Here is a 57,671-nt window from a genome sequence, read left to right as displayed (position 1 = left end):
ATCTTAAAACATGAAAGCAATAGTATTATCGATCGCCTCTACGTGAATAAATCAAAAATTATATTTAAGCAACGTCATCTTGGCATCAATCTACAAACATCATCAGGAGATAGCAGCCTTTTTTATAGCATAGAAGATTTGTCAGGAAACTTGATTGCTGGATTTAGAAATATTCCTAAAACAACAAAATCTGATTCTAATCAAACTTACTATAATGCGATATTTTTTGGTCAAGAAATTAGAGCCCTTAGAACTTTACATACTATGAGACGCAATAAAAAATCTTATAATGTTGTAATTACTATTGCAGAAACTCTAGAAGATAGACATGCAATGCGTTATAAAATATATTTCATGCTTGCGCTGATTACTCTTTTAATCATTATAAGTACCCTTATTTGTACTTTTTATTCCGTAAATAAAGGTTTAAGTCCTCTTGTAGCACTACAATACTCTATTAAACGACGAGATATGCATGACCTTGCTCCTATCAAAGAAGACCGAACACCTATTGAAGTAATAGCACTTGTACAAAGCATTAACCAACTACTCAAAAGACTTAAAAAAAGTTTTTTACATGTAGCCCAATTTAATGAAGATGTTTCACATCAACTTAGAACACCTCTAGCAGAATTAAGAATTATGATTGAAACAGATGATTCTATCAATGAAGAACAAAAAGAATTTTATCTTGAAAGCATCCGAAATATGGTACATACATCAGAACAACTCTTACTTCATGCCCACACAAATCCTGATGTATATGATCGCATCAATTTTAAACCATTTGATTTAACTGAACTATGTAAAAAAGTAGCACTTCTTAAAGCACCAATACTTTATGCTGATGGGTTTGACATCATATTTGAAGCAAAAAAAAGCCTTTGGATTAATGGTGTAGATGTCATTATTGAAAGTCTATTAAATAATCTTATCAATAATGCACAAAAATATGCCCTCAGTGAAAATACAACAGAAAAAAACACCCTAACAATTTCTATTCATGAAAATCAAAATACCATCACTATGAGTATTTCAGATAATGGCCCTGGTATTCCTAAAGAGTATTTAAAAAAAATATTTAATCGCTTTTTTAGGCTTGATACCAAAAAACAAGGAACTGGTTTAGGATTAGCTATCGTAAAACAAATCGTTGAATTACATAATGGTTCTATCGAACTGACAAACATAAAACCTCATGGACTAAATATAAGTATTACCTTTCCAAAAGTTGATGTACCAGTTTAATCAAAAAATTATTTATCATCTAATAAATAATTATATTTTTTAAAAATCCTATATGCTTTATTAAGAATTTGAGTAGAATTTTCAGGATTTGTCCAAGCCCCACCTATTTTATTTTTTTTCAAATCTCTTTGCACGCTTTTTTTAGCCATAAGAAACATAAAAGCATTGCTAAGTTTTTCATAACGTAAAGGATAATTATGTTTCAAAGATTTTTGAACCGCAAATCCTCTCATATACTCAGGAAGATCTGGAACTTTAATTCCTAGAGGTATAAGTGCCTCATCAACTGTAGGTATATCCCACTCAGCTTGTCTCTCTTTTGCATGAATAGCAAGAGGTGTAATATACTCTCGTATAAGTTCTGATCTATTTGAGCTAACAATCATGACATCTACAACACCTTGAGCCATAGCCTGTTTAGCATCACCTCCACTATTGTATTTATGAATTTCAATATTGTTTAGAGAAATATTCATAGCTTCAAATATTAATCCTAAAAGTAAATATCCATTTGAATTTTCAACTACAGCAAATTTAAACTTTTTTTTCTTACTTTTGATCTCTTTTAACAGCTCAGAAAGAGATGTAATTTTACTTTTTTCATTTACAGCCACAAGATCATATCCATATGATTGGATATTAAGAAAATCTAGATCTTTCATAGAGAAACTAGTATCTTGTCTCAAAATAGCCGCTGCTAAATAAGGTGAAAAAGAGGAACAAAGGAGAGTATATCCATCAGCTTTTTTTTCTAAAAAAGCTTCAATAGCAGAAGCAGAACCACGTCCTGGTATATTTTGTATATGAATGGGGATATTTAATAATTTAGATAAATAAGGAGCCATAGAACGAGCTAACGTATCACTATTGCCACCTTTACCAAAACCAACAATCATTTCAATAGGTTTATTTGGGTAAGATTCTTCTGCCTTAAGAGATATTACTAAAAAAGAGATAATAAAAAAACATATTAATCCTTTAATTACAAAAAAATTCCAATCTAATCTTTGTTCAAAAATCATTCAATATATTTTCCCTTTCTTAAAAATTAAAAGCGAATATTATTATATCATCTTACCCCTATACTATCAAAAAGAGAGAGCTAAAATAGCTCCCTCTTTTATAAAATTGAATATGCTAAGATAATAATAGATGCTAAATAAATAGCTCCAAAAATTGCTCCTAGTTTCCACCATGTTGCAGAACGTATATATCCTGCACCATACCAAATTTGAGCAGGTCCTGTTGTATATGGTGTTAAAACACCCATAAAACCTAATGAACCAACAAGTAACATAGCCAATGGTTGTATCATTTCAGTAGGTAATAGCTGTAAAGAAATTCCTAAAAACAGAGGCAATAATGCCACAGTATGGGCTGTTATACTTGCAAAAAAGTAATGAAATACAAAAAACAATACTAACAACGTAATAGCTACTGATAATGGTTCCATACCCGTTAAATTTCCAGCAACAAGTCCTGAAATCCATTTTAAAAATCCAACTTTCTTTAATCCTCCCGCCATTGTTACCAATGTTGCAACAAAAATAAATACATGAAAAGCACCTTTATTTGAGATAACATCTTCCCATGTAAATACATTAGTGAGTATCAAAAGACATAAAATAATAATTGCAGAAATTGTCCCATTGATTCCAATTAAATCACTAAAGACCCACATCAATACGGCTAAAAAGCCAAGTCCTAACATAAAGAATTCTTTTTGTGTAATTTTACCTATTTTTTTTAATTCTTTATCTGCCCAAATTGGAGCTTCTGGTGAATGCTTTTGTTCAGGTGGATAAATAAGATACGTTATTAATGGAACAGCTAAAAATAGTGGTATTGTAATCATGGCTAAAGAAGTAAACCATTGATTCCAATTTATGAGTATACCTGTACCTTTTTCTACTAAAGCTATAGCCAATATATTAGGAGCTAATGCTGTTAGAAACATTGAACTAGTAACACATGTAGTAGCAAGTGCAACCCATGAGATATAAGAACCAATTTTTTCTGGATTATTATCAGGAGTAGAATCAAATAACTCTGGTATATTTACAGCAATTGGGAAAATAGTACCACCACTTCTTGCTGTATTAGATGGTATAAATGGAGATAACAATAAGTCAGCGAAAGCCACTGCATATCCTAAACCTAATGAAGTTTTACCAAATAATTTTATGAGAATTAAGGCTATTCTTTTTCCCAAACCACTTTTTTTATAACCAAGTGCAAACATAAATGCTGCAAAAATCAACCAAACTGTTCCACTTGAAAAACCACTTAAAGCCCAAGAACGACTTGCTTTTGCAGTTTCACCTATCAGTCCAAAACCTGCTACAAGCATTACACTTATTAGACCAAGTAGAGGACCTGGTATTGGTTCCAAAACTAAAGCTGCTACAAGCCCTAAAAATATTGCAAAGAAATATTGCGCATCTGTACTCAACCCTTCTGGTGTTGGACATATTGCTACTACAATACCAATTACTAATGGTATTATCATTTTTGCTGTCTTACTCATCATTGCCTCCTATTATTTAGCTTTAAAATAAAATTAAGTTTTACTTAAGTTTTACTAAATTACTGTTTATAATCTTAATAATAAAAGCTTGCAAAATTCTCTCAGATTAAATTAATTTTTTTATTAACAAAGGAAAAAAGACATACCCTACTATTATCCAATTTGGCATATGATTTATAAAGACTGATTTTTAAGAAGAGGTTTATTATAAAAACATATTACTAATAAATTAACGCTTTTACATATTTAGTAAAAATTCAGCTATACTGAAGACAATATCAATAATACTCGATCTGTATTATAATAATGCTTTTGCAACCCTTCAAAAGTATACATACAACCCATTTCTAAGCCTAGATCCGCATTAATTAACACTCGCTAATTTTTGTTAGGCTTGTCTTCAATGCACTTTTATTTTATATTACACCAATAAAAAATTGATGCATGCACCTAAGGAAAATTATTAATGAACGCCGAAATAGCTACAATTCTAAATGAGAAATTAAAAGTAGGAGTCATTGGAACTTCAAAAAAAGAAGATGAGCGACGCTTCCCTATCCATCCTGCACATTTATCTCGTATTCCTGAAAAACTTCGACACCAGCTTGTATTTGAAGAAGGTTATGGAATACCTTTTGGTATCTCTGATACTCAAATTGCCAAGCTTTCAGGAGGCATAGCTTCACGTCATGAGATATTAGCAGATATTGGTACTGTGATTATTAGTAAACCAGTATTAGCTGACTTAGAAGAACTTCAAGAAGGTGGAACACTTTGGGGTTATGTACATTGTGTACAACAAACAGATATTACTCAAGCGGCACTGGAGCGTAAACAAACACTTATTGCTTTTGAAGATATGTTTGTTTGGTCTCCTGAAGGTCATATTGGTCGTCATACATTTTATAAAAACAACGAAATGGCTGGTTATTGTGCAGTTATACATGCTTTACAGCTCAACGGTATCGATGGTCATTATGGAAATCAACGAAAGATAGTCATTTTTGGTTTTGGAGCGGTTAGTCGTGGGGCGATATATGCGCTCAAAGCCCATGGTTTTAGAGATATAACTATCTGTATTCAGCGTCCAGACCATGAAGTCAGAGAAGAAGTTCTTGATTGTCACTACGTAAAGATTCGAAAAGGAAAAGAAGGAGAAAAAAGAATGCTAGTCGTCGAGCACGATGGATCTAAGCAACCACTTACTGATTTTATTAGTAAAGCAGATATTATCGTAAACGGAATCTTTCAAGATACCCAAGACCCTACAAACTTTGTAATTAAAGAAGAAAGTTCATGCCTCAAACCCAATAGTTTGATTATAGATGTAAGTTGTGACGAAGGAATGGGATTCTTTTTTGCAAAACCAACAACATTCAAAAATCCTATAGTTAAATATGAAACTATAAACTATTATGCAGTTGATCACACTCCAAGTTATCTTTGGGAAAGTGCAACAAGATCTATATCTGCAGCTTTAATTGTTTATTTATCAACTGTTCTTGCAGGTCGTAAAAGTTGGAAACAAAATGAGACCATACGAAAAGCTATTAATATTGAAAAAGGAGTGATTCAGAAATCTTCTATTCTATCATTTCAAAATCGCGAATCTAGTTATCCTCATGAGTATTGTAAATAAAAATAATCACCACAAACCGATATATTTTCGGTTGTGGCTAAACCAATTATTTATTTAAAGCTTTTTTTGCTTTTTTATCAGCTCTTTTTTCTTTTAACGATTTTTCAGATTTTGTTTTAACTGCTTTTTGAACATCTTTACCTTTAGCCATTGTATCTCCTTTATTTGAGTTACAATCAGTATATCTAAATGTTTGGGGTATCTTATATAATTCGCTAAAAAATAGAATACTAGCCAAAGTATAATACAAATATATTTAAAACTTTTTTATTCATATATGGTAATATATCTAACAAACAATAAATTTTATTAAGGAAATCCATGTCAATTACAACTAAAGATAGGGCAATAGGTGCCATTATAGGAGCATTTATAGGTGATGCTATCGCATTAGGTCCACACTGGTACTATGATTTAGCACAACAGCATAAAGATTATGGAACTTGGATTACCACTTACACAATTCCTAAAAAAGGTAGGTATCATGAAAATGAAAAAGCTGGAAATCTATCGCAATCAGGTTTTATTTTAAAATTGATGATTCAATCGATTATTCAAAACGATGGTTACAATCAAGAAGATTTTTGCAAAAAATTAGATGAAGACCTTTTTACAAAAATAGATGGAACACCAACAAATGGCCCAGGAGGTTATACCTCACAATCTATCAGAGAAGTATACAGACAAAGAGTTGAGCAAAAATTATCATGGGATGAAGTAGGAAGTAGAGCCGATACAACGGAAGCTATCGAAAGAACTCTAGCTTTAGCTGTAAAATATGCTTTTAATCCAAAAGAACTTGCAAAAGCTGTTTCACACAATACATTTTTAACTCAAGTTGATGATATAGTAGGCTCCATGAGTGTTGCTTATGCTGCTGTTTTAGGACAACTTATACAAGGTGAAAAACTAGATAAAGACATTTCTACTAAATTGATGAAATTGGTCAAAAAAGGAGAGCTTCCTTTTCACGCAGTCACCTCAGATAATTTACAACCACCAAAAGCAGGAAGTAAAGACCCTTCAAATATAGGTTTATTTGCTTCTCCAGATGCACTATTATCTCCTTCATTTATGGCTCAAGCTGCTGTTGATCCAAATATAAAAATAGAACCTGCATGGAAAGTTTCACTTGTTTATGGTATGCCATGTGCAATATATCATATGTTACCAGCAAGTTATTATTTAGCGGTAAGATTTCATGATGATTTTGAATCTGCTATTTTACATGCACTCAATGGCGGGGGACAAAACCAAGCAAGGTCAATACTCACTGGAGCCTTAGTAGGAGCACAAGTTGGCATAAAAAATATTCCTAAAAGATTTATTGATGGCCTCAATGAAAAAGATGAACTTTTAGCTCTTGCAAATAGTTTGGCCGATATAGTGAAATAAACATTATTTAGGAAATAGTAAAAATGACATCTGAACAGACTTACTTTCTAACTTTAGCATTGTTAAATATAGTATTAGCCTTAGCTGGAACACGCATAAAAGATTTAGAGGGTAAACCCAACTCTGTTTACTTTTTAACAGGAGCATTTTTTGCATTCTCTATAAGCTGGTTTATATATGTATTTGAACCTAGTACTTTTATGAAGATAGTCTCAGCAATATTTGCGGTACTCTTTATTTGGGGAATTATTGTATTTAGTTCTAAACGCTGTGAAAAAAAAGTTCCTTGGATATTTATTATTAGCATATTTACTATTCACTCTATTATACAAAGCTATTTCACTTTTTTAGATAATTTCAATGCTGTTTTGTATCTCAATGGTGTACTTATACCTTTTGCTTTTTTGATTGCTAGTTATCTCTTTTTTAAAGTCAAAAAAGAAAAAAACTCATCGGATACTGTTCTTGTTTATATATTTTTAATTATGTCAATATTTCTTATAGCCCGTTCAATTATACTTAAAATATCCCCTGAAATATTTTCTATTACTAGTGTTTCCTCACAATTTCTTTGGCCTGTTTTTTGTGTTGCAATTGGCGTTTTTTCATTTTTAAGCTTTACAGAAGAAGCTCAAGACAAACTTAAAATAGAATCTATTACTGACTCTCTCACTGGTGTTTTAAATCGCCGAGGTTTTTTTAGTGCTCTAAAAATTAAAACAAAAAAAGCGTGGAATGCAAATGAACAACTTTCTTTAGTTTTATTTGACTTAGACCATTTTAAAAATGTCAATGATGCACATGGACATAAAGCAGGTGATATTATCTTAAAAAAATGTGCTCAACAAATTAAAGAAAAACTTCGAGAAAGTGATTTATTTGGTCGTTTTGGTGGTGAAGAATTTGCAATTTTATTATTTGGTGTGGATATAAAAAAAGCAAAAAACATAGTTGAAAGAATGAGGATTAGTTTAGAAGAAATGAGTTCTATATATAAAGAAAAAAACATAAAAATTACTGCTAGTTTTGGAATAGTTGAGATGAAAGAATCAGATAATTTTGATGATGTTTTTATTAAAGCAGATAATGCTTTATATGCTGCTAAAAAAAGTGGTAGAAATAAAATAAAACTCGGATTATAGTGAAAAAAACACTTTCAATTTTACCAAATTCATACTTGCTTAAAATAAATAATATTATATTTATAGACTTAATATTATATTTATAGACTTAATATAATATTTACCTAATTAATATTAAAATTAATATATCCTAATATTATTATGAAGGGATTAAAAATGCAAAAATCGAAAAAAGAAATCCTTTTTATACTATTTTCCTTTATTATTTTAGGTATGTTTGTTTTGGCTTCTAAATTTTATAATATATATAAAGTCAATACAATCAATACTCTAATAACAGACATTTACACGCACCCTTTACAAGTTTCTAATGCCTCTTTAACTATCGAATTAGAATTATACAAAATACGCCATAATATAAAATATATATCTTTAATTCAAGATAACAAAGAGATCCTCTCACTCATTAAAGAAATCAAAGAAAGTGAAAAAATTATTGATACTAATTTTAAAATTATAGAATTAAATATTTTAGGGAAAGAGGGTAAAAATTTATATAAAAAAGTATTTCAATTATATAAATATTCCAAATTTAAGAGAAATCAAATTATTACACTAATTCACAATAATAAAACAAACAATGCAATTGAAAAAATAAAAAATAATTCAACTATTTATTTTAAAAAATTATCAATGCAAGCTAAAGAACTTTATTTATACGCTAAAAATAAAGCGGATGATTTTAAAAAAAATTCTGATGAGATATACAATGATTTTTTATCTTCGATGATTATAATTGGTTTTGTACTCGTCTCTATGTTTGTATTTGTTACATATTTTGTAATAAAGAGGATTTCAAAACATATGTCAAATAGTGATAAGCTAACAACAGAACTTATATCCAAACAAAATGAACTCATCAATAAACAAAATGAGCTTGAAACAATTATTATGGAAGCCCCTAATCCAATCATGGTTCATAATGAAACTGGAAAAATTATGATGCTAAATAAAGTATGGGAACAATTAACAGGATATACATACAACGAGATAAATACTATTGATAAGTGGGTAAATAAAGCTTATGGAGATAAACAAGATATAATCAAAAATAAAATTACTAATTTATACTCTTTAAAAGAAAAAGCAGATCAAGATAAATACGATATTAAAACCAAAGATGGTCGTACTATTATTTGGAGATTTAGTGCAGCTCCGCTAGGTTTGATTAATGGAAAACGCACCGTTATTAGTACTGCATTGGATATTACTGAACTGAAGCAAAAAGATGACCTTATCGTTATACAGTCACGTTATGCAGCAATGGGTGAAATGTTGAGCATGATAGCCCATCAATGGAGACAGCCACTATCTGTCATATCTATGCATGTAAATAATATTTTGCTTGATTTAGAATTAGATGAAATTAAAGAAAAAGAGTTATCGAATACCTCTTACAGTATCTTACACCAAATTACATACCTATCAAATACTATAGAAGATTTTAAAAACTTTTTTATTAAAGACAACACAAAAGAAGAGTTTTTACTAGAAGACATTTTTGAAGATACTCAAAAAATAATTTCTGCAAGTTTAAATAGTCATTTTGTATCTTTAGATATACAATATGATAAAAATATAAAAATTATAATCAATAAACGTGAATTAGTTCAAGTTCTTATTAACTTAATAACAAATGCTAAAGATGCTTTTTTAGAGCATAAAAAAGATGTAGAAAAAAGAATCCAAATTAATGCTAAAGAGGAAGAAAATACCCTAAAAATTACAGTTTGTGATAATGGTGGAGGTATTGATGAAAATATTATAGATAAGATATTTGACCCGTATTTTAGCACTAAAAAAAGTTTAAATGGAACAGGACTTGGTCTATATATGTGTAAAACTATTGTAACGCAACACTTTAATGGAAATATCAGTGTCAAAAATACAAGTGAAGGCGCTTGTTTTGAAATAGTATTAATAAAATAAATAAAGAGGGATTATGACTAATTTAAAAGATATAAAAAGTAAAGTAGAGAATCTAAGTGTATTGATTATAGATGATGAAGAAGAGATTAGAGATGTTAATTCTAGATTTATGAAAAAACTTTTTGCTAAAGTTGATACTGCAAAAGATGGTAAAGAGGGGCTACAAAAGTTTAAAGATAATAGCTATGACATCATTTTTACTGACATAAAAATGCCCTTAATGGATGGTTGGGAATTAATTAATAAAATAAGAGAAATCAATAAAGAGATATTTATAGTGGCTATGACAGCCTCACGTAAATTTGAAAAAGAATTATCTCACTTGAGTAATATGTATATTTTAAAACCCATCGAAATAGATATTATGAAAGATATTTTATTTAAGATAATAAAAGAAAAAAAACTATAAAAATATCTAATTTTTTTTCTTTAATATTCCATTAGCTGCTCGTATTCCTGAAGCCCAAGCTCCAGTTATTCCTCTGCTTGTTCCTGCTCCATCTCCTATGATGTAGTAACCATCTTTAACCATAAAATTATCATCTATAAAAATAGGTTTATTGGAATATGTCTTTATTTCGGGGTAATAGATAATTGTAGAAGGATGTAAAACTCCAGGGATAATAGTATCTAACATTTTTAAAGATTTCCAAATATCGCGAAGTATTTTTGCTGGCATACTCAATGATAAATCAGCAGCAACTGCATGTTTAAGCGTTGGCTCAAAATCATACAAATCAGAGTTAAAAGTCTCTTTTTTACTTCTACTTCCAAGCCTAAAATCACCCACTCTTTGCATGATAACTGAACCTCCAGTAAGTTGCATAACCATCTCACCAAGTATCTTTCCAAACTGTTGTCCGCTCACTACTGGTTCGGTTAATCTTATGGTTTTTAACATTGCAAAATTTACTAAATTATTTCGTTCGTTTTCTTTTGATAGTGAGTGTCCATTAACAGAATAGTACCCTTTATACTTCTCTCTGACTATATGAGCACAGCCTGAATTTGTACAAAATGTTCTTACTTTATTTGGGAATAAAATTTTAGGGTCATAATAGTCTCTAACTATTGGATAATTTTCCTCTTTAGTCTCTATTCTTACGCCAATGTCAACTATATTATCACTATATTTGATATCCAAAATACGCATCTGTTCTTGAAGCCAATCATAATCAGCACGGCCAGGTGCTAAAACAAGATTCTTAAACGATATTATTTGTCCATCTTCTAAAATAATTTCTTTTGTATTTTTCACAAGTTCTTTTACTTCTACATGTAAAGCAACCTCTACATGTAAAGCTTTGAGTTTTTCAATAAGACTCGCAATAAGTTCTGAAGATTTGTCTGTTCCAACGTGGGCTTGGTCTATAGAGAGTATTTCAACTCCTATTTTTTTTGCTCGTTTTTGGTATTTCTCAATATTGAGTCTTTTTTCAAATTTTGGATTTAAGTGTTGTTTTACTTCTTCAAGTAAAATATCAGCATCTTCTTTAGTCCAATGCTCATATGGAAATCCTACAGGATATGTATAGTTTTGTTTGCAATCATTTCTAAGTCCTCCCGAACTTATCTTCTTCTTTTCTAATAACAAAACTGAACAATCTGAGTTTTGGGCTAACTTAAAAGCCGCACCCAATCCAGCAGGACCAGAGCCTACAATAATTACATCATAATTTGATTTTATTTTTGTCATAAAAAAAGTATAGCTAACGCTAACTTAAACTAATAATACTTTACTTTTAATATTTATTTATCTATAATTTCTTAAAGGTGTTTATATGCAAATGGATGTACTTTCAAATAACGAATTTTTAGATAACTATATTTTAAATAAAGAATTATGTGAACTAGTGGGAATATCTTCGAATGCTTATCGATTTTGGAAAAATGTAAAAGCTGTAAAATATGATGGTTGTAGAGCTGTGTTTTTAGACAAAAGAACTATCTTAGAAAAGTACAAAGATATAGTCCTTACATGTAAAGATTTAACAGGTTTTGTTCAGTCTCAAGCATTTTGCAAATACACGGGTATTGCTCCATCTCATCTTATTGAAAAAAACAACTCTGTTATATATAAAAAATTGGAGATAATAGACTTATATGGTATAAAACTCGTCAATCTAAAAAAATTTTACGATGATCTGAATCTTGATTATAAGTATAATATTTATGTTGAAAAGTGCAAGTACTTTGGGCCATCTCCATTTGAAAAGAAAATCAAACTCAGTTCTGAAATGTGTTTAGGATACTACTAACCAATATTGCCAATAAAAATGTAATCCCAACTACCAAACGAATATAAAAGTTTCTATATCTTTTGTCCATTCTTATCCTTTACATGTAAGTATAGCAATTTTTTTCTATATCTTTAAAAAAAAATCTTCTATAATAGAGTTATGCTAAATTGGGAGTCATTTATGGATACACAAATAACAGAAAAAATTTTAAATATTTTAGAAGAAGAGGTAGTGGTCGCTGAAGGCTGTACTGAACCTATTGCATTGGCTTATGTAGGTGCAAAAGTAAGAGATATACTTGATGATGATATAGAAAAAGTAACCATAAAAGTATCTGGCAATATGATAAAAAATGTAAAAAGCGTAGTCATACCAAATAGTGGCGGTAAGATAGGTATTGAAACTTCTGTTGTTATGGGAATCATAGCAGGAGATGCTAAAAAAGATTTGATGGTTATAAGCGATATTACTAAAGAAGATATGCAAAAAGTACAAGAGTTTTTACAAACAAAAAAAATAGAAGTTATCCACGAAGACACTGATGTAAAACTCTATGCAAAAATAACATTAGAATCAAAAGAGAAAAAAGCCTCTGTTGAAATCAAACATTTACATACAAATATAACTCATATTGAAAAAAATGGTGAAATTATACTAGATCGTCCATGTAATGATGCAGATTTTAACTCAGCCCTAACAGATAGAAAAATACTCAACATAAACCTCATTTACTCTTTAGCAAAAACAATAGAACTAAATAAAATAGAACCCCTATTTACAAAAGTGATTGCTTTAAACTCACAAATAGCTCGTGAAGGTCTTATGGGACACTATGGTGTAAACATAGGTAAAATCATAAGTGATAATATAGAAAAAGGTTTTTATGGTGATGATGCAAGAAATAGAGCATCTAGTTTTGCAAGTGCGGGGAGTGATGCTAGAATGAGTGGTTGTTCTTTACCTGTTATGACAACAAGTGGAAGTGGCAATCAAGGGATGACTTCTTCATTACCCCTCATTGAATATGCCCGCATCAATAAAATTTCACAAGAAAAACTCATAAGAGCACTATTTTTCTCACATCTAGCAACAATTCATATAAAAACAAATGTAGGAAGACTTTCTGCATACTGTGGTGTTATCTGTTCTGCCGCAGCTGTGGCAGGAGCATTAGCTTTTTTAAATGATGAAAGATATGAAGTAGTTGCAAACTCTGTAATAAATACACTTGGTAATGTTTCAGGAATTATTTGTGATGGAGCAAAATCATCGTGTGCAATGAAAATATCTACTACTACAAATGCAGCATTTGACTCTTATATCTTAGCAAAAGAGGGAAGATTTCTTCAAGGTGGTGATGGAATCATTGCAAAAAATGTAGAAGAAACCCTTAAAAACATAGGAAAACTCTCTCAAGATGGTATGAATCTCACTGATAAAGTGATAATTAATATTATGAATAAAAGCTAATTTTCTTGACTTAGGACAATTTTTTATATTCTAGTTAAGGTAAAATTCTGTGAAATTTTACTTTTCATCTTCTCCGAAAAGTCTAGTTTTATTGGATAAGTGGAAATTTGTTTTTTGAGATAATCTGTCATTCTTATCACACACACTCCTATGCGGGTTTCTCACCATAAAAAACTGATTTCCAATATCCACACTTATAAAAAACCTCTTCTATATATTAGATAATGACATTTTTTACATCATATGCATCTGTATTTTATAACTTTTGTATTTATTATAATGCCATTTACTCCCTTTTTTATAAATACATATTTATTGTTCAATTTAAAAATTATGAGAACTATTTGGAATAAAATTAATTATTTGCAAAAAATTCTTATTTGTGATATAATGATTATAAAAAAGGAACATTTATGTCACATGTAGAACTATTAAAACAATATGAATTAAAAGCTACACCTCAAAGACTATGTGTACTTGGTGTTTTAGAAAAATACGGACATGCTACTCTTGATGATATTGAAAAATATACAAAAGTAAAATTTCCAACTCTATCTTTATCAACTATATATAGAAATTTAAATGAGATGTTAAAAAAAGACTTATTAAGTGAAGTAAAATTAGTAAACAAAAAAGATTACTTTGAAATCAAAAAAGAGAAACATAGCCATCTGATATGTAAAGAATGTGGAAAAATAGAAGACTATACAATTCAAACGGATGAATTAGTAGAACAGATTGAGACTCTAACATCTAACAAAATTCTTAGTGCTACAGTATCATTTGATATTATCTGCAAAGAGTGTTTAAGTACAAAATAGATATACTTCGTACTTAATTTTGTAGAGAGGTGTCCGAGTGGCTTAAGGAGCACGCTTGGAAAGCGTGTGTGGGGTAACTCACCGTGGGTTCGAATCCCATCCTCTCTGCCACTTGACTACTATAACTATTTATTCTTAGCTTCTTCTAACATACTATTTAATAAAGTAAAAAGTTCTAAACTAGCATTTTCTGAAGCTTGAAATTTTGATATGACAAAATTTATATCATCTAAACAGGTTCCATTTTCAACACAAGTAAGTGCTTCTTTTATACTTCTATGTACTGTTTCATGAGGTCCATCTATCTTTGAATACGATGGTGTTGTAGAAAATAGCTTTTTACCTATATCCCCATACCAAAGACCAAATCTACAATCTGTAGAACAGGTTACATCAAAATTTTTGTGTTCAAATACTGATTTATACCCTTTGACTTTAAAGAGTATATGATCTAATTTGGCCAATGATGCAAACACTTCATATGTTATATTTTGTGTATCTATCTTAATATCTTTTGCCCCATTTACCAAAGAATCAAATTCTACTTTAAAATTATTAATTTTTTCATTTGATTTATTTGCTATTTCTTCCATACCCTCACTTTGAGAATACATATCATTGGAATTTTGTTTTAATTGATTAATACTAATTTCAACTTCTGATGTAGCCTTTTGTGTTCTTTCTGCCAAGCTTCGTACTTCATCTGCAACTACAGCAAAACCTCTACCATGTTCTCCTGCACGTGCTGCTTCAATAGCAGCATTCAAAGCCAAAAGATTTGTTTGGTCAGATATATCTTTGATAAGCTCTATAACTTTTGAAATTTCTTCAACACTATCATTTAAATGATTTGCATTATTTTTTGAACTATTTGAATTTTCTAATATTTGTTCCATATCTACAAAAAGTTCATTTGCTTCATTTTGTAAATTATGTATAACTGCTGATGTATTTTCATTTAAATTATTAATTTCATCTAAACCATTTAAATTTGCACTCATACTATCTTGAATATTTTTTGTCCCAACATCACAGCCTTCCATCAAATTTTCAATTAACGCATTTTTTAATTTGTTTTCTGCTAAAAATTTTTGATTACCTTCATCTTTACTTTTAAGTTTTTTTATCTCTTCTTCATAACGATAAAGTTGATCTTTCAACTCTCTATTTTCTTCTTCTAAAGCTAAATAGCTTGTCTCTTTTACATGCTTTTTTACACCAAACATTTCACACTCCTCTTATGCAGTATAATTCTATGATATAATAAAACAAGTATATATTATGTAATTAAAACTAGATACGGATTGAATATGAATAAGTTGTTTCAAATTGTTACTTTATGTTTACTCTTTATAAAAGAGCACCAAAAAGCTATTAAATGAATGTTATAGAAATAAAAAATCTCTCTTTTTCTTATGAAAAAGACATTATATTAGAAAATGTAAATTTACATGTAAAAGAAAAAGAATTTTTAGCCATAATAGGGCCAAATGGTGGTGGAAAAAGTACTCTTTTAAAGCTCATTATTGCTCTTGAAAAACCAAAAATTCCATCTATAAAAATATTTGGAGAAAACCCATCAAAAAATTTAACTTCCATAGGATATGTTCCACAAAATACAAATGTAAATACAAACTTTCCTATTAAAGTAATAGAAGTTGTTATGATGGGCCATGTAGGACATAAAAAACCTTTAATTGGATATAAAAAAGAAGAAATAAATTGTGCATTGGGTGTATTAGAACAAGTAGGGATGAAAGAGTTTGCACAAAACAAAATTGGTTCTCTCTCAGGAGGACAAAGACAAAGAGTTATGATAGCACGTGCACTTTGTTCACATCCTAAAATACTTCTTTTAGATGAACCCACATCAAACATTGATATAAAAGGGCAAAAAGAGATATATAATCTTTTAAAAGAATTAAATAAATATATAACTATAGTTGTAGTAAGCCATGATATCTCTATAATTTTAGAATATGCTTCAAGTGTTGCTCACGTTAATAAAAATTTGGCTTTTCATGATGTGAGTAAAAAACGAAAATTTCATGCAAATGATGGGCATTTTTGTGAAGTTGAACTTTTACAAATGCTAGGAGAAAAACATGTTTGAAGCTCTTTCCTATGAGTTTATACAAAATGCACTTATAGCTGGTATTTTAGTAAGTATAGCTTCAGGTATTATAGGTTCACTGATTGTAGTTAACAGAATGGTTTTTTTAGCTGGAGGTATTGCACATACTTCATATGGAGGTATTGGGTTAGCGGTTTATTTTGGTATTCCTATCTTTTTAGGAGCATCATTATTTGCTGTATTTGCTGCACTTTTAATAGCTTTTATCACATTAAATCAAAAGCATCGTTCAGATACTTTTATAGGCCTTATTTGGGCCGTTGGTATGGCTATAGGTATTTTATTTGTTGATTTAACTCCAGGATATAATGTTGATTTAATGAGTTACCTATTTGGATCAATTTTGGCAGTAAGCAAAGAAGATCTATGGTTTATGGCTGCCTTAGTTTTGATTATTATAACAGTTGTAACATTTTGGTACAGAGATATATTGGCAGTTTCATACGATAGTGAATATGCACGTTTAAGAGGTGTAAGTGTTAAAACTTTTTATACTATAATACTTGTTTTATCTGCATTAACTGTTGTTATAGCTATCAAAATTGTGGGACTAATATTGGTTATTGCTTTACTTACTATACCTATTTATATCGCTGAAAATTTATCTAATTCACTTTATAGTATGATGATTTTATCTGCTATTATTTCAACTATATTTACACTAACTGGATTATTAGTTTCGTATAGTTTTGATATTACTTCTGGAGCATCTATTATTTTAGTATCAGCATTAGCACTTATAGTATTTTTAATTTTATCAAAAATTATTAAATATAATAATTAAAAGGGAAAATTTTATTATTTTTTGACCTATAAAATTAATTTAAAATTAACTTTTTTATAGAATAGTTAATTTAATTTAACTTAAATGTTTATTTTGCTACGATGTGGTTATGAAAAAAATTATATATATTTTGCTTTTTATACTTCCCTTATCACTGTTTAGTGCATCTATGAATAAAAATGGTATTGTGACTAAACTTAGTCACAATAGTGTGACTAAAACTATCAATATTTTAACCAAACTAGCAGAAAAACGTGGCTCAAAAAAATTTACTATAATCGACCATAAAAAAAATGCACTTAAACGTGGTAATTTTATTATAGGTGAAGCAAAACTTATTATATTTTCAGAATCAAATATATGTCTAAATCTTTTAAAAACTGATCCTGCAGTCGGTTTAGATTTACCTCTTAAAGTGTTAGTCTATGTTGCAGAAGACAAAAAAGTATATATAAAATATAGAGACCCTAAGTTTTTAAAAAATATATACAATTTAGGTAATACACAAATAGCTTTAAAAATGAGCAAAATTCTTGATGAATGTACAACTATAGCTGCTAAGTAAGATATTTTTTTCTATTTTCTATTTCATTTTCAAAAAATTCTAAAACTCTTGTTTGAAGTAACATAGTATCTTCATCTCCATTAAAAGCATAAAAACGACGAAGATGATCCATATTTATTTTTTCAACAAATCTTTTATTCTTTTTTATCTCTTTATCAATATCTAGTAATAAACAATCAATATCTAATGAATCATTTAAAATAATTTTATTTACATACTCTTTTGTAGTATGAACAAGAACATCAACACGGTATTCATCATCTTCATATATATCTTTTGCAATTTTTTTTAAAATTTTATATTCACCAATATCATCAATTTTATTTGTAGCAATCATTGCTGCAAATAATTTTGCCCTAAACTCTAATGATGTATGATGATATACAAAAAGTTCTCTAAAAAAAGAAAGAAAAAAAGTTTTAGCACTTTTAAAAGACATCTACTAATCCTAGCGATGAAATTATTTCATCTAATATTTGGTATAATTATATCAGTTTTAAGTCAATTACAAAAGCATACACATAATTGAAGGTATTCTTGTGAATAAAAATAAAATACTTAACGATAAAAAACTAACATTTACTCTTATAGGTTTTTTACTCTTAATTAGTATAATTTTCACTTTAATACAAACTATTTTTATATTAAAAAATGATTATGATGACTCTATTAAAACTGTAAATGACAGTATAAATCAAATCAAAAATACACGAATAGATTCTATAAGTATGGCAATTTGGCAACTTGATAATAAACAATTAGATATTCTCATAGATGGTATTTTAAAACTTCCTGGTATCATATATGTACAAATTAATGAAAATAATTCTGATGTTATAAAAGCTGGTAAAAAAAACAATAAATATACTATAGAAAATACATTCAATTTAATTCATAAAAATCTTGAAAATACTAAATTAGGTACTATTTATATCCAAGGTTCTTATGAAAAGAGTGTAGATAAATTATTCAAAAAAATTATAGAAAAAATCTTTATTGAAATTTTTAAAGTTTTTTCTATAGCTTTCCTTCTTATTTTTGTTGTACACAAACTGATAATTAAACATCTTATTACAATGGCAAAATATACTATTGATTTAGATACAAAAAAACTTTCAATACCACTTATATTAGATAAAAAATACTCTAAAAGTAATCCTGATTCAATAGATATAGTTGCAGATGCTATTAATACTATGAGAACAAATCTTATCAATGATATTCAAAAACAAGCAAAATACAAGACAAATTTAGAATTAACAAATAAAAAGCTTGAAGAAGAAATAAAAATAAGAAAAGCTATAGAAAAAGATGCCCTTGCTAAAAAAGAAAGAATACAAAATCAATATAACACCATAATTGAACTTACAACTGATAATAATCTATTTGAAAAAACTTTTGAAGATGCTCTTAATTTTTTACTTAAAAAATGTATTTTAACATTTGATGCTGACAGAGTAAGCTTTTGGAAATTACAAAATGATAAAAAAATAAAATGTTTATGTAGATATTTAAAAAGTGAAGATAAATATCTAGAAACAAAGAATACTATTGATTTAGTCAAATTACCAAACTTTTTAAATACTGTAAAAGAAAATGGCGTTATAGATATAATGGACGTATATACAGATAGTAGAATTAAAGAATTTAATCAAGAAGTCATGAAAGAAGATAATATAAAATCTCTTTTAAAAGTAAGTGTACTTTTTCATAATGAAATGTATGGATTAATATATTTTGAAACCATTGAAAAACAAAAAATGTGGACACAAGATGAGATACTATTTGTAAGTAGAATAAGTGATTTAATAAGCAATTTACTTACAATAAGTGAATGGAAAAAAGCACAAAAAGAGATATTAGAATTAAACAATAGTCTTGAAAAAACTGTAGAAAAAAGAACAAAAGAGTTAAAAAATAATATACATAATTTACAAATTACACAAAAACAACTAGTTGAAAGTGAAAAAATGGCAAGTTTAGGAGGTCTTGTAGCAGGCGTTGCTCATGAAATAAACACTCCTATTGGTATTAGCTTGACAGGGATTACTCATTTCCAACATATTACAAAAGAATTAAAAAAACTTTATGAAAAAGATAATTTAAGTCAAGAAGAATTTGAAAATTATATAAATATTTCAGATGAAATTTCAGACTCTATTTATAATTCAATCAAACGTGCTGCAGAACAAATAAAAAGTTTTAAACAAGTAGCAGTAGATCAATCTAATGAACATATTAGAAGTTTTAACATAAAAAAATATATAGAAGAAATTCTCTTAAGTTTACACAACAGAATTAAAAAAACTAAACATGTTATAACTATACATTGTGAAAATGATATTACAATAAATGGTTATCCTGGTTCTCTTTCTCAAATATTAACTAACTTTATAATGAACTCTTTAATACATGGCTTTGATAAAAATACAATAGGTCACATTGATATATATGCAAAAAAAATAGATAATAATATTGAATTAATTTATAAAGATGATGGTAAAGGAATAGAAAAAGAATATATAAATAAAATTTTTGATCCTTTTTTTACTACAAATAGAGAAGGTGGTGGTTCTGGTTTAGGTTTAAATATAGTTTATAATATAATTAAAAATGCTTTACATGGTAATATAGAAGTATATAGTAAGATAAATGAAGGTGTTACTTATAAAATAACATTTCCAATTGAGGATTAAATATGAATTTTAAAGAAAAAAAGTCTGAAATTGAAGATATTTTAAAAAATATTTTTAAAGAAAAAGAGATACTTATTATGAAAACAAATGAATTATTTTCATATATAGATCCTGAATTTTTTGATAAAAGTTATGAAGATGATATTTTAATATGTACACAAATAAATAAAAAATTACAATTTGTATCAAACTTAATACAAAATAGAATAAAAGAATATTTTGATGATGAAGATGATTCTATAGAATTTAAATCCTATAAATTTGATTTAGAAGATTATGAACCCATAGTATATTTATATGGATATAAAAAAGATAAAAAAACCAACTTTAAAACTCTTCCAAAAGTTATTAATGATGAAGAAAATATTTTTTTTATTATAGATTTTATAAAAGGCGCAAAACTATTGCCTTGGCAGTAATTTTTTGGTATAATACCGCTCGCTCCTCTTTAGACCTGTGCAATGTCTTTTTAAGAACAACGCTTCAGGGTGGGAACACAGCAGAGCACTCTTATTGAGTATGTGCCGCAGTCATCTGAAGAGGGGTTTTTATAACTACTCCATTACAAATTTTTCTATTTCTAATGCCCATTGATAAAAATTAACACCATCAACTTTACCTTTTTCTTTCAATGCTTTTTTAATAAACTCTTTTCCTTGTATTAATTCTTTTGATTTAACACCATGAGATATAGAAAGTATTGCTTCTATAAAAGCAGATAATCTATCACAATTTTTAAGTGCTACTCCGTCTATAGCATTATATTTATTTTCATTATAAGTAGAAAGAGTATCAACTATAATTATATTATTTTCATTTATTTTATTTAAAAATTCATCTTTTTCATTCTCACCATATAATCCTAAAAGATATTTAAAATTTTTTATTATATGAGAGGGTATATACGGTAATATTTCGTCCTCAATCATATTTATCTCATACTCGCTTATAATATCATCTAGACCATTTACAGAGTATTTAACAGGGCTTATTATATCTCTTGTTAAAGCTTCAGGTAAATCATGAAATAATGCACAATAAAAATTATTTTCAACTCTTTTTTCACACGCTTTTATATGTGTTGAATAAAAATAACCTAAAATTGCAACAATTAACATATGTCCTAAAACTGACGTTTCAGGAATTCTTGGAGTTTGTGCCCATCTTTTTTGAAATCTAAGTCTACCACTTAAGTCTATCACTTTTGCTAATTTTTTATTGAGTGCTATTTTTCTTACACCAATCAACTCATAATAATCTTCTATCTCTTCTTCTACTTCTTCTTTTACTTTATCAATCCCACTTAAAAATTTACTTGTTTGATATACAATAGAAAATTCCCATTTAGTAGCAAGATAAGAAGCCGCTTTTAATATAAAACGCTCTTTTTTATACATAGTTGAATCACTAAGATATTTTTCAAATCTTTTATAAAAATCTCCATTTTCAATATCTATGAGTTGATCATGAAGTTTTGCTAAAACCCATTTATTTATTTCATGTTCTTTTTTTTGCAATGCTTTTCTAAAAACATCAGGACGAATATCAGTAACAACACCTCTTCTTAAAAATTCAAATATCCCAGCTTCAATCATGTGTACATGATTTATTTTATCTTCTTCCATATTTGCTAAAAAAAATGCAATTATAAATTTATGAGCTTGTTTATCCAATTCTACCAATTCTACCATTCTTGGATAATCATTCCATCTTTGAATAGATGCTGATGTAAATAAGTGTTCTATTAATTTTGGTGATAACATATCAAACTCCCCTGTTTAAAGAACTACTTCTTTAAAAATATTATTTATTTTCTAATTTTTTCTGAATCTAATTCTATAACTGTGTGAACATTTCCTCTAGGATTATAATCTGCAACTACTTTTAAATATTTTGGTTTTAATTTATTATCTAAAACATCATAAATTTCATTTGCACTATCTTCATGCGAAATATTTCTATTCATAAAACTATTAATGTAAAGTTTTATCGCTTTTAATTCTACTACTAAATCATTTGGAGTATAATCAATATAAATAGTTGCAAAATCAGGATATCCACTTCTTGGGCACAAACAACAAAATTCTGGCAAAGTAAGTTTTATCAGATAATTTTTCTTATGTTTATTTGGCCAAATTTCTAAATCTTTATCAACATCAAATTCTTTAATTTCTTTTTCTCCATATTTCATAACGATTCCTCTAATTGTTTTAAACTTTTTGGTTTAGAAATAATAAAACCTTGAATATAATCAAACTCAAATTTTTCTACTTTTTCTAATAACTCTTTTTTATCCACGAATTTTATCATAACTTCTATACCTAAATCTTTTAATAAATTTTTATATGCATTCATTATTATTTTATATCTTTTATCATCAATATTTTTTGTATATTCTATGTCAAATTTTACTATATCAATTGGAAGATTTTTAATGTATTCTAAACTACAATTATCTCCTCCAAAATTATCTAATCCTATTTTAAAACCACTTTTTTTATATTGATTCAAAATTTCTTTAAATCTTTTTATCTCTTTATAACTCTTGTCTTCTGAAAATTCAAGTATAAAATTTTCTTCTTTCAAAGGACTTTTAAAAAAAAGTTGATTTAAATACTGCCTAAATTCAGTATTTCTTAATGTAACAGGAGAAATTTTAACACTTACTTTTTTATTCGATAAATCTTCATTTTCTAATTGTTTTAATAAAATAGAAAATATTTTTTTATCAAATATAGTTTCATATCCCATATGATTAACTACTCTTTGTATTTGTGTTTTTGAAAGCATTCCTTCACTTTTAGAGTATATTTTTGCTAATACCTCTAAAATCTTTGTATTTGTATTTTTATTATAAGATGGTTGATATTTTAAAATAAATTTTTCTTCATCAATTGCGTTACATATTATTTTTTCAAACTCATTTGGTTTTATATTTGGAACTATGTTATTTTTATGCTCTTCTAATAAAGAAATTAATTTTTTTATTATGTTATTTACATTTTCATCATAATTAGAATTGATTAATGAATAATCTATTTTTATTTCTATATTATTTATACCTATATTTTTTAACTCTTTTGAAAAAATAGTTATAAGATGTTTTAACTCTTTTTCTCTTCCTTTTAAAATCAATAAAAAATGACCACCTGTATATTTTCCTATTGATATATTTTTAAAGTTATAATTTTTTAAAAATTTATCAAGTTTTTTAGTAAAAATTTTTAATATGTTATCAGCATTAGTAATACCATATCTTTCATTTATATCCATTATATTATCAACTTTTATAAGTATAACTGTTGATTCATAACTTTTATTTTTGATAGTATTAATTTTTTCTAGAATCTCTTTTCTTGTAAATGTTCTTGTTGTAGGATCAATAACTGTAGTTTTAAAACCAGTATAAATTAAATAAAATATATAATATATATAAATTGGTATTAACAATACCAATAATATAAAAACTTCAATATCACTTGTAGAAATTTTAAATATATAAAAAAGAATTAGAGTCAAAATAGCAAAAGGAAAACCTATTTTTAAAGATATTATAAATCGATTTTCTCTCTCTTTTGACTCTGAATATAACATATATTATTATACGTCTAAATGTTTTACATCTTTTGCGTGATCTTGAATATAATTTCTTCTAGGTTCTACTTCATCACCCATAAAAAGTGTAAATGTATCACTAGCTTCATCATAATCATCAATTTTAACTTGCAAAAGTCTTCTATTTTCTGGGTTCATTGTAGTTTCCCAAAGTTGCTCAGGATTCATTTCACCAAGACCTTTATATCTTTGGATATAAGCACCTTTTTTAGCTGTTTTTTCAATATCTATTAGCATATCTACAGGATCTACCCCTTTTAATATGCTCAAATCTCTTTCATTGATTTTTCTATTTATGTAAAGAGCTTCTTCATATAAAGGATTTGTAAAGAAATTATCATCTAATTTTAACTCTTCTAATCCATCTCCAGTTTGAATATATAGATGAATATACTCTTCTGTAATACTATGATTTAAAAGGTTATATCCAATATTATCCATAAATTTTTCTAATTCTACAAATAAATCTTTTGTACTAAGAGATACTAAATCTGGATTTTCTATAAGATGACGAATAATAGCAATTACTGAAAACCTTTTTTCTAACTCTTTTAATATTCCACGGTACGCAGATACAATTTTGAAAAAATCTATTAAATCTCTTGTTCCAATTCCTTCAAATGTAAAAGAATCAATTCCTGTTTCAATTAAATAATTATTTAATTCTGTATCATCTTTAAGATAAATTTCTTTTTTACCTTTTTTATATCTATATAAAGGAGGTTGAGCTAAATATACATACCCATTATCAACAACTGGTTGTAAAAATCTAAAAAGAAATGTTAAAAGTAGAGTTTGAATATGACTACCATCAACATCCGCATCTGTCATAACAATAAGTTTATGATATCTTAGTTTTTCTTCATTAAACTCTTCACCAATACCACAACCAAGCGCTGTAATCATATTTTTAATTTCATCAGATTTTAAAATTTTATCAATACGAGATTTTTCAACATTTAAAATTTTACCTTTTAGTGGTAAAATTGCTTGAAAAACTCTATCACGTCCTTGTTTTGCTGAACCACCCGCAGAATCCCCTTCCACCAAGTATAATTCACTTATAGTTGCATCTTTACTTTGACAATCAGCAAGTTTACCAGGAAGTGTACCTACACTCATAGAGTCTTTTCTACGAGTTAAGTCTCTCGCTTTTTTCGCTGCTTCTCTACCTCTAGCTGCTGCTAATGATTTATTCATAATAGCTTTTGCTTCTAAAGGATTTTCTTCAAAATATTTTACTAATTTTTCATATGTAAGTTTTTGAACTATTGGCTTAACATAACTTGATCCAAGTTTTCCTTTTGTTTGCCCTTCAAATTGAGGTTCTGGAACCTTTACACTTACTACTGTAATAAGTCCTTCTCTTACATCATCACCAGTTATTTTTACATCTTTTTCTCTAGCATTTGCATTTGCATTTACATAACTAACAATTGCTCTAGTAAGACCTGCTCTAAATCCACTTTCATGTGTTCCTCCATCTATTGTTCTAATATTATTAACAAAAGACAAAAGATTTTCACTATAAGTTGAATTATACATCAATGCAATATCAACTTCTACGTCATCTACACTATCAGTATAATGAAAAGGAGTAGATATTTGATCTTTTTTATTCATATCCATTACAAATTGCTTTAAACCACCTTCAAAATGATAAGTTTCAGCTTTACCATTTCTATGATCTTTAAACTCTATAGTTATTTTATTATTTAAATATGCAATTTCTCTAAATCTTTTTGCTAAAGTATCAAATTCAAACTCAGTTACTTCAAATATTGAAGCATCTGGCCAAAATTCTATTGAAGTTCCTGTTCTATTTGTAGATTTAATTACACCTAATTCATTTTGAGGAATACCACATGAGAATTCTTGTCTATGCTCATTTCCATCACGTTTAATGGTAGCAACTAATTTAGATGAAAGCGCATTAACAACAGAAACACCAACACCATGAAGACCACCACTTACTTTATATGTATCTTTGTCAAATTTACCACCAGCATGAAGAACTGTTAAAACAACTGTTGCAGCTGACATATTTTCACCAGCATGATGACTTACTGGAATACCACGTCCATTATCAGTAATTATTGCCGAACCTTCATTTGTAAGTTCAACTGTAATTTTGTCACAATAACCAGCCATAGCTTCATCAATAGAATTATCAACAACTTCATAAATAAGATGATGTAAACCATTTATATTAGTATCACCAATATACATTCCTGGTCTTTTTCTAACTGCTTCAAGTCCTTTTAGAACTTTAATATTATCTGCACCGTAATTGCTCATTAAACTATCTCCTGTAAATTAGAACTTGTCCAAACTAAATTTCTTTTATTTAAATTTTGTATCATTTAAGTTATATCATAATAGGCATAACAATTGTCATAAAATTTTCACTTTCAAGTGAAAAAGGTAATCCTGTATCATTAAAACCTAAAGTAAAATTACTATCTTCGATATTTGAAAGAAAATCAATAAGATATCGAGAATTAACTGCTAAAAATATTTCATTATCTAAACCTGTTGTAAATTCTATTTCTGTTTTTGCTTCAATATTATCATCATTTAAACTTTCAAATAAAATAGAATTTGATTTAAATGTAATTTTCATTTCGTTTGATACTATTGATATTTGTTTAATAGCATCTATCATTTTTTCTCTATTTAAAAGTAATCTATAATTTTTTTCTTTTGGAATAATTCTTTCATAATCTGGAAATTTTCCATTAATAAGTTTTGTAAAAAATTGAAAATTATTTGATTTAGCTATTAAAGTATTTTCATCATAAAACATTTCTATATCATCAAAAAAAAGTTTTTGTATTTCACTTATAGCTTTTTTAGGAATAATAAGTGAAAAATTATCTTCTATTTGATTTTCTAATTTTACTAAAGCTAATCTTCTTGTATCTGTTGCAACAAGATTTAAAAATCCTTCTTTTATATCAATTAACGCTCCATTTAATTCAAATTTTGGATTATTTGTATCTATAGCATTTGCTATTTTTTTAAGTGATCTTACTAAGAGAGTACTATTTAATTCAAATTTTGGTTTGTCTTCAATTTTTGGAAATTCTGGAAATTCATTTGGATTAAACATAGGAAGTTTAAATTTTGAATTATTTTGTTTTATATAAAGATAATCATTTATTGTTTCGAGTATGACTTCTTCGTCTTTAAGTATTTTTACTATATCTAATAATTTTTTACCATTAGCAGTAGCTATTCCAGAATCTATAATTTTTATATTTTTTGTAGTATATTCTAATCCGATTTCATAATCAGTTGCTTTTACTACAAAAGTATCTTCTAAAGAAGATATATATAAATGAGAGGTAATTTGACTTAAATCTTTTTTTTCTAAATATGGTTGTGTATTTAATAAAACTGTTTCTAGTACATTTTTATTAATTGATATTTTCATTTTTTTTCCTTTATTATATTATATAAATATAGTAAAAGTAGTAGTTTGCATTGAAATAGTGAAATAGTAGTTTAAGTTCCTACGTATAGGTCTTAAACTCTGTGAAAATAAAAATTTAGTTTTTCACATTCATTCACATATTTGTTACAAACTTTTACTCATCCTTTGTTAAAACTCTATTTTTTAATTCGTCTACTTTTAATTTAAATGTTTCACTTGTTTCTATTAGTTCATTGATTTTTTTCATATTATGTGAAACAGCTGTATGGTCTTTCATACCAAAAAATGATGCTAAAGCAGGCATAGAATTTGGCGTTAAAGTTCTTGCTAAATAAATTCCAATTCTTCTTGCTTCAACGATATTTTTACTTCTTTTTTTAGATTTTATTTCACTTGGTTTTATATTTAATTCTTTTGATATTATAGCGATTATATCTTCTAAAGTTATATTTTCTTTTTTTTCTTTGATTTGTTCTTTCATTACATTTTTTGCAAATTCAAAAGTAATTTCTTGTCGCATTAAAGAAGCATATGCATTGAGGTTTATAATAGCGCTTTCTATCTCACGGATATTATCTCCCATATTTGATGCAATATAGTTTATTATATCTGTATTTAAATCGATACCATCTAATTCACATTTTTTTCTAATAATTGCTATTTTTGTTTCTAGTTCTGGTAAACCAATATCGGCTATCAGTCCCCATTCAAAACGACTTTGTAGTCTATCTTCTAGTCCATTTATACTTTTTGGCGGTTTATCAGAAGTTAAAATTATCTGTTTTCCTGCAGAGTGAAGTTCATTAAATGTATGAAAAAACTCTTCTTGTGTTTGAATTTTATTAGATAAAAATTGAGCATCATCAATAAGTAAAATATCACAGCTTCTATATTTTTCTCTAAATCTTTCCATGGATTGATTTCTTAAATTATATGTAAAGTCATTCATAAACTGTTCTATTGTTGCATATATAACAGTTTTATCATTTGCTTGAGAATAATTACCAATAGCATGTATGAGATGAGTTTTACCAAGACCAGTTGGTCCATATATAAAAGCAGGGTTATACATAATACCTGGTTTTTGTGCAACACTTTTTGCAATAGTATAAGCGTATTGGTTAGAACTACCTACTACAAAACTATCAAAAGTATAAGAAGGGTTTAAAATTGTATTTTTTGCACTTTTATTAAGCTCATTGAGTTCAATTGGAACAGATTTTTTTCTTGTTGTTATAATTTGATCTTTAAGCATAATATTTACAGTAGGTTTTTTACCTGTTTTGACTTCAAAAAGATGGGCTATTTTATCTGTATATTTTGTTTTTACCCAATTTGCAATAAGAATATTTGGAGCAATAAAAACAACATAATCAGAACGTGAGCCTTTTTCATGAAATTTTAATTGTTTAATATAGCGATTATATTCCAATTCAGAAATTTCTGATTTTAAAAGGTCTAAAACGTTATCTGCTAACAAATATACTCCTTAAGGTTTGTCACAATGTGAATAAAATGTGAATAACATCTTTATTTTATCTAAAATCACTTGAAATATATGTTAAACTATTATGTGAAAATAGTTTTTCACCATGTGAATAAGATGTGAATAGAGGGTGAATATTGATAATTTTAGGAATTGATCCAGGAACAAGAAATTGTGGTTATGCTATTATAAAAAAAGAGAGAAATTCTACTGTTTTAATTGAAGCTGGTTTAATTAAAATAAAAGAGAAAGTACTGCAATACCAGATAGTTGAGTTATGTGAAGGTTTAGATGTTATATTTAAAAATCATAAAATTGATGAAGTTTCTATAGAAGATATATTTTATGCATTTAATCCAAAAACTGTTTTAAAATTAGCTCAATTTAGAGGAGCACTTAGTTTAAAGGTTTTACAAGTATTTGGAAACTTCCATGAGTATACTCCACTTCAAGTAAAAAAAGCAGTTACAGGTAATGGAAAAGCGGCAAAAGAGCAAGTTGCTTTCATGGTAAAAAGAATTTTAGGTATAAAAAAAGAGATAAAACCTTTGGACATAACAGATGCAATTGCGATTGCACTTACTCATGCCCAAAGAGTTAGATTATAGTTTATTCGTATGTTTTGATGTCAAAAAGATATTTGTGTTCTTTAGGAAGATTATTATAAAGATTGTGAGCTAAATCTCTTATTTCCCAAAGAGCAGATTTATCACTTCTTAGAGTTATAAAATTTTGAAGGCTTCTTGCATTAATTGTCCATGTTAATTCACTTTTATAACTCTCAGGAAGACAATATTTTGCCTTGTCATTGCTTACTCCTTTAGTAAGTACTATTCTTAAATTTTCAAGTGCTTTAATACTCATCTCATTTGTAATTTCAGAATCTGTCATTACTAGGTATTTTTCGGCTCTTTGAAAATCTCTACATGTGAAGGGTTCTTCATTTTTTAACTCTTTAAGAGTATATCTAGTAGATTTAACACTCAAACTAGCTATTCTGTGACGTGCTAATTCTTGAAGTAAAGCCCTACTAATACCTTGTATATAAAATGTATAAACTAAGTGTTCTAATGTAGAAGCATGTTTAAATTTATTGCCAACTCTATCTATGAGTTCTTTATCTTTTTCTCCACCATTATCGCTTTTATCAAAACTTTGCCAGCAAGTTCGTATAGCACTTGCACAGACTTCTAATGATGTGTGTTGTTGCAGAGTAATGTTCATAATAAACCCTATTATTTTTATGAAAGATTATATCTAAATATTCTCAAAAATAACTTTTGAAGTTTTAAAAATTTAAGTCTATGACACTATAATAGGCAAAAGCCTATTATAGTGTGTTAAAATAATTATTGTTTTAGTTGAAGAAGAGTATTTAACAGTTGATCAGAGGTAGTAATAGTTTTTGAGTTTGCTTGATAACCACGTTGGATTATAATAAGTTGGGTTAAAGAACGAGAAAGATCAACATTACTCATCTCTAATGAACTCGCTTGAATAGATCCACGACCACCAATACCAGCTTGTCCGATTAATGGATCACCTGAATTTGATGTTTGTACAAAAGCATTTCCACCATCACTTTCTAAACCACCATTATTAGCAAATTTAGCTGTTGAAACTTGCGCTAAACCAAAACTTCTACCGTTTGAAAATGTTCCTATAAGTGTTCCTGTTTCATCAACTCTTATACCTGCTAAATCACCACCAGGATAACCATCTTGTGAGAGGTTTTTAACTTTAGAAGGACCAGAAGTACTATTCATACCATCAGATTTTCCAAGAGTACCAAAGTTAAAAGAAACACTTTGATTTGGAGTAGAACCATTATTTGCAGTAAACGATATATTTGATGGACTGTATGAAGCAAGAGAACCATCACTATTAAAACTCATAGTTCCTGTTACTATATTTTTAGGATAAACACCTAAATTAATATCACCAGGCTCTGGTACGCTTATAAGCATAGACCATTCTGTTCCACCATCTGTTGTGTAACCTATTTTTGTAAATTCAACTTTTACTGTATGTTTTGATCCAAGTGAATCAAATATATCAATGCTTGAGCCATTATGTGCAGCTTTAAGACCTCCTGATGCTTTTGTTCCAATACCACTTGGTATTGTTCCTGAAAATTGGCCCATTACATTTTTTAAACCTTCATTTTCACCAATTTTATTAGCTTCATCAGTATATGCAGTACTTTTTAAATTAAGATTATGATCGTTTGTTGATTTAACATTTGTTCCTGCTAAAACAAGTTCTGCTGTATTTGTAAATGTTGTACCTGTTGGTAAAATTAATCCTGCTGTATTAGGAAGAACTAATGAACTAAATGTATTACCACCTGCTATAACTACACCACCAACAGGAGCAGTTAATGATCCACCACCGATATTATAAACAGTTCCTTCAGGAAGTGTAACATCACCAGCAGGTGATGCAGGAAGGGTTATAGTATTTGCAGGAGCAACAGGGGTAGTTGCTCCTGTTCCCCAAGCAGTTCCAACAGGAAAATATACATCGTTAGTTAAAGCACCAGCAGGAGCAGCAGTTACAGCAGTTACTTCTGCTAAGGTATGTAAAACTGTAGAATCTACAATATCCCCATCTTGAGCATTAAAAGCATCTCCAGCTTCATTACTTATTTCAAATTTACCTGCAGCATTGACTATTACTTTTACCCCATCATTTTTATTTAATTCTACTTCTGCTGTATTATCCATACCATTTCCTAGATAATCAGTATAGAGACGAGCATCTGTTTGTATAGCATCTCTTAAATCTTCAGTTGTATGAAAAGATCGAGCAGAAGTTCTCACCGTTGGATTTGATGAAGCAGAAGATGATGTATAAGTATATTTAAAGGCTGTTATTACTTCAGTTGTAGTCAATCCCACACCAGCACCAGTATTTACAATTAAATTTATATTTTTTGCACTTGCTTCTGTACCATTATTATTAGTGTTTGATAATACTAGTTCATTATTATTGTTCACTTTAGCAGTAACACCTGTTTTTGTACTTTCTGCATCAATTAAGTCTTGTATATAAGTGGCAAGTGCATTATCATTTTCAGATGCAATTGCAGATGATGTAGTTATACTTCCTGTAATATTAATTCCATTTACTACTATATCAATATCATTAACACCAGCTGCGGCTGTAATAGTTTGAGATTCTGTTACAGCATCGGTGTAACTCACCCATATACCTTCATCATCTTGTAGCCTTAAAGCGTTACCTGAATCATCAAAAAGAGAACCCATATCTTGGCCTCTTTCAATTATTTCTTTGTTTTGATCAAATTCATAATCTGATAAATCATTTTCGTTATGCATTTCTGTATTATTCATAATTCCATCACCATCTGTATCTACCCATCCAGAATTTGAATCTAAACTATACATAGGAATTGAATTTGTTACATCGATAGTATCACCTGAGTTTAGATTTCCACCTAATGTTATATATTCTGTAGCAAATGCAGGAGTTGTAAGTCCAGGAAGGACTGTAATATTTCCTATTGGGGCTGTTGCATCAATGATTCCAGTGTCGGGATCTCTTACCCAACCTTGAACAATATATCCACTATTATCAGTAAAATTACCATTAGCATCAAATGAAAAATCACCATTACGAGTATATTTATAAGTATTACCTCCATCAGGTGATACTACAAAAAAACCATCCCCTTGAAGGGCAAGATCTGTATTTTTATCGGTCGATTCAGTTGATCCTTGTTTAAATATTCTTGTAATAGAATTTGCCTGAGTTCCAAGACCTATTTGCATTGCATTTTTACCACCAAGTTCACCTTGGGGAGCAGTTGCTATTTTTGAAGTCTGACTTAACATATCTGAAAAATTTACTCTTGAGTATTTAAATCCTGCTGTATTTACATTGGCAATATTATTACCTTCAACATCCATTGCAAGTTGATGTGCTTGTAGTCCGGAAACGCCGGCCCATAGTGATCTCATCATTTTAAAATCCTTTACAGATAATAATCTTAGTTATTATTCTATTTGTTGTAGTTAAATTAAAGCAAAAAGTGTTCCTATACTTTCATATTAATAGCATTTTGAATCATTTGATCACTTGTTGTTATGCTTTTTGAATTTGAATCAAACGATTTTTGCATTATAATTAGCTCTGTCAAAGCTGTAGCTAAATTGACATTGCTATTTTCTAATTTATTTGAATAAATTTTGCTACCTTGAATGGTTTCACCATTTTCATTTGTATAAAAGATTGGATCACCACTATTACGAGTAGCTTTAAATATAGTAGAACCCATAGATTCAAGTCCTTGGTCATTTTGAAAATGATACACAGCAATTTTTGCAACAGGAGTACTTCTTCCATTACTAAATTCTGCTATGACATTTCCATTACCATCCATTCCATAATCTTTTAAATATCCTTCTACATAACCGTTATATGTTGAACTTCTAGTTCTATCTAAAGCTACATTTGACGTAAAACCAGTAAATGTATCTGGTTCACCTACATTAATTTCAAGAAAAGTTCCACCATTTGACATTGTTGGCATTGTTGCGTTTAAAATTGCTCCACTTCCGGCAAACTCTAGTACAGAGTCTTGTTGATCTAAAATTTTATAAACTTTTCCAGCAGATTCATCTACTTTATATAAGGTTGGGTCATATGTTTTACTAGGATCATATGTTTCATATAATGATAAGATTTGTATAACTCCATCCCAAATATTTTCAGTATCAGATTGGGGAACTCTTTTTGTATAAGTCATATCTAAAATATCTTTTTTACCTTCTGGTGATATAACAGTAGAACTAAAATGTTCCACATTAGGTATTTCTTGCGTAGTTTGAAGTTTTGCTGTTGTAACCAAAGGATTTGTTGTATCTAAAGAACTAATATCTTCATTATTAACTACCCAATTTAAATTTACATCCAATGAAGCCCTTGCTTCAACTGCTTTACCATTTATATCAGTTATAGTAATTAAAACAACATCTAATTGTTTTGGATTTTGAAGTTCAGGGGTATTTAAAGTAGTCCCATTTATGGTTATTGTTTGATTTATTGTATCAATAGTACTTGTTATATCTATACTGTTTAAATCTATTTGTGTTCCACCTATTATTATTTCAGGATCAAGATTTGCATAGAATGAAACAGCTGATGTAGCTTCAGCTGGATAATATAAGATTTCAGGAAGGTTTATTTTTGTTTGTCCTTCAACACTACTGAGTGTAATATTAGTAACACTTGCTATTTGATTTGCTTGTCCTAGTTCATTAGTATTTTTATTATAATATCTTCCAAATTCCTCCATTGTAGCAGGTGGAAGAGTTGTTGGAGTGATATTACCTGCAGATGTACCCAAAAGATAATTTCCATTTGCATCAACCATATCACCATTTTTATCTAAAGAAAAATTTCCTGCTCGTGTATAGAGTGTTTCGTTGTTTTGACTTTGTATACCAAACCAACCTTCTGCACCTAATGCTAAATCAAAAACATTATCTGTATCTTGAAAAATACCTTGGGACATATCTAGTGCAGTTCCACTCGCTTTACTACCATATCCTATATCATTTGTTGTAGAATCAAAATAAGAATCAGATAGAGCACTTGAAAAATGTGATGAAAATTCTGTAGAACTCCCTTTAAATCCAATAGTACTTATATTAGAAATATTATTAGAAGTAACATCCATTCCATATTGGGAAGAAACTATACCAGAAATACCATTATAAAATGATGCATTCATATTATCTTCTCCTTATTAGAAAAATTCTAGAATATAATTCATAGGAACATAAGAAGAACCAAGTTTTATAAAAGCTTCACCATCTTGGTATCTGACAGATTCAACAGGGTAAATACCAAATTGAGTTGCTTGCTGTTCATCATTTGCATCAAGATATTCAGATGTTACACTATAATATCCTGCGTCTAATTTCTCCCCATTATTATCTGTACCATCCCATTCAAATGCTAAAACACCACTTTCACCAACTTGTTCATCGAGTGATATTGTTCTTACTTTCTCACCATTTACATCAGTAATGATTAGTTCCCCTGATTTTATTTCATTTTCAAAATATATTTCAAATTGAGCATTTCCTTTTTCTTGGAGAGTAATTGCATTAGAGCCTAAAGATGCCATTTTCCCTATGGCTGAGAGTGCTTGTAAATCTCCATTACTATCTAATCTACTAGCTAATTTTTCCATAGTTTTATTTGTATTAGTGGCTGATTCAAGAGATGCGAGTTGCGAAGTTTGGGTAAGAATTTTTTCACTATCCATAGGTTCTGTTGGGTCTTGGTATTGAAGTTCAACTAAAAGTAGCTTCATAAAAGAGTCTTTGCCTAAAACTCCATCAGGGTTTTCTATTACGCTTGAAGCAGTAGAATTTGTTCCATTTGCTATTGTATTTAAATCTTGTGTTATTCCACTATTTATAGTACTCATAATTTATCCTTTATACATATTGAGGGACAACTAATTCTATAGCAGTTGTCTCTTCTTCTAAATTTTCATCTTCAAAGTTATCATTAAAACTTTTTGACGACTTATTGTTGTTCTGTTGCTCTTTATTTTCTCTTTGATCTGAAAAATTCATTTCTAAGTTTGTAAAACCCATGTTCACAAGAGAGTTTTTAAATTCTGCTTGATTTTGTGTAAATAAAGACATGGTATTTGTATTTGAAGAAATGTTTACATGTAAATTATTTCCTCTGTTAACCACTACCACATCAACTTCACCTAAACCTTTAGGGTTAAGTAGCATTTGTACTTTCATAATAGGTGGTTTATAATTTTCTATTTTTTCTCTTAAATCATTTGCAAAGTTGTTAAAAGTCTCTTTTGCCGTAGTGTTTTGTTTAGCAAATTGTGTTTCAGCTTTCATCTGAGGTTTTAAATCTGTTTTATTAGTAACTGGTTCTGTTTTAACTTCATTTGTTTCACTTGGAAGCTTCTCTACTTTTGAATTTTCAGTTTTTAAATTGGTTTCATTTGTAGGTTTAGTTTCAATTGTAGTTTTAGTCTGTTTTATACCTTGTAGTATATTTTCAAATGAGCCTTGTTTAGGTATATTTGATTCTACTTTAGGTTCATTTACTCTTGTAGTATCTGGAGTTTTTATTTCTTTACTTATTTTAGTATCTAAATCTTCTTTTATAGTTTTTACTTTAATATCTTTTTCTTCTGATTTTACAACAACTTTGGGAGTAACTTCTTGTATAGTTTTTTCAGATTTTTTAACTTCTTCAGTTATTTTTGTAGTAATTTCTTTTTTATCTTCTATAATTTTTTCTTTTATGATTTCTTTATCTACATGTAAAGCTTCAGATTTTGGTTTAGAAACTTCTTTTATATCTTTTGTAGGAGAACTCATCATCTTTTCTAATATACTAGGTTCTTTTTTAATTTGCGTTGTAGATTTTTCCATATCTCTGACATTAATTATAGTTGCCTTTATATCAGATTCTTTTTTTGCTTGAATGGGAGTGGTATTAGTTTTAGTATTTGTCTCTTTAGGCAGTTCAAAAAACTGTTTTTTATCAAGAGTAGGAAACTCTTTTTTAAAAGTTTCAACATCGAGGCTTTTAATAGATATTTTTTCTAATCCTAAGTCATATTTTTTAGATAGCTTTAGCAAGTCAGTTATGTTACTTACTTCTTTTAACTCTTTTAATGCAGTTTCATTATTGATAATTTTTTCTAGTTTATTTGAAAATGATGGAAATGATACATTTTTATCATCAGGATTTTTTAATAGGGTTATAACTTTTAAGATATCTTCTAAAAGATGCTCATCAATAGATTTTTCAGCAGTATCATTACTTAAATCTATTTTGACTTCTTCAGTAGGTATGTCTATAGCAAGTTTTCCATTGTCTTTACCCATATCAATTGATTCTTTAATTTGAGAAAAAAGTATAGATAAAAAATCTTTTGAAGAAGATTTATCATCACTAAGAACTTCTTTTGATGAAGCTGTTTCTACAGGTTTTGTTTTTGCTATATTTGCACCAGATGATATAGAAAACATCTCTTTCATTTTTTATCCTTTAACCAATGCTCATATAAAATTTTTAGCTATATTTTCATATGAGAAAACTATCTTACGATTACAAAGCAAAAGACGTTCCACTATATTAGATGTAGATATTTTAAGAATTTTTGGGTATAATATCCAGCTTATTAAAAAAGAAACCCTAAAAATTAAAATAGATATTTTTTTCACTAGTGATTCTCGCCAAGTGCGAAACTTCAGTGAGAGGAATTTTTGATGGGCTTCGCCCATTAAAAAGGAGAAAAAAAAGATGAATATAGATTACAGAAATATCGCAGTTATCGCTCACGTTGACCACGGTAAAACTACACTTGTTGATGAATTACTAAAACAATCAGGTACATTTGATGCACATACTCAAACAGATGAGCGTATGATGGATAGTAATGATTTAGAAAAAGAAAGAGGGATTACAATCCTTTCTAAAAATACAGCGATACACTATAAAGATACAAAAATTAATATTATAGATACTCCAGGCCATGCTGACTTTGGTGGAGAAGTTGAACGTGTTTTAAAAATGGTAGATGGTGTTTTACTTTTAGTAGATGCTTATGAAGGTGTTATGCCTCAAACTAAGTTTGTTGTAAAAAAAGCACTTTCTTTGGGTCTTCGCCCTATTGTTGTTATCAATAAAATTGATAAAGATTCAGCAGATCCAGAGCGTGTAATTGATGAACTTTTTGATCTTTTTGTTGCATTAGATGCAAATGAAGAACAATTAGAGTTTCCTGTAGTTTATGCAGCTGCAAGAGATGGTTATGCAAAATATGAAATGGAAGATGCGAATGAAAATTTAATACCTCTTTTTGATACAATTTTGAAAAATGTACCATCTCCAACAGGTTCAGTTGATAATCCTCTGCAACTTCAAGTTTTTACACTTGATTATGATAACTATGTTGGAAAAATTGGTGTTGCGAGAATTTTTAATGGAACAGTAAAGAAAAACCAAAATGTTATGCTTGCAAAAGCTGATGGAGAACAACTAAAAGGTCGTATTTCAAAACTAATCGGTTTTAAAGGACTTGATAGAATAGATATTGAAGAAGCTGGAAGTGGTGATATTGTAGCAATCGCTGGTTTTGAAACGTTAGACGTTGGTGATAGTGTTGTTGATCCTGCAAATCCTATGCCTCTTGATCCATTACATATTGAAGAACCTACACTTTCTGTTGTTTTTGCAGTAAATGATTCTCCTCTTGCTGGTCTTGAAGGGAAGTATGTAACATCAAATAAGATTGATGAGAGATTAGAAGCTGAAATGAAAACAAACATTGCAATGAGATATGACAATGTTGGTGAGGGTAAGTTTAAAGTTTCAGGTCGTGGTGAACTTCAAATTACTATCTTAGCTGAAAATATGAGACGTGAAGGTTTTGAATTTTCTCTTGGTCGTCCAGAAGTAATTATCAAAGAAGAAAATGGCGTTAAACTTGAGCCGTATGAGCATTTAGTAGTTGACGTTCCAGATGAATTTACAGGAACTGTAATTGAAAAGCTTGGAAAGAAAAAAGCACAAATGACAACTATGAACCCAACGGGTGATGGACAAACAAGAATCGAATTTGAAATTCCAGCTCGTGGGCTTATCGGTTTTAGAGGACAGTTTTTGACAGATACTAAAGGTGAGGGTGTTATGAATCACTCATTTTTAGATTTTAGACCTCATAGTGGTGGTGTTGAAACTCGTAAAAATGGTGCACTTATCTCTATGGAAGATGGTACAGCTCTTGGTTATTCACTATTTAATCTTCAAGAAAGAGGGGCACTTTTTATTGAACCTCAAACAAAAGTTTATATAGGAATGGTTTTAGGTGAGCATGCTCGTCCAAATGATTTAGATGTAAATCCTATTAAAGGAAAGCAGTTAAGTAATGTAAGAAGTAGTGGTGCAGATGAAGCAATTAAACTTGTTCCACCTCGTCAAATGAACTTAGAAGCGGCACTAGAGTGGATTGAAAATGATGAGTTAGTTGAAGTAACTCCTGTTGGAATCCGTATTAGAAAACGTGAACTAGACGCTACTAAAAGAAAAAGACAAACTAAAAAAGACAAATAATTATATATTCTCTACATGTAAAGCTTTACATGTAGAGAATCACTCAATAAAATTTTATTTTAAAATACCGATTTAGATGTAAATATACTCAAAAAGATAAGAATTTTATCTATTAAAAAATAGTATACTTTCAAAATAGCAATTATATTAGGATAGAGAATGAACAAAATATTAAAAATATCAGCTTTGGTAATTATATTAGTTGCTCTTACGTATCTTATTGTTGGTACATTTTTTATGAAAAGTAGCAAGACTAATACAAGTTTTGGTGGTTTTGGAAAAATGGTAGCACCAGGAAGTACAATGAGTACAAAAAGTACTGATAAATTAGAAGTTTCAATGGATAAAATTCTCATCAATATGAGTAAGGGGCCTTATAAGTATATGAAAGCTGACATGGCTTTTAAAATGAAGGATGAAAGCAGTAGAGATGAGTTGATAGAAAAGATGCCATACATAAGAGATACTGTTCTTAGATTTTCTTCAAATCAAGATAGTGCTCAATTAGCTACTGATAAGGGGAAACAACAATATAAAGCAGATTTACAAAATGTAATTTATGATTCTTTTGGTATAGAAATAGAAAATGTGTATTTTAGTGATTTTGTTTTAGCAAAATAGAGTTTATATAAGATTTGTTTTTTTGACTTTAAATAGTGCTAAAAAAGAGAGTAGAGCCATAAAAGAAGCATAGAGATAGAGATAGTCACCATAAAAATATCCAGCAAGCAATGCCCCTACAAATCCACCTAAACCAAAAGAAAAACCATAATAAAACTGAGCTGAAAGTTTTTTATTTTGATAGATAGAATAGAGTAGACTAATCGCAGCTGTATGGTGTAAAGCAAAACTTACTGCGTGAAATGATTGTGATACAAAAGACATCACAAGTGATTGAGGAAAAAGAAATAGAATCAACCATCTTAAAATAGTAAGAAATACAGAAAATTTTAAAACACTTAAGAGATTTTTTTGTAAAAGAGGACCTTGAAAATAAAAAAATACAATTTCACAAATAACACCAAATGCCCAAAGATAACTGGTCATTTCTAAACTAATACCTCTTTCAGTTTCATAAATAGTAAAAAAGTTGTAAAATGCTCCAAAACTTATCTGCATAAAAAATAGACTTACCCATAAATATGTTACTTTTTTCAAATCAAATTTTTCTTCATCTGGATTTTTTTCTTTTTGCTTAAAATCTTCGTTATTATGAGTAATCCAAAAACCAAATAGTAAAACTGTGATGACAAAAAATAGATAATAATTCAAACCAATAATATAACTATCTAAATCTTTTGCTAGAAGAATACCTGTAATCATAAAACCAAATGAGCCAAACATCCTACATTTACCAAAATTGCCCTTTTGAAGATGCCCCATTGCATATGTTTCAATATAAGGTAAAACTAGACCCAAAGAAGCCCCAATAATTAAGTTTGGTATCATAAATAGATAAAAGTTTTTAATAGTTATATAAAATAGAAGTGAACTAAGAAAAACAGATATTAAAGAGATATAAAACACTTTTTTATTAAGTTCTATATGTTTTAAAAATAAGAAAGGAACAAGAAAACGCATCAGAGGAGCTAAGGCAAATACTACACCAATTTGAAGAGAACTATAACCAATCATTTGTAAGATTTTTGGCATAAATATAACATATACAGCAGTTACACTAAAGTAAGAAAAGAAAAAAGCAGATATTTTAAAAAAAAGCAATTTATTTCTCTATTTGAATAGGCATTGTTCCAGAGATAAGATCGTGAAGTGTTTTTTTATCTTTTCTTGTAATTGCTAGAACAAGACCGGCAATAAAAATAGTTGAGAGAAAAAAAGTAAAATATCGTATAGTAAATTGCAAAATAGTTGGCTTTTTCAAATTTTTATCAACTAATTTCATATCATATGCTTTATAACCAGGAGTTTGAGACTTTATTAAATAAAATGCCATTATGATAAAAAAATGAGGAATAAAGATAAAAGCCCAACCCTCTAGCATACGTTCAGCAAATACTTCACGTGATCCCATAATAAGATAAAAAGTCATATACATAAGAGGCATTAAAAGCATAAATGTATCGGTTATAAAAGCCTTTATTCTATTTGAGATTGGAGAGATTGTAAAGTCTAGTATTGTTGGGGTAATATTTTTTTGAGTTATCTTACCATGCTTTACATCTCTCCATCTCATTTAGTTTCCTCTACTACCAGGTTTATAAGCTTTTGTACCATTTTTACATAAAGGACACTCTTTCTCATCATAAATTTCAAATTCAAAATCTCCAAGAGCAAAGAAAGGAACATCATTTGGAAGTTTACATGTAGGTTTGGCGTCTTTGTTGCTTCCTACACGTTTACAAAAACCTCTGTTTGCAAGAGCTGCGTATCCTACTATCTCTCCACCTTGGTTTTCTACTTCGCTTGCTGCTTCAAGTGCTGAGCCACCAGTTGTAATGATATCTTCACACATAAGTATTTTTTCATCTTTTTTTACTTCAAAACCACGTCTAATAGTCATTTTACCATCAACACGCTCAGCAAAAATAAATCTTACACCAAGTGCACGTGCTAGTTCATATCCAGCTAAAACTCCACCAAGAGCAGGTGAGCAAACAGTATCTACATGTATACCACTTTCTTTAATCATATCAGCTAAGTTTTTTGCTAATATTTCTGCTACTTTTGGGTCTTCTAAAACTTTTGCACTTTGAAGATAGAATTGTGAGTGTTTTCCACTACTTAAAAGAAAGTGTCCCTCTAAATAAGCCTGTGCATCTCTATATATTTTTTCTAAATTCATATTATATCTTTAATAACTCAGCTTCTTTTGCTTTTACTAGAGTCTCTACACTAGTAACGCCAGCATCAGTTATCTTTTGTACTTCATCATGACCTTTTTTTGATTCATCTTCAGTTATCGTTTTATCTTTTTCAAGTTTTTTAATTTTATCATTAGCATCTTTTCTAATATTTCTTATAGATATTTTTGCTTTGTCACCCATAACTTTAGCATGCTTTGCATTTTCTTTTCTCTGCTCAGTTGTCATTGGTGGAAAAAATAGTTTTATGCACTCTCCATCATTATTAGGATTAACACCAATATTTGCTTCTCCAATAGCTCTTTCAACATCTTTTAAAAGATTTTTTTCCCAAGGAGTAACATTTATAGTTGTTGCATCACTTGCAAGTATAGTTGCTACTTGATTTAGTGCTGTTGGAGTTCCATAATAATCAACTTTTACATTATCTAAAACAGAAGTAGATACAGCACCACTTCTAATAGTAAGAAAATCTCTTTTAAGTGCTTCAAGAGTTTTTTCTACAAGTTCTTTTTGGTTAGAGTAAATTTCATTTAATTCCATATTTGTCCTTTATTAGTAGTTTTGACGAAATCTTATTTCCCACAGTTATCATGATGCGAGATCTCTTATTTGTCAACTTTTTGTTTAGTTTTAAGTTAAAGTTACCATCGTTTAATGTAGTTTGTAACCAGCCATGACCTGTTATATACAAGTTACCTTTTTTTTCTTTTTCATTTGTTTTTACATGTAAAGATTTTAGCATAGAATTTTTTGGAAAAATAGTAGGTTCAATCCACTTTGCATCCAAAAATTTATACTTAAGGTAATGCTTGAGATTGACTTTTCCTACAAGAGCAGTTCTATCCATATCGTATACATCACTTGATTTTGATACAGCACCCATGTTTTGGTTAATAATAGCATCAAATCCATATGAACGTACTACTTTTTGAACTCTTTGATTATATTCACCATAAGGATAAGTAAAAACTTTTGGTACTAAATTTAACTCTTTTTTAAAAAGTGCTAATCCTTTGTCAAAATCTTTTTTTAACTCTTCATCACTTAAATAGGTCATATGAGGATGTCCATATGAGTGAAATTCAAGACTTCCATATTTTGCTATTTCTCTTAATTGTTCCCACGTAAGATAATCTTTGTATTTATCTTGTGTTGCTTGTACATAAACAAAAAGAGAAAATGGATAATTGTACTTTTTAAAAACTGATAAAGCATTTGTATAAAAACTTTTAAAATTATCATCTATTGTTAAAACAATCCAATTATCAGGGACATCTTTTTTTTCTTTAAGAGTTTTTACAAGAAGAGAAAGAGGAACAACTTTATAACCATTTGTTTTAAAGTATTCAAACTCTTTTTGTAACTCTTCTATGGTTGTATTCGTTGTAGGATATCTACTATCGCCAAATCTATGATAAACAAAAATGTGAGCATTCGCCCATAAAGTTACCGCTGTGAGAAGCAATAGTAGAAAAGATTTCATTTATTGAATTATTTAGTTTTTGGAGCAGCTGGTGCACTTGGAGCTTTTGGAGACTCTGGTGTTACAGGTACTACATTTTTTTCTATTTTGATATCTTCTGCGATAGAAACATTTTTTTCTTGGTTATAAAAATAACCCAATGAGATTGTATTCACTACAAAAATAAGACCCACAACAAATGTAAATTTAGCCATAAAACCAGCTGGTCCTTTTGCGCCAAAAAGTGATTCATTACTTCCACTATAAGCACCTAAACCTATAGATGAACTTTTCTGTAAAAGTACGGCAACTGTTAAAACAGCAGCTAAAATAAATTGTGAGACCAACAAAATTCCGGTCATATCAAATGTCCTTTTTATTAAATATTTAGTATAATCTACGCATTATACACAAAAATATTAAAAACTAGGTAAAAGAGAATTTATTGAAGCATATTAGAGAGTTTTCAAAACAGTCGCATAGTTATGATGCGAATACTATCGTTCAAAAAAAAGTAGCAAAATATTTGTTATCTAAAATAAAATCAAAACCAAAAAAAATTTTAGATTTAGGTTGTGGTACAGGGGACATAAATAAAAAAATAACTTGGCAATATGAGAACTTTATTGGTATTGATTGTGCCAAGGGTATGTGTGAAAAACATCCAGTGTCTTCAAATATATTAGTTTTAAATGAAAACTTTGAATCAGAAAGTTTTCAAAAAAAAATACAAAAATTTGCTCCTTTTGATATTGTTATTTCTTCATCAGCGTTACAATGGTCAGATGATATAGAAGAACTTATAAAGTTTACTGCATCATTGAGTAAAAATATTGCATTTTCTATCTTTACATGTAATACTTTTAAAGATATATATAATGTAAGTGGACTCAAAACTTTTTTACCAGATGCAAAAGAACTCGTAACAATAATAAAAAAATATTTTGATATAAACTATGAAATAAAAACATATAAAGTAGTTTTTGACGATAATATGTCAATATTTAGATATATTAAAAAAAGTGGAGTAAGTGGAGGAAAGAAAAAACTCACTGTTACACAAACAAAAAATCTTATAAGAAATTATCCTCATGACTATTTAGAGTTCGAAGTATTATATGTAGTTTCTCCCAGTGTATAGATGTTATAATAAACATAATAAAGAATTATAATATTTACCATATATCTCTTCTAGTATTGCTTTTTCTTAAAATAAAAAATTAATTATTTATATAATATTTTTACTTTATTTATCAAAAAATCAAGAAAAAAAGTAAAATAAAATGAACTTTTATCTTATTTTTTTAACTTTTTAACTTTTTTTCGAAAAAAAATATTCCCTTATTTTAGGGCTTTCCCCTCTCTTTAATTAAGTAAAAGTTATTTTTACTATTTTTGTAAGTTTTATATAAGCATACGTATCTACAATATAAGATACAAATAGACGTTAAAAGTGGATATTTTCTAATAAAGCTTAAAACTTAAATACGCAGAAGGAGAAGAAATGAAAGCAGAGATCTCACGTAGGAGATTTCTTCAAGGTAGTGTTGCTTTAAGTATCGCAGGAGGAGTTAGTATGAGTCCTTCAGCAATAATGGCAAGTGCGTCAGCATCTACTAAACCAGAAGACATTGGTAAAACAAAAAAAGTGGCTACATTATGTGAAATGTGTGTAAACAAGTGTGCTGCATTTGCATATGTAAAAAATGGCATTGTAACAAAATTGGATCCAAATCCATATTTCCCAAAATCAAGAAATATGCTGTGCCCAAGAGGAAACTCAGGATTAGCAGCTATTTATGATGTGGACCGTCTTAAGTACCCACTTATACGAGATGGGGAAAAAGGAAGTGGTAAATTTAAACGTGCTACTTGGGATGAAGCATATTCTTATATAAGTGAAAAATTAACAAAAATATTAGATGAAGAAAAAGATAATCGCTCAACTGTCGCATTTTGTGCAGGTGAGGGGATGGCTGAGCATACATTTAAAAACTTTTATACAGGTTTTGGCTCTGCTCATTTTTTAAATCATGCGAGTCTTTGTTTAGCTACAACAGTTTCAGGATATTCTCTTACTATTGGTGGATATGGACAAGCAGATTTAGAAAATGCTGATTATGTTGTTATGGCTGGGGCAAATCGTGCGGAAGCTATAGTTACCCCTGATAGTATGGATTTTTTTAAAAGAACTACGGGACGTGGAGCAAAACTTGTTGTTGTTGATCCTAGATTTACAAATACTGCAGCTAAAAGTGATAAGTGGCTTGGTATTAATGTAGGAACAGATTTAGCATTTGTTTTAGCTTTGACTTATGTTGTCATAAAAGAAGATATTTATAATAAAGAGTTTGTAGAAAATCATTTTAATGATTTTGCAACATACAAAAAACATGTACTTCAGAACGAATATACACCAGAATGGGCTGAAAAAATAACAGGGATAAAAGCAGAAGATATCTATCAAGTTGCTAGAGATTTTATGCATCATGCTCCACAATCAATTTATTATCAAGGTCGTAGGACAACTTGGAGTAAAAATGATTTTCAATTAAGACGTGCGCAGGCAATCTTTTCTGCTCTTGGTGGAGGAATAGATATCAAAGGTGGTATTTGCTTTGGCAAAAGTATAGCTATGGAAGGACATGAAGTATCTGCTCCTATTTATGATCAAGCAAAATCAAGAATTGATGCTAAAGAAGCAGCAGTAGTTGGTGGAAGTGGGACATGGGTAGGGTTTAGAAATATGGTTTTAGAAGGCAGAAATCCATATCCTATAAGAGCACTTTTTAATTATAAACATAATCCCATGGCAAATATGCCAAATAGTGCAAAAACAGAAGCTTTTTTAAAGAAGCTTGATTTAGTTGTAACTATAGATACTATGCCAAGTGATACTGTTATGCTAAGTGATGTAATTCTTCCTGAGTGTACATATTTAGAAAGAACAGATCCTGCAAAAGTGTATGGTGGGATTGAGCCTGCAATTGTTCAAAGAAACAAAGTTGTTGAGCCAATGTATGAGAGTAAACCAGTTATTGAAATAATGAGAGGGTTAAGTAAAAAAGTGTCTAAACCACTTTTTGAAATTACTAAAAAATATGATGAAGAAGTACAAGATACAATAGAAGAGGATGGAGAAGAAGCTACTTATGAAGAGTTTGATTTAACAAAGGCTTTTGAAGAGTCCCAAGAAGATTTAAATCACCATGCTGTTGCAAAATATGCAGGGGCTGCAGAATCTTTACATGCAAAAGGTGTTTTTTACCCAAATATGGATAAATACTTTAAAAAGTTAAATGTAAATGAGTATGAATACTATCCTGAAAGTAAAAAATACTATTCAGTAATGAATAAAAAGTTTAAAACTCCTTCTGGAAAAATTGAGTGTAATTTATCTTCATTGACTAAGCGTGGAATTGATGCTATGCCAACTTGGAAAAAAGAGTATGAAATAGCAGTGCCTGATGGACAGTTTAGATTTATTACTGGTCGTCATGCTCAATTTACACAATCAGGTTCATCAAATAATAAAATGCTTTTAGATTTAGTTCCAACAAATTACATGTGGATTAATAAAAGAGTAGCAAGTAGAATGGGAATTAAATTTGGAGATGAAGTTGAAGTAGCCAGTAAGGTTGGTAAAACTACCATAAAAGCATATCCAACAGAAAAAATCGGCTTAGATACAATATTTTTTATACATGGATTTGGTAACAAATCTCAAGAGTTAACACTAGCAAGTGGTAATGGTGGAAATGATGCGAATATTATCGAAGATTCCATTGAACCTATGCATGGTGCAACATGTCTACACGACACAATTGTTGAAATTAGAAAGGTTTAATAATGGCACGTTATGGAATGGCATTAGACTATAAAAGTTGTATAAATTGTCGTGCATGTGAGAGTGCATGTAAGGCAGAAAATGGAGTTCTTCCTGGTCGTGATAATTATAGAATCTGGGTAGGGCAAAAAGAGGCTGAGGGAGAATTCCCAAATATATCGATTGCATCGATGACATATCATCCAAGTCAATGTCAGCATTGTGATAATGCACCTTGTCAGCAAGTATGTCCGACAAATGCAACATATTATGACGATAATGGCGTAGTGAGAGTTGACATTGAAAAATGTATTTTATGCACGTATTGTATCAATGCGTGTCCTTACGATGCAAGATATGTTGATGATAGAACAGTTACTGTAGATAAATGTAACTTTTGTTCTGATACAAGATTGGCAAATGGAGAGACAACAACAGCTTGTCAAGCAACTTGTCCAACAAAAGTTAGAACTTTTGGTGATTTAGATGATCCTAATAGTGATATTTCACAGCTGATAGCTAAGAGAGAGTATAAGCAAGTGAAAGAACACCTTGGCACTAAACCAAAATTATTTTACTTACTATAGAGGGTTATTATGAACAATTTTTCTATTAAAAATTTATTTGAATTTAATAAAACACCACTAAATTTGTTAGTAGCTGTTTTAGGTATAGTTTTGCTAGGGGCTTTTTTAGCAGGGGCTGCATATTATATTTTACATGGGCATCATGCTTTTAATGTAACACGCCAACATCCTTGGGGATTGTTAATTGCTATGTATGTGTTTTTTGTTGTTAGCTCAACTGGACTTTGTATTATCTCTTCGATAGGGCATGTCTTTGGGGTGGAAGAGTTTCAACAAATTGGAAAGCGTGCAATTGCTGGTGCAATAATAACTCTTCTTTCAGGTTTTGCTGTAATTGCTCTTGAAGTTGGACATCCTGTTACTATGATAATTTACAATGTTTTAACGCCAGGTTTTACATCAGCAATTTGGTGGATGGGAACGTTATACGGGATTTATTTAGTATTTATTACTATTGAGTTTTTCTTTTTAACAATAAAAGTGGATCATAAATGGTCTAAAATATTTGGTATAGGCGGACTTTTATCAGGTCTTGCAGCTCATAGTAATCTTGGAGCTGTTTTTGGTTTTCTTATTTCTCGTCCTACAGCTAATGGGGTATTTTATCCAGTATACTTTATCCTTTCAGCGATGATTACAGGTTGTTATTTACTGTATATTATTTATGGGTTTAAATATAGAAACGATTATCCAGAACAACTAAAAGCGATGTTTTTAAAACTTAACAAGATATTAGGTATGTTACTTGGAATTCTTATATTTTTTGAAGCATGGAAAATTATTACGGCACTATATGGAACAATGCCAGAGCGTGCAGAGACAATTTTACATGTAATTTCAAGTCCAACATTTATATTTGGTGAAGTTTTATTGGGAATGTTAATACCTTTTGCTATAATATTGTTCACAAATGGGCAAGCTATTAAACCAATGGTTTATGCATCATTAACTGGTATGATAGGAATTTTCTTTATGAGATATGATTTAGTACATGATACTTTAATCTATCCTATGACGATGTTAAAAAGAAGTGAGTATCAATTGCCTCCAACATTTTTAGAGTACTTTCCTTCAGCAACAGAGTTTGCTATAGGTTTTGGTGGAATTGGTATAACGATATTTTTATTTTATGTAGCAGAAAAAGTATTTAATTTAGATCCAGATAGGGAACATTAACAACAAAATCAAGGCACCTAGTGCCTTATTTAAAAAAGGAGGAGAAGATGAGATATAAACTATTGGGGGCACTTGCGGTGAGTGCAGCATTGTTATTTACAGGATGTGTGGAAACTAAACCAACTACACCAGCACAAAAGTCAATGAGTAAACCATCTGCAAAAGTAGCAGGATTGATTAAAAAGTTTAACTTAAAAGTAGTTAATTATGAATATACAAAAAAAGCTATTGGAAATGGAACTAGAAAAGGTGCAAAAGCACTTTTAATTGATGCTCGTCCAGCGAAAAAATATGCGAGTTCTACTATTCCATCAAGTATAAATATCCCAGATACTGCATTTGATAAATATGTAGGTCAATTAGATAAAGTAGCTAAAGATAAAGAGATTATTGTTTATTGTGGTGGTTGGAATTGTGGTAAGAGTCCAAAAGTTGCAGGAATGTTAAAGAAAAAAGGTTTTAAAAATGTAAAACTTTACCAAGCAGGTGAGCCTGAGTGGAAAAAAATGACATATGTAGAAGTAGGAACACCAGTAGTAGCAGCAGCATATAAAAAAGGCTCAGCAGTACTAATTGATGCAAGACCATATAAAAAGTACTTAGGAGCAACAATTCCAAGTGCAGTTTCTATCCCAGATACAGCAATGGATAAATTAGCAGGAAGATTTCCAGCAGATAAAACTACTCCAATTATCACTTTTTGTGGTGGATATAATTGTCATAAATCTCATGCAGTTGCAGATAAATTACTATCTTTAGGTTATACCAATGTAAAAGTATATGCTGGTGGTGTGCCAGTATGGAAAAAAGAGGGTATGGCAACAACAGGTGGTTCTAAAGCAAAAAAAGCACCAGCTAAGGTAGCACCAAAAGCTTCAAAAATGGTAAGCGGTATAAAACTTGGTGAAGATGATGGTACAGTAGATGGTGAGTGGTTTAAAGCAAATATGAAAAGCTTATCACATGTACAAATAGTAGATGTAAGAAGTCCAAGTGAGTTTAAAGTAGGACATTTACCGGGTGCTATAAACATTGAAGCTGAAAAACTAAATGCCGTAGCATTTTATGCAAAATTACCTAAAAATAAAACAATTGTAATAAATTGTGCAAGTGGTGGTAGAGCAATGGAAGCATGGATGAAATTAAATGATGCAAAAATGGATGTTTCAAAAATATTTTATTTTGATGCAAATATAGATTGTCAAGGGACAAAATGTAAAATAGAAGTAAATGAGCCATTAGGTTAATTTACACTTCTACATGTAAAGGATTTCCTTTACATGTAGAGAATCAAATTGACAAAGGAGAAGGGGAGTGTTGAAAAAATTATTAGTATTGTTATTTGCAACAGTAGTAGGATTAAGTTTCATAAGTACAGCAGCATTTGCAGGAGTGGCAAAAGGACAAAAACTTTTTATCAAGAAGATGAAAAAACCTTGTGGTTTTGATGGTGGAGCTATGGCAAAAAAACATACTCAATCAGAATGGAAAGCATTTCAAGATGCAGGCAAACTTAATGATGAATTAATTAGAATTTGTCCTAAAGCTAAACCATTAAAAGATAAATATGTACCTCATGTATATGAATTTTTATTTAATTACGCTAGTGATAGTGGTAATGTACCATCTTGTTAAAAAATAATGCAGCAGGTTGTTGCTAACAGATGAGTTCTTTTATATAGTATGAGGAGTTAAACTCCTCATATTCTCACATTTAGTCAAAAAAATATACTTTTTATCTCTTTTTAATAAAAATAAATTTTACTTTTTTAGTAATTTTCTATCAAATTATATAAATTTTACTTTTTTATAAAATCCTTTATAAAGGCATATATATGCTATATAAATAATTTAAACTTATAAGTAAAATATTTTTTAATAATAATATAAAGAAACTAACTCTACAATAACATTATCTACTTATAATTTACATTATTATAAGTTATAAAATTATGGAGAAGAAACATGAAAGTAGAGATCTCAAGACGTAGATTTCTTCAAAGTAGTGTTGCACTTAGTGTTCTTGGCGGAACAGTGCTAAGTTCAACAGACATTATGGCAAGTAGCTCTCAAAAAGAGAAACTAGATAATGTACTTATGAAGAAAGTGCCTACCATTTGTGAAATGTGTGTAAACAAATGTGCGGTGATTGCTCAGGTTCAAAATGGGGTAGTGGTAAAATTAGATCCTAATCCCTATTTTCCAAAATCGAAAAATATGTTATGTGCAAGAGGGGCTGCAGGTATTCATGCCTTATATGACCCTGACAGACTTAAATATCCTCTTATAAGAGACGGGGAAAGGGGAGATGGAAAATTTAGGCGTGCAACTTGGGATGAGGCAAATGAGTATATCAAGGATAAAATGGTAAAGATTTTAGATGAAGAGAAAGATAATCGTTCTTGCATAGGGTATTGTGCTGGTGAAGGTATGGCAGAGCATACCTATAAATCTTTTATGGCAGATAAATTTGGTTCTACAAATTTTATAAACCATGCATCTATATGTTTACAAACTGCAGTTTCTGGATATGCTCTTACTATTGGAGGATATGGTCAAGCTGATTTAAACAATGCAAAATATGTCATTATGGGTGGAGCAAATCGTGCAGAGGCAATAGTAACACCAGATACAATGGATCTTTTTAAAAGAACAAGAGGGAGAGGGACAAAACTAATTGTCGTAGATCCAAGATTTACAAATACAGCAGCTCATGCAGATACCTATTTGGCAATTAAGCCTGGAACTGATTTAGCTTTTGTTTTAGCTTTAACTTATCAAGTATTGATTAAAGAGATATATAATAGAACGTATGTCAAAAATAATTTTAATGGATTTGAAGAGTATAGAAAGCATATCATAGAAAGTGGATATACTCCTGAGTGGGCTGAAAAAATTACAGGAATTCCAGCAAAAGATATTTGTCGAGTTGCAACAGAGTTTATGGCAAATGCACCTCAATCAATTTATTATCAAGGTCGTCGTTCTACTTTTGCCAAAAATGATTTTCAACTAAGACGTGCTCAAGCTATATTTACAGCTCTTGGTGGTGGTATTGATGTCAAGGGTGGTATAGTTTTTGGTAAAAAACTACCATTAGATGGACATGAAATAAATATACCAATGTATGCAAATGCAAAAGGAAGGATAGATAAAAAAGCTGCTGCTATTATTGGTGGAAGTGGTTCTTGGATAGCTTGGAGGAATATGGTAGTAGAAGGTACAACACCCTATCCTATAAGAGGATTATTTGTTTATAAACAAAATCCTATGCTTTGTGTTCCAAACACTGCCAAAACAAAACAAATGTTAGAAAAATTGGATTTAGTGGTTGTGATAGACACTATGCCAAGTGATACAGCCATGTATGCAGATGTCATTTTACCAGAATGTACTTATTTAGAAAGAGAAGATCCTATAAAATCATTTGCTGGAGTTGAACCTTCAATTGCTTTACGTCAAAAAGTCATAGATCCTATGTATGAAAGTAAACCTGTCTTGGAGATTATGAAGGGATTAGCTACAAAGTTATCTAAACCTTTATGGGAAATTACTAAAAAATATGATGAAGATGTTCAAGAAGAGCTTGAAGGTTTAGAAAAAGATGAGAGTGAAGAAGATTATTATGAAGAAAATGGATTTAACCTTGCTGATAGCTTTGAAGAAAATCAAGAACATATCAATGAGGAGATATTCACTAAGCAATATGGCAAAGAAGCATGGACTTTACTCCGTCAAAAAGGTATTTTTTATCCAAATATGATGAAAAATTTTGAAAAATTGGATAATAATAGCTATAACTACTATCCTGAAGATAAGAAAAACTATACAGTAGTTAAATTAGAAAATGAAAACGAGGCAGAAGAGATAGATACTTGTGTAAATCCTCGAGATATCGCAGAAGTAAGAAGGCTATTTTCTACTCCAAGTACAAAAATAGAGTGTGTGTTAGCAAGTATGCAGAAGAAAGGAATTGCTACAATGCCAACATGGATTGATACAGATTATGTAGAAGTTCCAAAAGGTAAGTTTAAATTTATTAGTGGAAGGCATGCTCAATTTACGCAAAATGCAACGCAGAATAATATTATGCTTTTAGAGTTAATGAATGAAAATTTTATTTGGATTAATGACAAAGATGCAAAGCTACTTGATATTAAATTTGGTGATATGATTGAAGTAACAAGTAAAGTGGGGCAGGTAAAGATTAAAGCGTATCCTACGGCAAAAATTGTTCCTAATACTGTTTTTTATATTCATGGTTTTGGTGCAAAATCTACAGGTTTGACATTTGCTCATAGAAATGGAGCGAGTGACAATGAAATTATTGAAGATAGGATTGAACCAGTATTTGGTAGTGCAATTATGCATGATACTATCGTATCGTTAAGAAAGGTGTAATTATGAACTATGCAATGGCACTTAATTATCAAAATTGTATAAATTGTAAAGCATGTGAAACAGCATGTAAGGAAGAAAATGGTGTTCAATTAGGAGCTCACAAACAACGAATTTGGGTAGGAGCAGTTGAAGGTACTATATTTGGCAAACCATATATGAACTTATATCCATCCCAATGTAATCACTGTATTAATGCACCTTGTGTAAATGTGTGTCCTACGCATGCGAGTCATGTTGTCGCAGGTGGTATTGTAAAAGTAGATCCAAGCATGTGCATATTATGTAAAGGGTGTATGGAAGCATGTCCTTATGATGCAAGGTTTATAGATGATACGATGGTTGCTGTAGATAAGTGTACTTTTTGTGATCATAGAATAGAAGAATATGGAACAACCGCTTGCCAAGCAACTTGTCCAACAAAAGTAAGACTTTTTGGTGATTTAGATGATGAAGAAAGTGATTTAGTACAACTTCTTAAAACAAAAAGATTCTTTTTTCAAAAAGAAAAGTCAGGTACTTTACCAAAATTATTTTATATAGTACCAGACGATGAGCATTATGCAAAGCAGAGTATTTCACACGATACTATTATACATACATGGGATGATTTTAAGCCAGTATATAATTATGCAAGAGATTTAAGGAGTATAGAATGGAAAAGATAATCTTTGCAGGACTTACAATAAATAAAGTGAGTATTAAAGACCTTTTATTTAATAAAGTAATGCTTTTATCGTATATTTTGTTAGGGCTTGCATGTGTAGGTATTTTGGAAATATTTGATCTTAGATATTTTAGCGAAGCTGCAACTGCACATGCATCTGGTATGGATCCTACAAATCCAGCTCTTAAAGAAGCTATGAAATTAGCAGTATTTGGAACTGTTGGAGAAGTGAGTAGAGAAGTTCCTTGGACCCTTTTTATTGTTAATTACATGTATATGATTTATACAGGCAGTGGAATTATATTTTTAGTAGCTCTTGCAGAACTCATGAATATGCATTTAGTTGCAAAGGTAGCTGCAGGTTTCATGGTTACAGGTATTTCTATGGTATTTGCAGGGTTGTTTACAATCGCAACAGATTTAAATATGCTTAATATGTTATGGATGATATTGACTCCAAATGTTAACACTGGAATGTGGCTTATGTTACCGTTATATTGTACCTATATACCTTTTGTTTTATTTGAAATTTATTTAATTCTGACAAATAAAAGAGAATTAGCTAAAAGATTAGCACTTCCTATTCTTGTATTAAGTATTGGTGTTGATTTAGTTGAATACTTTATTCAAGCAAAACTTTTTTCAATGAATACAGCACGCCATTTATGGACAGAATTTCCAGTATTGATGTTTTATTTTATTATTTCCGCTTTCGTTTCTTCTTTAGGTATTATGGGGGTTTATTCTTATTTAGTTCACAAAAATAAATTTGAATACAAAGAACTTATGGAGAAAATTAGAAAAGCAATGTTGTTTTTTATCTCTATTTTAGCAATATATGAAGTTTTTGGATATATGGCAGTAGATAAAGATTGGACATTTTTAATTTTGTTTGGACCATTTAAATATGTTTACTTTTTGGGATATATATTATTAGCACTTGCTTTACCTTTTTTACTTGTCATTAAACCAGGAAAACCAATTTGGACTCTTATCTCGTCTATAAGTGTTGTTATTGGTGGGTATGTAGGAAGATTTCTTTTTGTTTATGGAGGAAATGCGAATCCAATGTCAAATAGATTTGGTACTGGCTATGAAACGTATGATTTTTACGATATTGCAAGTCATTTTAATTATGTAAAGCCACACCTTGGAGAAATTTTGATAGTTTTTGGTTCTGTTGGAGTGTGTCTTCTTATTTATAAACTTTTTGATAGTTTATTTTCAATTGGTGATTTAAGAGAGCATTAGATATTTAAAAGATAGGGGATTTTTCTCCTGTCTTTTAAATCAGTATATCTTGTTCTAATTTATATAAATCGTATCTTATTTGTTTAAATTTTTCAGCATTTTGTGTATCAAATAGCTTGAAAATTTCTTCTAAAACTCTAGCACTTTCTTGAGCCCTTTTTATATTTGATAGTATTACAGCTTCTAGTGATTCTCTCGTTTTTTCGCTATTAGTAGTTTGCTTTAAAGGATCATTTGTTATATCTCTACATGTAAGCAATTTTTTGTAGTTTTCAACTCTTGATTTGTGTCTTAACTCTTTTAGTTGTGAAGATAACTCTTTTGAGTTTTTGTAATATCTGCAAATATCTTCTACAACTCTTATACCTTCTCTTAGACGGTTAAAATTAGCATCAAGGATACGAAGTGTTTGAGGAGGTAAAACCTCCTCTTTTGTTTTATTCATCTCTTCCAAAAATACCTAATATCTGTAAAAGTGAAATAAATAGATTTAAAAAGTCTAGGTATAAAGCTATAGCACCTTCAATTGGTGTTTCATAAGCTCCTCTAATAATATTTTGTGTATCATAAAGGATAAAAGCACTAAATAAAATAGAACTTATGCTAGCAATGATTAATTGCATTATAGGGCTACCTAGGAAAATATTGATTAAACTTGCTACAACAACTACTATTAAAGTTATAAATAGCATTTTTCCCATTGCGCTAAAATCTCTTTTAGTATTCATAGCAAATAGAGATAACCCACCAAATGAAACAGTTGTTAACATAAAGGCATTAGCTATGATAGAAGCACCACCAGCCATTCCTAGTATGTGTGTTAGCAAAGGTGCAAGTGTTAATCCACTCATAAATGTAAATCCGAACAATAAAATTAGATTTAACCCAGCTTTTTTCTTAGCTGCATATACTCCAAATAATAGTCCGAATTCTAAAATGACAAAGCCCCAATAAAAGCTTGCAATTAATCCAGCCATTCCTATACCAATATAGGCACCAACAGTTGCTGCTAAAAGAGATGCTGCAAAAAGTTGATAAGTTTGTTTTATAAAAACACCTTGATTACTTCTTGTTTGAGTTTTTTCGTAAGTATTTTCTTGTACATTATTTCTTATGTAATTTCTATCGTATAATCCCATTTTCACTCCTTATATCTTTAATTAGTGTTATTATATAGAAGTATAGTTAATAAAAAATAAATTAGGCTAGAGTTACCATCATTAGGTGATAACTCTGCATTGAAATTATTTATTTAACTAATTTAAATTCAGATTCACAATTTTCTTTTACACTTTCATGCATTATTTCATGCATTATTTGTTTCGTTTTTTCTTTATCACTGTTATTAGGATTAGAATTTATTATTTTAATAACTTCAGCTTCAAAGTTAGCTATACAATCTTGCGCATTCATGTCAGCTGTATCTACATTTGCTTTAATTTTTTTAATATGTTTTTTTACTATTGAATTAGGTTCAACTTTTTTATCACCAAATACAAGACGTTTTATCTCCTCTTGCAGTTGAGATTCACAAGTATCGTGATTATTTGTTGATACTCTTTTTTTAAGTAAGTCAATTGCTTTTTGTTTTTCTTCCCCATTTGCTTTAGAATGGACAATTTTAACAACTTCACTTTCTATAGTTTCAACACAGTTATTATCATCACTAGATACGGTATCGCTAGCAAAAAGAACTAAACATGTTAAACATAGAGTAATTATAATCTTTTTCATGGCACACTCCTTGAATAAATTATAATTAGTATAACAATAATCTATATAAATAGTTCTTAAAGTTAAAATATATTTTACTTTTTAGGTCTCCTATCGTAACAGTTATAATGGAATACAAAATAGCATTAAAATAGGTAGTAAAAAATATTATTATATCTATAAATAAAGCTAAGCAAGTATTAAGTAAGTATTGTATATAATTTCGTCCTCGTTTGAGAGAACGGGCGTAAGAGAGTCCCTATTTTAGGGGTTATCAAGTTCATTAAAATTATAAATGTTAAATCAAACTTTGAAATCTAAATAAGCGACTTTACAGGTCAGGGATAACTTATAAAAAGAGATTAACTATCTCTAAATAAGTTAACAATCAACACTTCATAGTGTTAGTCTAGATTCAAACTAAAGTCTACTCGAAGAGTAAGCTTTAGTGAGAGGAATTTAACTTGGACTTAGTTCAAGTTAAAGGAGACAATTTTATGGAGAG

51 protein-coding genes, 1 tRNA gene, 1 other RNA gene and 1 pseudogene (1 of these 54 running past the window's edge) are annotated in these 57,671 nt (G+C 29.3%); 28 read left to right on the top strand and 26 right to left on the bottom strand.

All coding sequences use genetic code 11. The features are described from left to right. Positions 1 to 1,248, top strand: partial view of a sensor histidine kinase gene (locus tag K354_RS0105335; protein ID WP_024954476.1) — the 3' portion only. 129 nt of this gene lie to the left of the window's left edge; 1,248 of the gene's 1,377 nt are visible here — the last part of the coding sequence; the start codon falls outside the window, past its left edge; it ends in the stop codon at positions 1,246 to 1,248. Positions 1,249 to 1,256: 8 nt separating this feature from the next. On the opposite strand, the gene K354_RS0105330 is transcribed toward K354_RS0105335, so the two are convergent. Continuing rightward, the gene (locus K354_RS0105330) at positions 1,257 to 2,270 is read right to left on the bottom strand and encodes a tripartite tricarboxylate transporter substrate-binding protein (protein WP_024954475.1); all 1,014 of its coding nucleotides are present in this window, start codon (positions 2,268 to 2,270) and stop codon (positions 1,257 to 1,259) included. 98 nt (positions 2,271 to 2,368) lie between these two features. Beyond that, positions 2,369 to 3,775 (bottom strand): DASS family sodium-coupled anion symporter, encoded by a 1,407-nt coding sequence (locus tag K354_RS0105325; protein WP_024954474.1) that lies wholly within the window; start codon positions 3,773 to 3,775, stop codon positions 2,369 to 2,371. A gap of 466 nt (positions 3,776 to 4,241) precedes the next feature. Between K354_RS0105325 and K354_RS0105320 the strand changes: the two genes are divergently transcribed. From K354_RS0105320 to K354_RS0105295, 5 genes are all read left to right on the top strand, one after another. Then, a complete protein-coding gene (locus K354_RS0105320; RefSeq protein ID WP_024954473.1) occupies positions 4,242 to 5,414 on the top strand; it encodes a N(5)-(carboxyethyl)ornithine synthase in 1,173 nt (390 codons plus the stop codon). A gap of 321 nt (positions 5,415 to 5,735) precedes the next feature. Then, positions 5,736 to 6,809: an ADP-ribosylglycohydrolase family protein gene (locus K354_RS0105310; RefSeq protein ID WP_024954472.1), complete on the top strand. Its 1,074-nt coding sequence runs from the start codon at positions 5,736 to 5,738 to the stop codon at positions 6,807 to 6,809. Positions 6,810 to 6,832: 23 nt separating this feature from the next. Continuing rightward, positions 6,833 to 7,951, top strand: a complete 1,119-nt coding sequence (locus tag K354_RS0105305) for a diguanylate cyclase (protein ID WP_024954471.1) — start codon at positions 6,833 to 6,835, stop codon at positions 7,949 to 7,951. 156 nt (positions 7,952 to 8,107) lie between these two features. Beyond that, on the top strand, positions 8,108 to 9,880 hold the full coding sequence (locus tag K354_RS14630; RefSeq protein ID WP_024954470.1) for an ATP-binding protein: 1,773 nt from the start codon (positions 8,108 to 8,110) through the stop codon (positions 9,878 to 9,880). 13 nt (positions 9,881 to 9,893) lie between these two features. Further along, positions 9,894 to 10,289: a response regulator gene (locus K354_RS0105295; RefSeq protein WP_024954469.1), complete on the top strand. Its 396-nt coding sequence runs from the start codon at positions 9,894 to 9,896 to the stop codon at positions 10,287 to 10,289. 6 nt (positions 10,290 to 10,295) lie between these two features. On the opposite strand, the gene K354_RS0105290 is transcribed toward K354_RS0105295, so the two are convergent. After that, a complete protein-coding gene (locus K354_RS0105290; RefSeq protein ID WP_024954468.1) occupies positions 10,296 to 11,576 on the bottom strand; it encodes an NAD(P)/FAD-dependent oxidoreductase in 1,281 nt (426 codons plus the stop codon). A gap of 85 nt (positions 11,577 to 11,661) precedes the next feature. Here K354_RS0105290 and cheQ point away from each other — a divergent pair, with 85 nt between their 5' ends. From cheQ to K354_RS0105270, 4 genes are all read left to right on the top strand, one after another. Beyond that, positions 11,662 to 12,138, top strand: a complete 477-nt coding sequence (gene cheQ, locus K354_RS0105285; protein ID WP_024954467.1) for a cheVAW transcriptional regulator CheQ — start codon at positions 11,662 to 11,664, stop codon at positions 12,136 to 12,138. 162 nt (positions 12,139 to 12,300) lie between these two features. Beyond that, positions 12,301 to 13,590 (top strand): L-cysteine desulfidase family protein, encoded by a 1,290-nt coding sequence (locus K354_RS0105280; RefSeq protein ID WP_024954466.1) that lies wholly within the window; start codon positions 12,301 to 12,303, stop codon positions 13,588 to 13,590. A 413-nt stretch (positions 13,591 to 14,003) separates the two neighbouring features. Then, positions 14,004 to 14,411 (top strand): Fur family transcriptional regulator, encoded by a 408-nt coding sequence (locus tag K354_RS0105275; protein WP_024954465.1) that lies wholly within the window; start codon positions 14,004 to 14,006, stop codon positions 14,409 to 14,411. 23 nt (positions 14,412 to 14,434) lie between these two features. Next, positions 14,435 to 14,522 (top strand) — tRNA-Ser (locus tag K354_RS0105270). A gap of 14 nt (positions 14,523 to 14,536) precedes the next feature. Here K354_RS0105270 and K354_RS15405 read toward each other — a convergent pair. Together K354_RS15405 and K354_RS15400 are read right to left on the bottom strand one after the other, a co-directional pair. Then, positions 14,537 to 14,887: a CZB domain-containing protein gene (locus K354_RS15405; protein ID WP_245600575.1), complete on the bottom strand. Its 351-nt coding sequence runs from the start codon at positions 14,885 to 14,887 to the stop codon at positions 14,537 to 14,539. A gap of 66 nt (positions 14,888 to 14,953) precedes the next feature. After that, positions 14,954 to 15,217, bottom strand: a pseudogene (locus tag K354_RS15400) (methyl-accepting chemotaxis protein); the annotation flags it as partial. A 572-nt stretch (positions 15,218 to 15,789) separates the two neighbouring features. Here K354_RS15400 and K354_RS0105260 point away from each other — a divergent pair. From K354_RS0105260 to K354_RS0105250, 3 genes are all read left to right on the top strand, one after another. Next, the gene (locus K354_RS0105260) at positions 15,790 to 16,524 is read left to right on the top strand and encodes a metal ABC transporter ATP-binding protein (protein ID WP_024954463.1); all 735 of its coding nucleotides are present in this window, start codon (positions 15,790 to 15,792) and stop codon (positions 16,522 to 16,524) included. Further along, a complete protein-coding gene (locus K354_RS0105255; RefSeq protein WP_024954462.1) occupies positions 16,517 to 17,329 on the top strand; it encodes a metal ABC transporter permease in 813 nt (270 codons plus the stop codon). The genes K354_RS0105260 and K354_RS0105255 overlap by 8 nt, the downstream gene beginning before the upstream one ends. Positions 17,330 to 17,438: 109 nt before the next feature. Next, on the top strand, positions 17,439 to 17,894 hold the full coding sequence (locus K354_RS0105250) for a DUF302 domain-containing protein (RefSeq protein WP_024954461.1): 456 nt from the start codon (positions 17,439 to 17,441) through the stop codon (positions 17,892 to 17,894). Here K354_RS0105250 and K354_RS0105245 read toward each other — a convergent pair. Next, entirely contained in the window at positions 17,887 to 18,333 is a 447-nt protein-coding gene (locus tag K354_RS0105245; RefSeq protein ID WP_024954460.1) for a hypothetical protein, read from the bottom strand. The two genes, K354_RS0105250 and K354_RS0105245, sit on opposite strands and share 8 nt — an antisense overlap. A 100-nt stretch (positions 18,334 to 18,433) precedes the next feature. Between K354_RS0105245 and K354_RS14625 the strand changes: the two genes are divergently transcribed. The 3 genes from K354_RS14625 (at position 18,434) to ffs (ending at position 21,134) form a co-directional block, all read left to right on the top strand. Next, positions 18,434 to 20,590, top strand: coding sequence for an ATP-binding protein (locus K354_RS14625; protein WP_024954459.1), 2,157 nt, complete (start codon positions 18,434 to 18,436; stop codon positions 20,588 to 20,590). A gap of 2 nt (positions 20,591 to 20,592) precedes the next feature. Beyond that, positions 20,593 to 21,009: a hypothetical protein gene (locus K354_RS0105235; RefSeq protein ID WP_024954458.1), complete on the top strand. Its 417-nt coding sequence runs from the start codon at positions 20,593 to 20,595 to the stop codon at positions 21,007 to 21,009. A 26-nt stretch (positions 21,010 to 21,035) separates the two neighbouring features. Continuing rightward, positions 21,036 to 21,134: signal recognition particle sRNA small type (ffs, locus tag K354_RS14880), an RNA gene on the top strand. 10 nt (positions 21,135 to 21,144) lie between these two features. Here ffs and K354_RS0105230 read toward each other — a convergent pair. The 6 genes from K354_RS0105230 to dnaA form a co-directional block, all read right to left on the bottom strand. Beyond that, the gene (locus K354_RS0105230; RefSeq protein WP_024954457.1) at positions 21,145 to 22,353 is read right to left on the bottom strand and encodes an HD domain-containing protein; all 1,209 of its coding nucleotides are present in this window, start codon (positions 22,351 to 22,353) and stop codon (positions 21,145 to 21,147) included. A gap of 44 nt (positions 22,354 to 22,397) precedes the next feature. Further along, positions 22,398 to 22,781 carry a preQ(1) synthase gene (gene queF, locus K354_RS0105225; protein ID WP_024954456.1) on the bottom strand — a complete coding sequence of 128 codons (384 nt, stop codon included), beginning with the start codon at positions 22,779 to 22,781 and terminating at the stop codon, positions 22,398 to 22,400. Beyond that, complete coding sequence (locus tag K354_RS0105220) at positions 22,778 to 24,184, bottom strand: GGDEF domain-containing protein (RefSeq protein ID WP_024954455.1); 1,407 nt, start codon at positions 24,182 to 24,184, stop codon at positions 22,778 to 22,780. Before K354_RS0105220 ends, queF begins: the two co-directional genes overlap by 4 nt. A 6-nt stretch (positions 24,185 to 24,190) precedes the next feature. Further along, entirely contained in the window at positions 24,191 to 26,503 is a 2,313-nt protein-coding gene (gene gyrB, locus K354_RS0105215) for a DNA topoisomerase (ATP-hydrolyzing) subunit B (protein WP_024954454.1), read from the bottom strand. Between the two features lie 70 nt (positions 26,504 to 26,573). Continuing rightward, on the bottom strand, positions 26,574 to 27,641 hold the full coding sequence (gene dnaN, locus K354_RS0105210) for a DNA polymerase III subunit beta (protein ID WP_024954453.1): 1,068 nt from the start codon (positions 27,639 to 27,641) through the stop codon (positions 26,574 to 26,576). A gap of 154 nt (positions 27,642 to 27,795) precedes the next feature. Then, positions 27,796 to 29,121, bottom strand: a complete 1,326-nt coding sequence (dnaA, locus tag K354_RS0105205; protein ID WP_024954452.1) for a chromosomal replication initiator protein DnaA — start codon at positions 29,119 to 29,121, stop codon at positions 27,796 to 27,798. A gap of 143 nt (positions 29,122 to 29,264) precedes the next feature. On the opposite strand from dnaA, the gene ruvC reads away from it, so the two are divergent. Further along, positions 29,265 to 29,735, top strand: coding sequence for a crossover junction endodeoxyribonuclease RuvC (ruvC, locus tag K354_RS0105200; protein ID WP_024954451.1), 471 nt, complete (start codon positions 29,265 to 29,267; stop codon positions 29,733 to 29,735). Between the two features lies 1 nt (position 29,736). Here the strand turns inward: ruvC and thyX are convergent, their stop codons facing one another. The 5 genes from thyX to K354_RS14620 all read right to left on the bottom strand — a co-directional run bounded on the left by thyX (position 29,737) and on the right by K354_RS14620 (position 37,184). Then, positions 29,737 to 30,351: an FAD-dependent thymidylate synthase gene (gene thyX / locus K354_RS0105195; protein ID WP_024954450.1), complete on the bottom strand. Its 615-nt coding sequence runs from the start codon at positions 30,349 to 30,351 to the stop codon at positions 29,737 to 29,739. A gap of 125 nt (positions 30,352 to 30,476) precedes the next feature. Then, complete coding sequence (flgE, locus tag K354_RS0105190) at positions 30,477 to 33,113, bottom strand: flagellar hook protein FlgE (protein WP_024954449.1); 2,637 nt, start codon at positions 33,111 to 33,113, stop codon at positions 30,477 to 30,479. Between the two features lie 74 nt (positions 33,114 to 33,187). Then, positions 33,188 to 34,885, bottom strand: a complete 1,698-nt coding sequence (locus K354_RS0105185) for a flagellar hook-basal body complex protein (protein ID WP_024954448.1) — start codon at positions 34,883 to 34,885, stop codon at positions 33,188 to 33,190. 15 nt (positions 34,886 to 34,900) lie between these two features. Next, the gene (locus K354_RS0105180; protein ID WP_024954447.1) at positions 34,901 to 35,590 is read right to left on the bottom strand and encodes a flagellar hook capping FlgD N-terminal domain-containing protein; all 690 of its coding nucleotides are present in this window, start codon (positions 35,588 to 35,590) and stop codon (positions 34,901 to 34,903) included. 10 nt (positions 35,591 to 35,600) lie between these two features. After that, positions 35,601 to 37,184 carry a flagellar hook-length control protein FliK gene (locus tag K354_RS14620; protein ID WP_024954446.1) on the bottom strand — a complete coding sequence of 528 codons (1,584 nt, stop codon included), beginning with the start codon at positions 37,182 to 37,184 and terminating at the stop codon, positions 35,601 to 35,603. Positions 37,185 to 37,449: 265 nt separating this feature from the next. Here K354_RS14620 and typA point away from each other — a divergent pair, with 265 nt between their 5' ends. Both typA and K354_RS0105165 read left to right on the top strand, forming a co-directional pair. Continuing rightward, a complete protein-coding gene (gene typA / locus K354_RS0105170) occupies positions 37,450 to 39,261 on the top strand; it encodes a translational GTPase TypA (RefSeq protein WP_024954445.1) in 1,812 nt (603 codons plus the stop codon). 159 nt (positions 39,262 to 39,420) lie between these two features. After that, positions 39,421 to 39,882: a flagellar basal body-associated FliL family protein gene (locus K354_RS0105165; RefSeq protein ID WP_024954444.1), complete on the top strand. Its 462-nt coding sequence runs from the start codon at positions 39,421 to 39,423 to the stop codon at positions 39,880 to 39,882. Between the two features lie 3 nt (positions 39,883 to 39,885). Here K354_RS0105165 and K354_RS0105160 read toward each other — a convergent pair whose 3' ends face one another. The 6 genes from K354_RS0105160 to secG are packed head-to-tail and all read right to left on the bottom strand — an operon-like array spanning position 39,886 to position 43,910. After that, positions 39,886 to 40,983 (bottom strand): MFS transporter, encoded by a 1,098-nt coding sequence (locus tag K354_RS0105160; protein WP_024954443.1) that lies wholly within the window; start codon positions 40,981 to 40,983, stop codon positions 39,886 to 39,888. A 1-nt stretch (position 40,984) separates the two neighbouring features. After that, entirely contained in the window at positions 40,985 to 41,455 is a 471-nt protein-coding gene (locus tag K354_RS0105155) for an RDD family protein (protein WP_024954442.1), read from the bottom strand. Next, the gene (gene pyrE / locus K354_RS0105150) at positions 41,456 to 42,064 is read right to left on the bottom strand and encodes an orotate phosphoribosyltransferase (RefSeq protein ID WP_024954441.1); all 609 of its coding nucleotides are present in this window, start codon (positions 42,062 to 42,064) and stop codon (positions 41,456 to 41,458) included. A 1-nt stretch (position 42,065) separates the two neighbouring features. Beyond that, positions 42,066 to 42,626: a ribosome recycling factor gene (frr, locus tag K354_RS0105145; RefSeq protein ID WP_024954440.1), complete on the bottom strand. Its 561-nt coding sequence runs from the start codon at positions 42,624 to 42,626 to the stop codon at positions 42,066 to 42,068. Next, on the bottom strand, positions 42,613 to 43,569 hold the full coding sequence (locus K354_RS0105140) for a polysaccharide deacetylase family protein (RefSeq protein WP_024954439.1): 957 nt from the start codon (positions 43,567 to 43,569) through the stop codon (positions 42,613 to 42,615). The genes frr and K354_RS0105140 overlap by 14 nt, the downstream gene beginning before the upstream one ends. Before the next feature lie 8 nt (positions 43,570 to 43,577). After that, entirely contained in the window at positions 43,578 to 43,910 is a 333-nt protein-coding gene (gene secG, locus K354_RS0105135) for a preprotein translocase subunit SecG (RefSeq protein ID WP_024954438.1), read from the bottom strand. Between the two features lie 83 nt (positions 43,911 to 43,993). Between secG and K354_RS0105130 the strand changes: the two genes are divergently transcribed. The 9 genes from K354_RS0105130 (at position 43,994) to nrfD (K354_RS0105090) (ending at position 55,453) form a co-directional block, all read left to right on the top strand. Next, positions 43,994 to 44,689 carry a methyltransferase domain-containing protein gene (locus tag K354_RS0105130; RefSeq protein WP_024954437.1) on the top strand — a complete coding sequence of 232 codons (696 nt, stop codon included), beginning with the start codon at positions 43,994 to 43,996 and terminating at the stop codon, positions 44,687 to 44,689. A gap of 363 nt (positions 44,690 to 45,052) precedes the next feature. Next, positions 45,053 to 47,395 carry a molybdopterin-containing oxidoreductase family protein gene (locus K354_RS0105125; protein ID WP_024954436.1) on the top strand — a complete coding sequence of 781 codons (2,343 nt, stop codon included), beginning with the start codon at positions 45,053 to 45,055 and terminating at the stop codon, positions 47,393 to 47,395. Between the two features lie 2 nt (positions 47,396 to 47,397). After that, on the top strand, positions 47,398 to 47,961 hold the full coding sequence (locus tag K354_RS0105120) for a 4Fe-4S dicluster domain-containing protein (RefSeq protein ID WP_024954435.1): 564 nt from the start codon (positions 47,398 to 47,400) through the stop codon (positions 47,959 to 47,961). A gap of 9 nt (positions 47,962 to 47,970) precedes the next feature. Beyond that, positions 47,971 to 49,137, top strand: a complete 1,167-nt coding sequence (gene nrfD, locus K354_RS0105115) for an NrfD/PsrC family molybdoenzyme membrane anchor subunit (RefSeq protein WP_024954434.1) — start codon at positions 47,971 to 47,973, stop codon at positions 49,135 to 49,137. Between the two features lie 47 nt (positions 49,138 to 49,184). After that, a complete protein-coding gene (locus K354_RS0105110; RefSeq protein ID WP_024954433.1) occupies positions 49,185 to 50,384 on the top strand; it encodes a rhodanese-like domain-containing protein in 1,200 nt (399 codons plus the stop codon). 67 nt (positions 50,385 to 50,451) lie between these two features. Continuing rightward, a complete protein-coding gene (locus K354_RS0105105) occupies positions 50,452 to 50,772 on the top strand; it encodes a cytochrome C (RefSeq protein WP_425426669.1) in 321 nt (106 codons plus the stop codon). A gap of 330 nt (positions 50,773 to 51,102) precedes the next feature. Beyond that, positions 51,103 to 53,538, top strand: coding sequence for a molybdopterin-dependent oxidoreductase (locus K354_RS0105100; protein WP_024954431.1), 2,436 nt, complete (start codon positions 51,103 to 51,105; stop codon positions 53,536 to 53,538). A gap of 2 nt (positions 53,539 to 53,540) precedes the next feature. Next, complete coding sequence (locus K354_RS0105095; protein WP_024954430.1) at positions 53,541 to 54,203, top strand: 4Fe-4S dicluster domain-containing protein; 663 nt, start codon at positions 53,541 to 53,543, stop codon at positions 54,201 to 54,203. Continuing rightward, positions 54,191 to 55,453 (top strand): NrfD/PsrC family molybdoenzyme membrane anchor subunit, encoded by a 1,263-nt coding sequence (gene nrfD / locus K354_RS0105090; protein WP_024954429.1) that lies wholly within the window; start codon positions 54,191 to 54,193, stop codon positions 55,451 to 55,453. Before K354_RS0105095 ends, nrfD (K354_RS0105090) begins: the two co-directional genes overlap by 13 nt. Positions 55,454 to 55,487: 34 nt before the next feature. Here the strand turns inward: nrfD (K354_RS0105090) and K354_RS13970 are convergent, their stop codons facing one another. The 3 genes from K354_RS13970 to K354_RS0105075 form a co-directional block, all read right to left on the bottom strand. Further along, positions 55,488 to 55,898, bottom strand: a complete 411-nt coding sequence (locus K354_RS13970; protein WP_174377776.1) for a thiamine-phosphate pyrophosphorylase — start codon at positions 55,896 to 55,898, stop codon at positions 55,488 to 55,490. Next, positions 55,891 to 56,592: a Bax inhibitor-1/YccA family protein gene (locus tag K354_RS0105080; RefSeq protein ID WP_024954428.1), complete on the bottom strand. Its 702-nt coding sequence runs from the start codon at positions 56,590 to 56,592 to the stop codon at positions 55,891 to 55,893. The genes K354_RS13970 and K354_RS0105080 overlap by 8 nt, the downstream gene beginning before the upstream one ends. Before the next feature lie 109 nt (positions 56,593 to 56,701). Further along, a complete protein-coding gene (locus tag K354_RS0105075) occupies positions 56,702 to 57,187 on the bottom strand; it encodes a hypothetical protein (protein ID WP_024954427.1) in 486 nt (161 codons plus the stop codon). Between the last annotated feature and the right edge of the window lie 484 nt (positions 57,188 to 57,671).

This window comes from Sulfurospirillum arcachonense DSM 9755 (assembly GCF_000597725.1).
Taxonomy (GTDB): domain Bacteria; phylum Campylobacterota; class Campylobacteria; order Campylobacterales; family Sulfurospirillaceae; genus Sulfurospirillum_A; species Sulfurospirillum_A arcachonense.
Note: the sequence above shows the minus strand (reverse complement) of the source record. Positions and strands in the feature narration are given on the sequence as shown.

Coding starts and splice junctions, on each gene's coding strand:
- K354_RS0105330 (WP_024954475.1), bottom strand. CDS start 2,270: ATGATTTTTGAACAAAGATTAGATTGGAATTTTTTTGTAATTAAAGGA.
- K354_RS0105325 (WP_024954474.1), bottom strand. CDS start 3,775: ATGAGTAAGACAGCAAAAATGATAATACCATTAGTAATTGGTATTGTA.
- K354_RS0105320 (WP_024954473.1), top strand. CDS start 4,242: ATGAACGCCGAAATAGCTACAATTCTAAATGAGAAATTAAAAGTAGGA.
- K354_RS0105310 (WP_024954472.1), top strand. CDS start 5,736: ATGTCAATTACAACTAAAGATAGGGCAATAGGTGCCATTATAGGAGCA.
- K354_RS0105305 (WP_024954471.1), top strand. CDS start 6,833: ATGACATCTGAACAGACTTACTTTCTAACTTTAGCATTGTTAAATATA.
- K354_RS14630 (WP_024954470.1), top strand. CDS start 8,108: ATGCAAAAATCGAAAAAAGAAATCCTTTTTATACTATTTTCCTTTATT.
- K354_RS0105295 (WP_024954469.1), top strand. CDS start 9,894: ATGACTAATTTAAAAGATATAAAAAGTAAAGTAGAGAATCTAAGTGTA.
- K354_RS0105290 (WP_024954468.1), bottom strand. CDS start 11,576: ATGACAAAAATAAAATCAAATTATGATGTAATTATTGTAGGCTCTGGT.
- cheQ (WP_024954467.1), top strand. CDS start 11,662: ATGCAAATGGATGTACTTTCAAATAACGAATTTTTAGATAACTATATT.
- K354_RS0105280 (WP_024954466.1), top strand. CDS start 12,301: ATGGATACACAAATAACAGAAAAAATTTTAAATATTTTAGAAGAAGAG.
- K354_RS0105275 (WP_024954465.1), top strand. CDS start 14,004: ATGTCACATGTAGAACTATTAAAACAATATGAATTAAAAGCTACACCT.
- K354_RS0105260 (WP_024954463.1), top strand. CDS start 15,790: ATGAATGTTATAGAAATAAAAAATCTCTCTTTTTCTTATGAAAAAGAC.
- K354_RS0105255 (WP_024954462.1), top strand. CDS start 16,517: ATGTTTGAAGCTCTTTCCTATGAGTTTATACAAAATGCACTTATAGCT.
- K354_RS0105250 (WP_024954461.1), top strand. CDS start 17,439: ATGAAAAAAATTATATATATTTTGCTTTTTATACTTCCCTTATCACTG.
- K354_RS0105245 (WP_024954460.1), bottom strand. CDS start 18,333: ATGTCTTTTAAAAGTGCTAAAACTTTTTTTCTTTCTTTTTTTAGAGAA.
- K354_RS0105235 (WP_024954458.1), top strand. CDS start 20,593: ATGAATTTTAAAGAAAAAAAGTCTGAAATTGAAGATATTTTAAAAAAT.
- K354_RS0105230 (WP_024954457.1), bottom strand. CDS start 22,353: ATGTTATCACCAAAATTAATAGAACACTTATTTACATCAGCATCTATT.
- queF (WP_024954456.1), bottom strand. CDS start 22,781: ATGAAATATGGAGAAAAAGAAATTAAAGAATTTGATGTTGATAAAGAT.
- K354_RS0105220 (WP_024954455.1), bottom strand. CDS start 24,184: ATGTTATATTCAGAGTCAAAAGAGAGAGAAAATCGATTTATAATATCT.
- gyrB (WP_024954454.1), bottom strand. CDS start 26,503: ATGAGCAATTACGGTGCAGATAATATTAAAGTTCTAAAAGGACTTGAA.
- dnaN (WP_024954453.1), bottom strand. CDS start 27,641: ATGAAAATATCAATTAATAAAAATGTACTAGAAACAGTTTTATTAAAT.
- thyX (WP_024954450.1), bottom strand. CDS start 30,351: ATGAACATTACTCTGCAACAACACACATCATTAGAAGTCTGTGCAAGT.
- flgE (WP_024954449.1), bottom strand. CDS start 33,113: ATGATGAGATCACTATGGGCCGGCGTTTCCGGACTACAAGCACATCAA.
- K354_RS0105185 (WP_024954448.1), bottom strand. CDS start 34,885: ATGAATGCATCATTTTATAATGGTATTTCTGGTATAGTTTCTTCCCAA.
- K354_RS0105180 (WP_024954447.1), bottom strand. CDS start 35,590: ATGAGTACTATAAATAGTGGAATAACACAAGATTTAAATACAATAGCA.
- K354_RS14620 (WP_024954446.1), bottom strand. CDS start 37,184: ATGAAAGAGATGTTTTCTATATCATCTGGTGCAAATATAGCAAAAACA.
- typA (WP_024954445.1), top strand. CDS start 37,450: ATGAATATAGATTACAGAAATATCGCAGTTATCGCTCACGTTGACCAC.
- K354_RS0105165 (WP_024954444.1), top strand. CDS start 39,421: ATGAACAAAATATTAAAAATATCAGCTTTGGTAATTATATTAGTTGCT.
- K354_RS0105155 (WP_024954442.1), bottom strand. CDS start 41,455: ATGAGATGGAGAGATGTAAAGCATGGTAAGATAACTCAAAAAAATATT.
- pyrE (WP_024954441.1), bottom strand. CDS start 42,064: ATGAATTTAGAAAAAATATATAGAGATGCACAGGCTTATTTAGAGGGA.
- frr (WP_024954440.1), bottom strand. CDS start 42,626: ATGGAATTAAATGAAATTTACTCTAACCAAAAAGAACTTGTAGAAAAA.
- K354_RS0105140 (WP_024954439.1), bottom strand. CDS start 43,569: ATGAAATCTTTTCTACTATTGCTTCTCACAGCGGTAACTTTATGGGCG.
- secG (WP_024954438.1), bottom strand. CDS start 43,910: ATGACCGGAATTTTGTTGGTCTCACAATTTATTTTAGCTGCTGTTTTA.
- K354_RS0105125 (WP_024954436.1), top strand. CDS start 45,053: ATGAAAGCAGAGATCTCACGTAGGAGATTTCTTCAAGGTAGTGTTGCT.
- K354_RS0105120 (WP_024954435.1), top strand. CDS start 47,398: ATGGCACGTTATGGAATGGCATTAGACTATAAAAGTTGTATAAATTGT.
- nrfD (WP_024954434.1), top strand. CDS start 47,971: ATGAACAATTTTTCTATTAAAAATTTATTTGAATTTAATAAAACACCA.
- K354_RS0105110 (WP_024954433.1), top strand. CDS start 49,185: ATGAGATATAAACTATTGGGGGCACTTGCGGTGAGTGCAGCATTGTTA.
- K354_RS0105100 (WP_024954431.1), top strand. CDS start 51,103: ATGAAAGTAGAGATCTCAAGACGTAGATTTCTTCAAAGTAGTGTTGCA.
- K354_RS0105095 (WP_024954430.1), top strand. CDS start 53,541: ATGAACTATGCAATGGCACTTAATTATCAAAATTGTATAAATTGTAAA.
- nrfD (WP_024954429.1), top strand. CDS start 54,191: ATGGAAAAGATAATCTTTGCAGGACTTACAATAAATAAAGTGAGTATT.
- K354_RS13970 (WP_174377776.1), bottom strand. CDS start 55,898: ATGAATAAAACAAAAGAGGAGGTTTTACCTCCTCAAACACTTCGTATC.
- K354_RS0105080 (WP_024954428.1), bottom strand. CDS start 56,592: ATGGGATTATACGATAGAAATTACATAAGAAATAATGTACAAGAAAAT.
- K354_RS0105075 (WP_024954427.1), bottom strand. CDS start 57,187: ATGAAAAAGATTATAATTACTCTATGTTTAACATGTTTAGTTCTTTTT.